The organism is uncultured Roseibium sp., assembly GCF_947499295.1.
In the GTDB taxonomy this organism is placed as follows: domain Bacteria; phylum Pseudomonadota; class Alphaproteobacteria; order Rhizobiales; family Stappiaceae; genus Roseibium.
This window is the reverse complement of record NZ_CANMNP010000006.1, coordinates 115021-171739: the sequence shown is the minus strand read 5'-3', so window position 1 is coordinate 171739 and position 56719 is coordinate 115021. Positions and strand designations below refer to the sequence as shown.

Here is a 56719-nt window from a genome sequence, read left to right as displayed (position 1 = left end):
GCTCCAGCGCGACAGTTTCCGTCCCGCCGGGATGCAGATCGGGGTGATTGTGAGCAAAGACGAGAATGCGCATCACGTCACCTCCGCATTTGTCTTCAAGGCAACGAAAAAATCCTGATAGTGCAGCGAGCTGCTACCGCCACGCCAGTGCCCCAGCCGTTTGACGGCCAATTCGAACCCGGCGGCTTGCAATGCGCTTTCGATGAAACCATCGTCGAAAGCGACCGCCATCATTGGCTCCTTTGCATCGGCAAACCAGGCGGGTCCCTCACCCGCCCGCTGAAAAGTGATGCGCGGCTTGGCGTCTGGGTTTTTGTCCGGAAGCATAACGAACGCAGATACGAACAAGCGTCCGCCTTTGCCCAGAAGGCGCGAGATTTCCTTGAAATAAGGTCCAATTTCTTCCGCCGGCAGATGCGTGACGACGGACGTCATGATGGCAAAATCGAAAGCACCGGTCGCAAACGGCAAGGCCACTTCGCTGCCTCGGATATAGCCTTCGGGATTGTAGAGCGAGTTAGCAACATCAAGATGCGCGAACCGAAAGTTCGGATAGACCGACGAAATATTTCGCGTACACCACTGGATGCCCGCAGAAGCCGGATCAAAACCGACATAACGTGCCTTGGCCTGATCGAGGAACTGCGTGAGTGGAACTGCCATTCTGCCAATGCCGCAGCCGACATCCAGCACCTTCTCGTGGTCCCGCAGTCCGCCAAGCTCGATAAAGTGCCCTAGGAATTCGGTCCCAATGGCGAGATAATCTCCGTCGCCGACAAAATTGTCTTCGCTCGGCGGCACCGGAAGGAACCGATTGCGCAGAACATAAGCCTGTAGATCGGCAAGCCGTTCTCCGCTAAGTGCGACAGGCAACAAACCCGCCGTATCCCGAATGAGAACCGGCGAATTCATGCTCTTGATCCTTCTTCACGCAGGGCCGCAGCCCCCATAAGCGCTACGATGTCCTCTTCCCACCGCGATTGATGAAGCCAGCGATTGTACTGAGAGGCGACACCGCCGGTGTAGTCATCGTTCTTGCGGATGGAGACCCGCTCGAAATGGTAGAGCTCGGCGTCGCCGATGTAGCAAATCTTCCGGTTCAGCTTCCTGAGTTTCAAGCAGAGGTCACTGTCTTCGTAGTCACCGACAATGTAGTCGTTGGTGAAACCTCCGACGGCATCGAAATCTTCCTTCGCCAAAACCATGCAAGCACCGGTTACGCCGGGCACCTCACGTGAGGAGCTCGCTTCGGGAAACTGCCTCGGAAAACCCTTGAAATAATGGTGATTGAACCAGCGCCCCTTGTCGTCTTGAATGAACTTGAGGCCTGCGTGCTGGATTGCATTGTCTGCGTATAGCAGCTTGCCGCCGACAGCCCCGATCTGCTCGTCCATCATCAGGCTGGCGCACAACTGTTCCAGCCAGCCTGCCTCGATCGGCACGACATCGGAGTTGATCATGGCAAGATAACGACCGCGTGCGGCCTCTGCGCCGGCATTGCAGGCAAGGGCGTACCCGCCGTTGCGTTCCATGACCACAAGGCGCAAAGGCAATCCATAGAGCAGATGAAAGCCAGCGAGCAGATCCTCAACGTGCGTGACCTGCTGTGGCGAGTCGAGCACGAAGATGATCTCCGCATTTTCCGCGAGCCAGCTGTCCGTTGAAAAGGTAGCCAGCTGGGCCTTGATGAAGTCGAAGACCTTGTAGAGAGGAATGACAATTGAAACCGTCGGATTCGTCAGCATCGCTCCGAACGTAATCTCCTTGGGCGCTCCAACCGAATGACGAAAGCGCTCCTGGATTTCGGACAGAATGTGCGACAGGCAACCGGACATGACTTCATCGCTCATGTGCCGAGGAGTTGCCACGGAAAGTGCTTTTGCCCTGACTTCGCAAATGTCGCTCGGCTGTGGCGGCGGGACCAGCGAAGCCCGCTCGCCGGAGGCCAGCCTGAGTTCGAAACGGGGTTGAAGATTGTGCCGCAATGAGCCGCCGACCGGCGCAAAGGCAACAAATCGCTTGATTGCGTATCCACCCTGCGTTTCCGGCAGGACACCGTCAAACGTCATAAGCTCCAGTGGAATGGGAGCATCGGTACCAGACAGAATATCGATCCCGCGATAGGTCTTTCCGGGGTCTCGCATCCACCCTCCAACCAGAACTCCGGCCTCTCCGGCCAGTGCCGTTTCGACTGAACAGAAGGATGTCGATTCAGCAAGCGATCCATGGCGTCGCGCTGCCAGCGGTTCATTTGATTGCATGTTCAAAACAGCCGCCTCGGCCTCCTCGGACCGTTTTCCGATTTCGGCAATGAGGTAGTCCCGCACTTCCGGCAGCTTCCGGGAATTGGTCCCCCACCAGGAGCTTAGCGAGCGTCCAGCGTTTTCAACCGCCATTCTGCGAATGGCGAGGCCCCACGCCCCGGCAAGTACGAGAAACCCGTTTTGCGGGGGCTGATGAAGCTCAACTGAGCCGAGATACAGTCTGTTCCTGCCGTTGTTGTGGGGAACGTTGCAGCCTGCGCCATCAAGGCGCTGAATGCCGAAATCTCCAATCAAAACAGCAGTTTGGATTTCGGCACTATCGCTATTGAGCAACGTCTCGAGAATGTGCACTGTTCCGACACTCGCTACAAACTCGACAACCGGAGGCGTATCATTGACAGAGCGGAGAAGCTCGCGCGCAAAATCGACAAACTTGCGTGATCGTGACAGCCGGAACATGCCTGACCAGGCATTCAGAAACGTCGTGACGAAAACCGCACAGGCGGCCTGACTGAGACCATTCGTAATGGCAAAGGCATCGGCCGCCGGCACCGATTGGGTAACATCTACCGCCAAACGAGCCTCGGAACCGATTGCGCCAGCCGTCAGTTTGAGATCCAGCCTGGACTTTTCCTTCAAGGAAAAGGCCCAGACGATACGCGATCGACCATCCAGACGCGCAAGCCTGACGCTTGCGATAGAACCGAATGAGCTTGTGGTTTGCTCTTCAAGCCGTGGAGCTGCATTCACCTGATGAGGGGGATCCCACACAAGAAGACAGACCCCCGACGTCAATTGATAGATTTGCGGCGACTCAAAGTCCGCCTCGGCGTATTTGCCCAGCGTCTCGAGCATCTGTATCCTTCGATTGAGGGTCTGCAAAAGCGGCGCAGGCCCAGTGCCGGAAACCGCCGCTCGGGCGCCCGGATAACCGCGCGCCCGGGACGTGGCTTATCAGGAGACGACGATATAGCCTTCAGGATTGTTCTGAAGCTCATCGGCATCGACATTGTTGAGCGTCACGGTGTCGCCGTTGCCCAGATCAATGACCGTGTTGTTGCCCACCTGCGTCGCACGTGCGGCAACATCAGCAGCAGAAGAAACGCCGGTGCTGTTGATGTTATTGGAGATCTGAACCAGATCACCCACCTGGAAGTCCATCACGATGTCATTGCCACCGCCACCGGTGAACACGAAGACGTCGTGGTTACCACCACCGAACATCACATCGTTCCCTGCGCCGCCATCAATCAGATCGGTACCTTCGCCACCGAAGATGATGTCGCCGCCGTCACCGCCTTCAATGTAGTCGGAACCACCGCCACCGAAGATCGTGTCACTGCCATCTCCACCCAGAATGACGTCTTCGCCACCCTGACCAAAGATTTTGTCGGCGCCATCTTCGCCGGCGATCACGTCACCGCCGTTCCCACCGAACAGAAAGTCATCGCCCTCGTCCCCGAGAATGATGTCCGATCCGCCCAAGCCGAAAATAAAGTCTTGGGCATTGGTACCTTGCAGGAAATCCTGGAAGGCGCTGCCTTCAATTGTAGCCATTGCAAACTCCTGAACTTGCCTCGTTGAAATGACGTCCCGCGAACCGCGGCACACCGCACTGCACAACGACCGCCTTTCGCTATGCAGCACTGACAATACACAATTATTACTGATAGCAAAGAGAAGAATAGTGAAAAAATAAGGCAATAGTTTGAATAAACGAAATTAAAATCAAATTATTCAGTTCTATACTTTAAAAATACGATGAATTTATTCAATTTTTGTTTTGAATTTCAAAATAAAATCAAATAAACCAAATATGCTCTTATAGATTGTATTTTTTATTTATATTTTTCAGATACTTGTGTGATTTTTGGCAAATCTCATCGTTATTTGAGGCAAGTTTATACTTTAAATTACAACCAAAGTTTGCATCTTCTAGCTGCAGGCAATCAATCTGATGCTGCATTGCGACACGCCCGCAAGGCCTTCAATGCCGGCACTCGTGACAAGGCTGGCGCCTGTACTTTGGAAACCAGGAAGAATACGGCCGCTCAATCTTCTCTGAAGGCGCGATTGAGGCTGTCCGAAATTGGCTCGACGAGATATTCGATTGCTTTGCGGGCGCGCCGAACAATGAGCACCTCGGCTGGCATACCCGGGTAAAGTGCCAGGTCGGGCCTCCCTTGCAATGCATCAGGTGTCACCTCCGCCCGCACAACGTAGAACGCAGCCTGCGTCTGCGGATCGACAGTCTGATCGGCGGCCACAAAGGTCACCTCTCCGACAAGCGGACTGGCACTGCGCCTGTTGTAAGCGGTCAACCTGATACGCGCTTCGGAACCTACGCTCACAGAATCAATATCATTGAGATTCATGCGCACTTCGACGAGCATCTTTTCGTCACGCGGCACGATATCCATAATCGCCTTACCTGGCTCGATGACACCGCCTGGCGTGCGCGTTTCAATATCGGAGACAATTCCGGCCTGGGGTGAATTGACCACCAACCTGTCGAGAACATCCTTCGCGGATACGATCTGCTCGTTAGTAAGATTGAGATCAAGCTGCGTTTCGAGGATTTTGCTGGCAATCTCGCTTTGCCACTCCTGCTCGGCCTGCAGCAGCGCCACTTCCGCTCCCTGCCGCGTCTTTTCGGCACGCGCTTTCTGCGCGATGAATTCACCGCCGTCTCCAATCATCTCGCTCAGTTCGAGCTGGACGTCACTCAACATGGCCTTCGAGGTAAATCCCTTTTCTACAAGCGAGGTCAACGCTGCGACCCGCTCTTCAAGCAGTGCACGCTGTTGCCCCGTGGCTTCGATCTGCGCCTGAGTGGCTTCAATCTGCGCGGCATACTGTTCGATCTCCTTCTGCTGAAAGGAGAGCTTTCCCTCGTAGACCTGACGCCGTTTTTCAAAAAACCGGCTTTCAGCAGTAAGAACGTCTTGCGTCAACGGAGCATCACTTTCCAAAAGCTCCTTGGGAAAGTTGATGTCTTCCGCCCCGTCCCGTTCGGCCCTCAGGCGGGACAACATAGCGAGCAGGCTGACGCGCTTGCCGCGCAACTGGGCAAGTTCCGCCCGTGCGCGTGTATCGTCCAGCTCCACCAGAGGCTGTCCGGCATCTACAAAATCGCCTTCCTGAACCAGCAATCGTCGCAGGATCCCGCCTTCCAGGTGGCTGATGGTTTTTCGCTTGCTGTCAACAATCACGCTGCCGGTTGCGACAGCTGCACTGTCCAGATCGGCAGTGAAGCCCCAAAGAAGAAAACCGCCGAACCCGATCGTCACCGCCAGTACGGCAGCCAGCAAGGGCTTCTTCAGGCTCGGTGGACGCGCGTCATCCGCCGTAAGCCCCGACTTCCAATATGCTTCGACGGGCTCTTTGGACGCCGGCCCGGTTTGTAACTGACTTTGGTCTTCTGACATTTTATGCGACCTCTCCACTGCCGGGCAGAGACCGATTGGCTCCAGGCGTAGGCAAGCGCCGTGTGATACTGCTGACAACATCCGTGCGGTCACCGAACTGGCTGACGCGCCCGTCCTCCAGCACAAGGATCTTGTCGGCAACTTCCATAATGGCTGGCCTGTGCGCGATCACGATGACGATGGCCTCATTTGCTCTTGCCTCTGCAATGGCGCGCAGCAGGGCGACCTCTCCCTCGGTATCCAAATTTGCATTGGGCTCATCGAGCACCAGCAAGCGTGGCCCTCCAAAGAGAGCACGCGCCAGTGCAACACGTTGCTTCTGACCGCCGGAGAGCGTGTACCGATTGTCGCCGACGGGCGTGTCGTAACCCAGCGGCATCCGGCCGATCATCTCATGCACTCCCGCCGAGCGCGCTGCGTCGATCACCATCTGCGGGTCGGCTTCGTACATGCGCGAGATGTTGTCTCTCACGGATCCGTCCAGCAGAGACACCGACTGCGGCAGATATCCGACCATGGCACCGAAAGAAGCCCGCTCCCACAGGTAGACATTGTTTCCGTCCAGAAAGACCCCGCCTGTTGTCGGCTGGAGCACACCGACAAGCAGGCGGGCGAGCGTCGATTTTCCGGCGGCAGAAGCACCGACGACGCCAAGAACCTCACCAGGCTCAAGAGAAAACGAAATGCCTTTGATCACCGGAACCGGCGCATTTGGTGGCGCGAAGACCAGCTTCTCAACCTTGAGCGCCCCCTGACTGGGCGGCGTTGGCACGGTCTGACGCAGCGAGGAGTGATTCTCAAGGACGTCTCGAACCCTGTTCCAGGCCGTCAGGGCGAACACCCATTGGCGCCAGTTTTCAGTCATGTTGTCGAATGGGGTCAGCAGTCGGCCCATGATGATACTTGCGGCAATCATCGTACCGGCAGTGACCTCCCCCTTGATGACAAGATCAGCACCTAGCGCCAAAACGGCGATCTGCATACCGAACCTTATGCTACGGGTTAGAGCGTGAATGGCCTTGCCGCGCCGGCTGCCCATGGCCATCAGCTCGGCTGCGTGCAATTGACCCTTGCGCCACCGTCTCGCGAGAGCCGGCATCAACCCCATCGCGTCGATTGTTTCCGCATGACGGAGGGTTGATCCGATGGTCGCAACGTTCTGCAGGTTGGCCGTGCTCGCTTCTTTCAACAAGGGACGGGTGAGCATGTCGGACAAAAGATTGAGACCGATAAGCGTGACGGCCGAGACAACCGCCAGCAGACCATAGAATGGATGCAGCGCAAACAACACGATCAGGAACAATGGTACCCACATGGCTTCAAGCGGTGCGCTGATTGCATTGCTCGTAATGAAAGTCCTCAGGTCATTGAGATCACGCAGCACCTCGGAAGCCATGCTGCCTCCTTTCTCAAGGGAGGATTTCACACCCGCCTCGATCGCCGTCAGATTGAGGCGACGGACCAGCTCGCTGCCCATGATCTGGAAAATCTGACTTCGAATGAACTCTAGAATTGCAAAGAGCACCAAGCCTGCAACTGCAATGATCAGAAGCATATTGAGCGTATCGAGGCTCCGACTGTTCAGGACACGGTCATAGACCTGGAGCATGAAGAGCGGAACCACCAACTGTAAAAGCGTGATGAACCCGCTCAAAATCGCAGCGACAGCCAAACCGGTTGCAAAGGTGACCCTGGCCTCTCTGATGAGGCGAAACGGATCAATAGCGGCCGGTATTGATTGCTCAGCCATTTACAATTCTCCAAATATTCAACCGATAGATGTGTTCGCAAGTGCGAAAAAAAACAAATTTGCCCAGAAAACGACACATCTTTTCCCTAGTAATGATGAATGACTATAGATTAAATCGAGTCAACTAACGCCTTTAATTGTGGCGATCGATTGACGAGTAGTAGAAAGTTAAAATTAAAAACAATGAATGCACTGAAGTGCATAGAAAGGGAGCAATTTAGCGATGAGATTAGTTCGAATTTAGTTCGAATATTGGCGGGAGTTCGGGGCACATGCACGATATATTTAAAGAGACGGTGTCTGGCATAAATGGCCACACGACGACTATTAAACCTAGAGTTGAGGAAAATGGCAGCAGATCGATCGACACAAACAGGAATAAGAGTGCTCCCCAAACCCCGCATGTAAATCACTTTGATCTCGTAAGAATTATCGAAAGAATGTACCGACGATATCTCGATCGCTTGCGCATCGATCTCATTCGAATTGGTGCAGACGACATTTCCCCCGCGCACGCGATGCTGCTGTTTACTATCGGAGACGATGATCTTTCTGTTCGTGATCTGATGGATCGCGGCCACTATCTCGGCTCGAATGCATCCTACAGCCTGAAGCAACTGGTTCAGTCTGGATATGTTGATCGCACAGCATCGGCTCGCGACAGGCGCTCGGCCCGCATCCGCCTCACGGACAAGGGCAAACAGCTTTGTGCCGACATAAAGACCGCAGATGAGGTCAATCAGGATCAGGTCGTTCAATCCGAGAAGGATTTGCAAGCGCTTGAAGAGACATTCGCGATGCTGCGCAAGCTCGAAGTTCTTTGGGCAACAGACCTGCAGCGGGCGACGCCGCGCCTTGACATGAACCGGTTCTGACCGGAGGCGATCCATGCATATCGTGTTTGTGCACCGGCACGGGCCCGGCCAGTTTGTTCACTTGGCCCAGCGCCTGATTTCCGATGGTTGGACCGCAACGCTCATTTGCGAAAGCATGGATCGTCCGGTGCCGGGTCTGCGCGTTTTCCTTTATGGTGAAAATTCAGGCAGACAAGGTGGAGCGGGCGAAAACGCCGGCGGCGGATCCGTACCCTATATCGTCGCTGGTCGAAGAGTTGCAGATATTCTGAACAGGCTTAGCCTGAATGGCCGGAAGCCCGACCTCGTCATGGGCCACATTGGTTGGGGGGGCATGATGTTCGTGAAGGATGCCCTGCCGGACGTCCCCGCTATTGGCTACTGCGAATACTATTTCCAACCGCAAGGCGGCGATCTCGGATTTGCACCCTCTGAACAGGTATCATTCCAGCATCGCCAAACGGTGCGACTGCGCAACGCGGTTCAGCTGGCAACGCTGGAGCAAATTGATGTCGGCATCAGTCCGACTGCCTGGCAAAAAAGCCGCTTCCCGCAGGAATTCCAATCAAAGATCGTCGTACAGCACGAAGGGATAGACACTTTACGGGCGCGCCCCGACGCGGTTGCAGGTTTTCGCCTGCCAAATGGCCAGCTTATGACTGCCGGTGATCCCGTCGTCACATTCGCTGCCCGCAGCCTTGAGCCCTATCGTGGCTTTCCACAATTCGTCAAAGCAGCGGCCCAGGTTGCCGCCCAAATCCCGGAGGCACAGTTTGTCATTGCCGGAGGCGACGGGGTCAGCTACGGCCACCAATCGGGAAAAGGTTCTGAGCTACGCAACAGACTGGTCGCAGAAACAGGTTTGCCGCAGGATCGCACGCACTTTCTGGGCCGGGTTCCACATCAGAACCTCATTCAGCTGTTCCAGGTGTCAGCTGCCCATGTTTACCTGACGTATCCCTTTGTTCTGTCCTGGTCGTTCCTGGAAGCAATGGCGTGTGAAGCACCTGTCATTGCGTCAAACACGGCGCCTGTTCAGGAAGTGATCCGCCACAAGCGCAACGGAACACTTGTTGACTTCTGGGACACAAATGCACTTGCCGAGGAGATTTGCTCAGCTCTAATCGACCCCAAAAGCAGGTTCGATATGCGCCGGGCCGCGAGAAGAACCGCTGTTGAACGCTTTGAACTCTCAGGCTGCACCCTACGACTGCAATCAATGCTGCAAAAGGTGTCGAAGTCGCGTGCCCGCACGTCGACACCTGCGAAAATCAGCGAGCAAACACGACAGCCGGCAGTCGAGCGGGGTCTCGCATGAAAGCGATGCCGACAGAGATTGCCGAGGTGTTGCACATTGTGCCTGCCTGTCACCAGGATGCTCGCGGACATTTTGCGGAGACCTATAGCAGATCCGCTCTTGAGCCGTTTGGTGTGGCTGCCGATTTTGTCCAGGACAACTTGTCCTTTTCCAGGCGGCAAGGAACTGTCCGTGGCCTCCACTTTCAAGCGCCTCCATATGCACAGGCTAAACTCGTTCGCTGTTCCAGCGGATCAATCTTGGATGTCGCGGTGGACATTCGGTATGGGTCACCAACCTTTGGCGCGCATGTCACCAGAGTGTTGAGTGCTCAAAACATGCATCAGCTGTTTGTCCCGGCCGGATTTGCCCATGGGTTTTCGACGCTCTCGCCAAATACAGAAGTTCTTTACAAGGTCGATGCGAACTACGCCCCGCAATGCGAGCGTGGCATACGGTTTGACGACCCGGACCTGGCGATAGACTGGCAACTCGGCAACGACCCGGCCTTCCTGTCTGACAGGGACAGAGACCTTCCCAAGTTCACTGCCCTGCCACCTGTATTTATGTTTGCTGACATGACCGAGGTGTCCGAATGCCTATCCTGATCACCGGAGGAGCCGGCTTTATTGGCACAGCTTTGTGCCGACACCTGCTTGAACATTCCGATGATGAAATCATCGTGCTCGACAAACTCACCTACGCGGCCAACACCAAGGCCGTTGCCGAGCTCAGCCGGAACCCACGCTACACCCTCGTTCAGGCGGACATCTGTAATTTCGGGAAGGTTGATCGAGTTCTCCGACGCTATAACCCATCTGCCGTTTTGAACCTTGCCGCTGAAAGCCATGTCGACCGATCGATCGAGAATGCAGCCGACTTCGTGGAAACGAACATCAAGGGTACGATGGTGCTGCTGGAGGCAATCAGAAAATTCCTCGCATCGCTCAACAGCTCAGAAGCAGAGTCTTTCCGGTTCCTGCACGTCTCGACGGACGAAGTGTTCGGAGATCTTGCAGACCTAAGCGGCAACAGTATTTTCAAGGAAGACACACCTTACAATCCCTCATCACCATACGCGGCCAGCAAGGCCGCGTCGGATCACTTGGTTCGCGCCTGGTGCCGCACATATCGAATCCCGTCGATCATTACCAACTGCACCAACAATTACGGCCCTGAACAATATCCCGAAAAGCTGATCCCGCTGGTCTGCAAGCATGCAAGGAACGGTTGGACGCTTCCGGTTTACGGCGACGGACATCAGACCCGGGACTGGATTCACGTTTCGGACCATGCTCGCGCTCTTCAAATGGTTCTGAAAAGTGGGAGACCGGGACAAACCTATGCGATTGGAGCCCGCAACGAAGTCTGCAATCTCGACCTGGTTCGTCTGATTTGCCGGACATTCGACAAACTCGTTCCCGAAAGGGCTCCACACGAACATCTGATCCGTTTCGTCACTGACCGGCCTGGGCATGACCGGCGCTATGCCGTTGACCCGCAAAAGGTCGAAGTCGCAACTGGGTGGAAGCCGGAAGTCGACTTCAAGGAGGGTATCGAGAATACCATTCGCTGGTATCTGAACCAGAAACCCGAGGCCAACTATCTACCCCATCAAATCCCGGCGCTGTCCGCTTCTGGCAGAGCCACAGCATGACAGTGAGAACCAGGGTTCTGGTTGCCGGCAAAAACGGCCAACTTTCAAAGTCTTTGAAAGTTGCCTCTGCGGCTGCAACCGACCTTGAGTTCTGTTTCTTCGACAGACACGCGCTGGACGTCACCAAGGCTCAAAGCTGTAGCGCGATCATTGACCGGCTGCGGCCGGACTTCGTCCTGAATCTCGCTGCCTATACCAGCGTCGACGATGCCGAACGCTTTCCAGATGACGCACACAGCGTGAATGGCGTCGGTGCCGGAAACCTTGCTCAGATATCCGCAGTTCACGACATACCGATCATTCACATCTCAACCGACTACGTTTTCGATGGTGAAAAACGATCACCGTATGACGAGACTGATCGCACAAACCCGGTCAATACCTACGGCATTTCGAAGCTGGCAGGCGAGAACAGCGTTAGCCGTCTCAACCCGAAACACATCGTGCTTCGAACGGCATGGCTCTATTCGCCTTTCGGATCGAACTTCGTTTCCTGGCTGCTTTCTATGGCTGTCGAAGGCCGTCCACTTCGTATCGTGGCCGATCAGGTCGGCAATCCAACGTCGGCACTGGACCTGGCAAAGTCATTGGCAGATCTTATCCGCCAGCTCGACAACACGGATTGGACCAACCTGTCCGGCACCTATCATCTGGCGGCCCCGGAGCCCCTGTCCCGCTTTCAGTGGGCAAAAAGGGTAGTCGCCCTCTCCGGTGAATTGTACGGCCCAACCTGTCAGGTCAGCGCAGCTGCCACGACCGAATTCGCAACTCCTGCCACAAGACCATTGCGGACCGTACTCAGCATGGACAAATTCCAGAATACCTTCGGACTGAAGTTCCCCCCTATAGAGCAAAGTATCGGTGATGTGCTGCAGGCATTGCCCCGATCCAGGAAGGTTGCGCAATGAAGGGTATTGTTCTTGCCGGCGGTTCAGGCAGCCGTCTTTATCCCATCACCCTGGCCAGCTCCAAACAGCTCTTGCCGGTCTATGACAAACCGATGATCTACTATCCGCTGACGACATTGATGCTCGCCGGACTGAAGGAAATCCTTGTGATCTGTACCCCACAGGACATCGGCGGCTTTCAGCGCCTGCTCGGAGATGGCCATCAATGGGGGATCAAGCTGCAATACGCTGTTCAGGACCATCCTTCAGGCATCGCTCAGGCATTCCTGATAGCGGAGGACTTTCTCGCCGGAGATCGCTCCGCACTCATCCTCGGAGACAACATCTTTTTCGGTAAGGGGCTGCCGGAAAAAATGCTTTCAGCAAGAAAGCAGTCGCAAGGTGCAACGGTATTTGCTTATCAGGTCCACGATCCGGAACGCTATGGCGTGGTTGAGTTCGACACCGACTATCGAGCCGTCTCAATCATCGAAAAACCCACCCAACCGCGAACCGATTGGGCAGTTACCGGACTTTATTTTTATGACGCAGATGTCGTTGACGTCGCAAAATCCCTGAAACCTTCTGCCAGAGGCGAACTTGAGATCACAGACATCAACAAAGCCTATCTGAACCGCGGCCGACTGAACGTCGAAAGGCTGGGGAGAGGTTTTGCCTGGCTTGACGCAGGCACTCCTCAGTCCCTGTTGGATGCTGCCTCGTTCATACAGACACTTGAATCGCGCCAGCGACTGAAAATCGCCTGCCCGGAGGAAGTTGCCTACCACCAAGGCTGGATTTGTAAGGAAGAACTGCAACATCTGGCCGACAAGGTCTCCGGTTCGGCCTATGGCACTTATCTGAAGTGGCTGGCAAATGAACCTTCCAGAACCTTGCACGAATTTGAAAATGCGCTCGCGTCCTGATCAGCCGGCTGAGATACCTCGCAGTCTGGTCAGGACGCCAGCTCGTTGCCGACGGACCAGGCCGCGCCACCGGGAGACTGGACCGCTTGAGCACCGCACCGATTGCCGATTGCCAGACAGGAAGCCACATCTTCCCGGGCTAGCCAGGCAGACAGGAAGCCGCCATTAAAGGCATCACCTGCGCCAGTGGCATCAATCACCTCAACTCTGTTTGCTGCAGCATGGACAGACCCTTCGGCGCGAATTGCCGTTGCACCGGACGCACCTTCCTTGACAACAACAAGCGGCCCGCCGCCGGTCTGAAGACCTGAAGCTTCCAATGTTGCGAATTCGCGCTGGTTCGGCAGGAAAACATCAACGGCCTGAACGAGGCTGGACACCTCTGCGCCCCGTGCCAACAATGCGTCGTCCCAACCACAATCAAGCGAAATACTCCAGCCAGCCTGACGGGCGACTCCAAGCACATCAGGGTTCTCACAGAGGCTTTTCAGCTCGCCGATATGCAAGTGTCTGATTGACCTGAAGCCAGGAGCAGACGAGTTCAAAGCCGGAAAGGCGGCACCGGATTTCTGGCTCAAAAAGGATCTGTCCCCTTGAAGAGGTATCGCAACAGTAATTTGTGGCGAAGCATTGGGGGCGGCCGGTGTGCACGTAGAAAGGTCCAGCCCTCTTTCCCGTCCTTCCTGCAGGATCACTGTCTCAAAAGGGGCTGCCGGTAACACGCCGCTTAGCGCAGTTTGCCAGCCGAGCGCGGCAAAGGCGGCAGCCGTATTGAATGCACCGCCACCTGCATGCAGTGAAACACCTTCAGCGAAGACTTCGGACCCAAGGCTCGGCATTCTGGGAATGCCGGCAAATACCAGATCGCAATAGATCCGCCCGATGCACAAGACCTGGGCTGATGTGTCCGAGTGCAGCATCACAACAACGCGGCTCCGGTTTCAGTGTCGAAAAAATGCAGCGTTTCCGGCGCTGCTCCGAGCTTGACATCATCACCCACCAAGACGCCGCTCTTGCCCGGCACTTTCGCGACGATCTCGCCGTCAGGTCCGTTCACATAAATCAGGGTCTCAGAACCGAGTGGTTCGCGAACGACCACCTTACCGGTGACAATCGGGTTATCTGTCTCAATGGTCAGGTCATCCGGCCGAACACCCAAAAGCATCTCACGCCCGTCCTGGGTTGTCTTGCCTGGATTGATGCTGCCACCGCTCTTCAGCCTTATCTCCTCGCCGCCGCCGGTGATATTGATCATGTTCATGGATGGCGCGCCGATAAATTGGGCCACAAAAGTATTTGCGGGCGAATAGAAGACCTCTTCCGGCGTTCCGACCTGCTGAATATGGCCGTCTTTCATAATCACAATTCGGTCCGCAAGCGTCATGGCTTCCACCTGATCGTGCGTCACAAAAATAATTGTATTGCCGACCTGCTGATGAAGCTTCTTGATTTCCAGCCGCATCTGGGTCCGCAATTGCGCATCGAGATTGGACAGCGGTTCGTCGAACAAAAACACGGCCGGCTGGCGGACCATGGCACGACCGATTGCAACACGCTGACGCTGACCACCCGAAAGCTGCGAGGGCTTTCGCTCCAACAAGTCGGTCATGTCCAGTATGCGGGCAACATCCTCAATCCGCTTTGCCTTTTCTGCCTTGCTCAGGCTCGACGTCCAGAGGCCAAAAGCAATGTTCTTGCGAACAGTCATATGCGGATAGATGGCGTAGTTCTGGAAGACCATCGCAATGTCGCGGTCCTTCGGCTCCAGATTATTGACCACGCGGTCTCCGATCCGAATTTCGCCGGCGGTTATGTCTTCAAGACCGGCGATCATGCGCAGACTGGTGGATTTGCCGCAGCCGGACGGGCCGACGAAAACAACAAACTCGCCATCCTTGATATCCAGGTCGATGCCGTGCAGGACTTCAACCTTCCCATAGGACTTGGTCAGCTTGTGCAATGACAGGTTCGCCATGGGTTCAAGTCTCCAGAAGCGATGAAAAGGTTTGGTCAAGAGCGGTTGCAGCTGCATCGTAGCGCTGTCTGCGCGCGCTCTGCCGGCTTGCAAGCGCGGACAGCTGGTCGCGATAACTCACAAGGGCATGACGCAATGCCTGCGGTGCAGGCCCGCCCAGCCGATCACGGCAGGAAACGAATCTCTCGGGAGATACTGCGGTTTTGTAGCCATCGGAACTCAGGTTCGGATCACGACCGGTTTCCTGGGCAAAAGCAGCTTTGAAATGGTTGAACCCGTCTCTCAGCGCAGTTTCTTCTGCAAGTACGCCCCTGGACGTTGCGGCCGCGATCTCATGGGCTTGCCGGAAGCTCAATCCCTCGTCACGCACAAGCGTGTCAGCCAATTCGGTAATGGTGACACAGGCGGCATCTGCGTTTTTGCGCACCCGATCTTCATTGATCCGGGCCGCAGAAACGAACGCAGCCAGCAATCTCAGGACCCGGCTCCCGCTCTCAAAAGTCGCGTATCCGGCTTGCTGCACCTCGCCTTCGCTATCATTCATGTCAGTGAAGGGTGTGTTTCGCATTGTGTCGACCATAACGTCGCATCGCCCTGCCGTGACGGCCGACAAGTGGCGCATATGCTCGATTGGAACCGGATTGCGTTTCTGCGGCATGATCGAGCTGATCTGCACAAAGCTGTTGGGCACATAAAGCTGGCCGACCTCGAAAGAAGACCAGAATGCCAGATCCTGGATCAGACGGCCGAGATGGACATAAACGAGTTTCAGGGCCGAATAGAGACCGGTCACGTAGTCAACGGACGCGATGCAACCATAAGAGTTCATCACAGGAGCTTCGAAACCAAGTAGAGCGGCTGTTCGCTGCCGGTCTATCGGAAAGCCAGTCGTTGTGATCGCGGCAGCGCCCATCGGGCAATGATCGATCGTATCCATGGCAAGTGCGAGACGCTCCATATCCCTAAGGAGAACTTCCAGCGCCGCACACAGATAGTGACCGAAAGTGGATGGTTGAGCGGGTTGGCCATGGGTATAGGCAACAATCAGGGTTTCGGCTTCCCGCTCGGCCTTGTTGATGAATGTTCGGGCGAGGTTCTCAGCTTCCCCCCATAACTTGTCCATGCGCGTTCTCAACGCCAGCTTGAACAAGGTATGGTCCATGTCGTTGCGTGATCTTGCGGTATGGAGCATGCCCCCAAGGTCACCGAGCTTCCGGCGCAGCAACGCTTCAACGTAAAAGAAATAATCTTCATGTTCGCCGGTGTAGACCAGCGACGCCACATCGACATCATCGTCGATCTCGGACAATGCAAAGGCGAGCGGTTTCACCTGCGCCGGCTGCAAAATGCCTGTCTCCGACAGCATCACCAGATGGGCCTTGTTGATGGCAGCCATGTGCCCGGCATAGTTTGCCTTCACACCCTCAAAGAGGTCTGAAAGCACGGTTTCCTTGTAGACAGGATCAGGAAATTGAGAAGTATCCTTGACTGGTCCGGTCATCCCTTGAGCCCCGCCATAACGACACCTCGAATAATGAAGCGCTGGAATATCAGAAAGACGATAAGTGTCGGGATCGTGGAAATCGCCGCCCCGGTCATGATCAGTTCCCAGGCAACGTCAACTTCATCTCCAAAGCCTGAAAGACCGACCGGGACCGTGTACATCTCGACGGAATTTGTGACGATCAACGGCCAGAGAAAAGCAGTCCAATTGCCCAGGAAGACAAAAATCGCCAGAGCCGCCAAGGCCGGCTTGACCAATGGCATGGCAATTTTCCACCAGATCTGGAATTCATTCAGACCGTCGATGCGGGCGGCCTCGAGAAAATCATTCGGAACGCTCTCAAAAAACTGCTTCATCAAGAACGTGCCGAAAGCCGTCATCAGGCCCGGGAACATGATGCCCCAATAGCTGTCGAGCCAGCCAAAAGCCTGGCTCATCGTATACCAGGGAATGACCAGCATCTCCGTCGGGATCATCAGCGTCGACAAGATGGCGATGAAGACGATGTAGCGGCCGGGAAAGCGGAATTTACACAAGGTATACCCGACAAGGCTGTCGAAGAAGAGATTCGAAACCGTTGTAATCAGTGCAATGATGATGGAATTCACGAACCAGAGATAAAAGCGTCCGTCTTCAAGAACATAAGTGTAGTTCTCGATCGTTGGCTCTTCCGGGATCAGATTGACGTTGTAGACTTCATGGGGCCACTTCAGCGACGTCGAGATCATGTAGACGATCGGTGCGATCATCAAAATGCCGCCGAGAAACAGAACCATCCAGCGCAAGATCTGACCCATATTGGCAGGTTTCTTGGTCTGGGTCGCAAAGACCGCATTGACCGAAGCACGTGGCAGCTGGCCAGGGTTTGTCGCAAGGCTCACGTGTTGTCCCCCTTCAGGATCCAAAGCTGAAGAAGGCTGACCACCAGCAGGATAAGAAAGAGGACGACGGTCTGTGCTGCGGCATAGCCCATGTTAAAACTGCTGAATGCCGTTTCGTAGATCATCAGAACCAACGGTTTCGTGGAATTGAGCGGCCCGCCCGGATTGTTTGTCGTCATGTTGAAGACATGGTCGAAAATCCGAAGGAAACCGATTGAAGAGAAGACGACGATGAATACGATCGTGGGTTTCAGGAGCGGCAACGTGATGCGGGTGAGCACCGTCCACCAGCCGACACCGTCGATCTTGGCTGCCTCATAGTAGCTTCCTGGAATTGCGCGCAGCCCCGCCATGAAAATAATGACCTGAAATCCGAGGCCCGCCCAGATTGCAGGCGCCAGAATGGACGGCAAGGCATTGGTTGTCGAATTCAGGAATTCGATTTGCGGGATGCCGATCGAAGCCAGCAAATTGTTGAAAAGGCCGATCGGAACAGGCTGATAGAACCACCTCCACACCCACGCCATGGCAACCGCTGATGTCATGAACGGCAGGAAATATAGCATCCGCAGGAAGCCGTGCAGAAAACGTGTCTTGTCGAGGTGATATGCGATCACGAAGCTGATCACCAGCGAGACCGGTGTACCGAGCAAAAGATAGGCAAAGGTGTTACGGAAAACCTTCCAGAAAACCGGATCGTTCCAGAGCTTCTCGTAGTTTTCCAGCCCCGTCCAGGTGCGCGTGCCAAGGAGATTCCACTCCTGAAAGGAAATCACGAAAGCGGTGCCCGTCGGATAAAAACGGATCACCACATAAAACAGGACAGGGATCGCCAGAAACAGCCATGCCCATACAATCTGCTTTTGCCTGATGGAGAGGTTCTTGTAGGCAGACATGCCGCACCGTGCGATCGTTGGAAAAAAGGACTGCCGCGAGGCGGCAGTCCGTTCGCTTAGACGGTCTTACTTGTAGTAGTCGTCGAGGACTTTCTGCTCTTCAGCAGCAGCTGCAGCCAGGCTCTCTGCCGGGTCCTGACCTTCAATATCGATCCTTGCAACCATGTCCACCATTGCCTGGCGTTGTGCTGATTCATTGGCAAATTTGGTGGTATTGGCGTAGGCCAGACCACGAATGAACGGCCCGAAGGTCGGATCATTCGCGTTTGCCTCGACCATACCGACCGACGGCTTCGCCGGCAGTTCACCTACAACATCCAACCAGAGTTGCATTGCCTCGTCGGAAGTCAGGTATTTCAGGAACTTCACGGCCGCGTCGTATTTCTCGCCTTCCGCCTTGGAGGTGATGCCGTTCACCCAGTAAGACGAATAATTCGACCTCGCGCCATCGGGCCCGGCTGGAAGTTCCGCAACGCCCCATTTGAGGCCGCGAACCTTGTTCAGAGATCCGATCCTGAAAGAACCGTCGATGTGCATGCCGGCGCGGTTGCCCTTGAAGGCCGCCTGCGGCTCGTCCATGAAACCGGACTGAGTGACTTTGTGCTCTTTCTCCAGGTCGACATAGAAGTTCAATGCGGCCAACCCGGCATCATCCGTGTAGTTTACGGTCTTGTAGTCTTCCTTGTATGGCTCACCACCGAACTGGCGCACCAGGACCTCGCGCCACCAATGGTGATCCTGCGCGGTCATACCGGTGGTAATGCCAACCTGTGTGATATTGCCGGCACCATCGACCTTCGTCAGTTTCTTGGCGGTTTCGACAAGTTCTTCAAGGGTCTCGGGCGGGTTTTCAATTCCCGCTTCATCAAAAAGCCGGGTGTTATAAAAAAGTGCCAGAGAACGCACGGCGGTCGGCAGAGCGTAATACGCGCCATCCCGCTTCATCGCCTGAACCATCGGAAAAAATTCTGCATCGATGGCTGCCGGGTCAAACTGGTCTTTCGGCAACGGCTGGATGAGATCCGCCTCGATGTAGTCGTTTAGCCAGCCATAGAAAAGCTGCACAACGTCCGGTCCCTCGCCGGCCGGAATGGCCGCCGCAACCTTGGTGCGATAATCCGCATACGGAAAATGGGTCATCTTCACTGTGATGTCGGGATTGGCGGCCTCGAATTTTTCGATCAGCTGCTCCATCGCATCAACTCGTGCGTCGAAGAAATACTGCCAATATTCGATCTCGACAGCCATTGCAGAACTGCCGAACAAGGTGGCCAGAGCGGTTAACCCACTCAGCGCCATGCGCTTCATGTATTTTGACATTGCTGATGCTCCCGTCTGGATGCGTGCACGCTTGGTCTGGAGGGACGGTCTTTGCCGCCTACATGAAAATTGATTAAGTCAAATAAATTGAATTGTCAATTTTCTTGAGTTATTAGATCGAACATGAAAGTCGAGACGCAAATCAGAGGGTCCAACCCGTTGCGTAGCCGGAACCGTAACCGGCAGGCGGTCCTTGGCAGCATTCAGGCCGCGGGCACGATGGGCCGCGCCGAAATCGGCCGTTCGCTCGGACTGACGACACAGGCCGCGTCCAACATAATCGCTGAATTGCTGGCAGATGGCCTTATCGAAGAAAAGGGAACAAGAGTTTCGGGTCGTGGCCTGCCTGCCGTCTTGTACGGTCTGAACCCCAAAGGCGCCTATGCTTTCGGTGTTGAAATCAGGCCCGATGCCATCTTCACCGCTCTTGTCGATCTTTCCGGGGCACAGATCAGCACGCAGCGCACGGCGCTTGAAGACAATTCGCCCGCAGCCGTATGCGATCATGTGCTTCGGCTGCGCGACACCATGATCGCATCATCGCCCATTTCACTGGATGCCATCCTTGGAAGTGGCATCGTCATGCCTGGACCGTTTGGTGACACGGGTCTTTCTGGGCGCAGCTCCGACCTCAAGGGCTGGGAAAACACCGACGCACAGAGCCTTTTCAAGGAGACGCTCGGAGGCGTTGTCGAACTCTCCAACGACGCGAATGCCGCCGCGCTTTCCGAAAGCCTGACCGGTGTTGCACAAGGCATCGGCTGCTATGCGTTTCTTTATTTCGGCCGCGGACTTGGCCTCGGCATTGTCCAGGATGGCAGGCTTGTTTCGGGGGCATTCGGAAATGCCGGAGAAGTCGGCCATATTCCCTTCCCCGGGCCAAATGGTCCTGCTCCCTTGGAAAGCTTGCTCAGCCGGGATTCCATTCAGACATATATCGGCAGCAAGGGACCGATAGATCTCGACGGGATTTCAGAGCTCTTCAGCACCCAAGATCAGCGATTGGCAGACTGGCTTGAAAGAGCAGCAAACGCTTTGGGACACGCAGTTCTGACGCTTGAAAACCTGCTCGACCCGCAGACTATCATTCTGGGTGGCGCCATGCCGCCTGAACTCATCGACCACCTGATTTCAAACTGCCCGCTTCCGTCCGCGTCGATTGCCAATCGCAACGACAATTTGCTGCCAAGGCTGCAACGCGGCACGTGTGGGCGCCTGACCGCTACGCTCGGTGCGGCATCACTGGTCCTGCACAGCGCCTTCACTCCAATTACCGTTTCTTGAACCTGAGGACACATCCATGCCATTGACTGATCTGCACCGGATATCCCGGCAGAAGGACGACCCATTTCTGGTTCAGCTCTGGCGCGCTCTGATCCCGTTGCGCTCGGTCGTGTCTTTCATGAATACCGGTGCTCATCCGGACGACGAGACGTCCGAGATGCTGGCAAGTTTCAGCCTCAACCACGGCATAGATCTTTCCTACGCCTGTTCGACACGCGGTGAAGGCGGACAGAATATCATGGGGCGCGAGGCAGGTGCCGCACTCGGGGTTCTGCGTACAGCGGAGATGGAGCAGGCTGCCGACATTCTCAACATGCGCCTCTATTGGCTGTCGGAAACACCTGATGACACAATTTTCGATTTCGGGTTTTCCAAGTCGGGAACCGACACCTTGCAGACCTGGGACCACAAGCGCACCTTGAAACGTTTCGTCGACATTCTGCGTGAGGAACGGCCTGACATCATTTGCCCGACCTTTCTTGATGTGCCGGGACAGCACGGCCACCATCGGGCCATGACCCAGGCGGCGGAGGAAGCAATGGAACTGGCCGCCGACCCTGCCTATACCGAAAGCAGTTACCCGGTGTGGCAGGTTTCCAAAATGTATTTGCCTGCATGGTCGGGCGCGGGACAGTCTTATGATGACGACCTGCCACCGCCACCGGCTACGATCGAAGTCTCGGGCCATGGCCGCGACCCCGTCACCGGCGCGACCTTCTTTCAGCTCGGTGAACAAAGCCGGGCATTTCACAAGAGCCAGGGCATGGGGCGATGGATTCCCAAAGGCCGCGAACACAATTGGCCGCTCCACCTTAAAGTCTGCAATTTGCCAGATGGTAAAGCGTCCCTGGAGGCTGGCCTGCCATCAACTCTGAAAGACCTTGGCAGCACGCCTGAACTGACCAAAGCCCAGTTGGAAATCGAAGCAGCATTAAGCGCCTTCCCCGACGCTTCAGCCATTTTGAAACACGCAAGCGCTGCCCTCTCTCAATTGCGAGCAGCCGCTCCAGATATCTCGCCGGTGCATAGCCACAGGGTTGCTCGAAAGGAAAGCCAGCTCTCAACGCTTATTCGGGTGGCAGCCCAGGTTGATTGCTATGGCTGGCTTGAAAAAGATACCCTTAAGCCTACCGACCAGGCATCAGTCTCGACCGAAATCGATCAAGGCGAAGCCGAACAACTTGATCTGTTGCTCCACCTCCCAGATCACTGGGAAGGTGACCTGACTTCGATCCGAACCGTCAATGCCCCAATCAGCGATCCTTACCCTTCCCGATATCTTCCCGATCAACCGGAAGCGCCATGCCTGAAACTCGAGCTGACAACTCACGGCGTCAAAAGCAGGACCCTCATTCCGTTCGACATACCGCCACAAGTCCTGCCTGAACGAAGTGCCGACCTGACACCGTCCTCAGTTGTCTTGAACCTTTCCGCCGCGGTCAAAAAAAAGCCCATCAGGCTCGGCAACGTTTCGTCGCTAGACGCCTCAAAAACGCTGGATGCTCTGGAGGGCTGGACTGTCAGCAGCACCGAAACCGGGTTTGATGTTGCAGCGCCGGGCAATCTCTCCGGGGGGCTTTATCATCTGCCTCTGCTCCTTGACGATATACCCGCCGTGAGCATTCAGACCATCACACGGGATGATCTTCCGCCCAGATCCTTGTGCCGGCCCGCAAAGGTCTCGATACGGGTCGTTGACGCAGGCACAACATCTGCCCGAATTGGATATGCCGGCGGTGGCAATGACCGGGTCGACTATTGGCTCCAACAGCTTGGCTTGAACGTAAGCCAAATCTCCCGCAACGATCTTGAAACCGATGCGGCGCTTTCCCGGTTTGACACCATTGTCATCGGAATTTTCGCAATGAAGTCGCGCTCCGACGTGTTTGAGGCGCTGCCTGCCCTTCACCGCTGGGTTTCAAACGGAGGCACACTGCTAACGCTCTACCATCGCCCATGGGACAACTGGCAGCCAGCCTCAACGCCTCCGGCGCATCTTGAAATCGGTCAACCGTCGCTGCGCTGGCGCGTAACTGACGAAACCGCTGAGGTCACCGTCCTCGACCCAACGCATCCGCTTCTCAACCAGCCCAACGTCATTGGGGCGGATGACTGGTCCGGCTGGCACAAGGAGCGCGGGCTTTACTTTGCAAAATCATGGGATCCGCAATATGTGCCCTTGCTGCAAATGTCGGATCCTGGCGAAGCACCACACAAAGGCTCGCTTCTGGCCGCAGACATTGGCCGCGGGCGGCATGTCCATTGCGCGCTGATCCTGCATCATCAAATGGAAAAACTTGTTCCCGGCGCATTCCGCCTGATGGTGAACCTTGTTACACCGAGGCAATGAAAATCCGTCCTGAGATCCCTGGAATCGCTGCGCTTATTCGCAGGTGCCCAGGTTTGGGTCAGGAGAGATTGAAGCCTTTCGCCCGGATGAACGCTCCAAAAGCGTCGCGTTCAGGCAGGGAATACTGACGGCTTTTGTCCTCCGACCACCCATAGGTTATTGCTGTTCCAAAGATTTCCGTCGCACGCTGACGGTCATAGGGCTGTTGCACTTCCCTCCTGGTGTCATAACCGGCGATGACTTGTGCCGGCTCGTCTTCGCTATAGCAGTCCTCGTGGATGGTTACGGAAAGAGGCAGGCGCAGACTGATGGTCGGGGTCGCCCTGACGGGATAGCCGAATGCCAGCCCGGCAACCGGAAAAACGTGATCCGGCAATGCCAGAAGTTCGCTGACCTTGTCGGCTTCGTTTCGAATGGCGCTGATTGGACAACACCCAAGGCCAACGGCTTCGGCGGCAGTGACAAAAGCCGCGAGCGCAATGCCTGCATCGACGGCGGCATTGAAAAACGCATCCAGATGATCGTTTGCAAAAGGGCGTCCGTGCAGCGCATGCACCTGTCGCTGTCGCCTGTTGTTTCCGCAGAAGACGGCAATGTTCGGAACCTTGCCGAGCCACTCAGCCGTACCTGCCAATTGCAAGAGACGTTCCTTGATCGCCTCGTCGCGGACAATGATGATGTCACGCTGCTGAAGATCGCTTTTGGTGGGCGACGCCAGGGCCGCTGCGCACAACAGCCTGAAAAGCGCAGGCTCCACTTGCCGATCCTGAAAAAAACGACAAGAACCACGCTTCAACATACTTTCAAGCGACTTTGCTTCAGCACCAAGACCATTCAGATCAAGCTCTTCGCCGTACCTGAGTTGAAGTTGGTCAGAAAGTGAATTCATTGAGGTGCCACCCTTGAAATGCCGGCCTGACAGACAATCCCATAAGCTACTTGCGCCCCTCCAACCAGACACCGGAATTGGCAGCAGGTTCGCAAGTTCCTGACACTAGACCGGATATCCGTCGTAAACTGCAAGGCCCTGCCATTGGAAACCTTTGATGCAGCCGTCAGGACCTCGGCACATTTCGAGTGCGTGAAGCAAAATAGGATTGGTCCTTTTGGAAGTTGGCTTTCCAAGGCCATTGCCAACTGCGTGATCGTGTTTGTTCCAGCCGCAGCGCTGAATAAGTCTACGCCATGGTGCCTAACCAGTGGCGGACACTGAACCAGCGGCAACTGGGGAAGCCGTTTCGAATTAGCGGCCGAAAGCCGACAAACGGGGCTGCTCTCAGTTTATTTTTCCATACTCACAAAAGACCTCGCAGACCCGGCGTTCGTTCACACCGGTTAGCAACAGCGATGTTTTGACCTTCTGCCCCGTATCAACCCAGTCTGCAATTCGAACCGCAACAGGTTCATTGAGATCGAGGTTTCCAAAGAACAAAACATCTCGCCGGCGCAAAACATATTGATGCGCCATTTTGCCGAAGCGATTTGACGCCGCTCGTTCCGCGGCAGCCACAAACGACGGAAAGTACACGAGCCCGGCACGATTGAAGTCCAGGGATGGGCTGGTTTCATAGATCAAGTCGGGATCATTGTCTTCTGCCTGCGACATTCGCAAGCCAAGATGTCTATCCGCGCCAGAGCGCGCCAGCCTGGCAGCAAGGTGCGGAAACTCCAGGTCAGCGGGCAATGCCGGCAGAGCGGGAAGCCCGGCAAAATCCACTCTGGCAACGCTCGCGTTTTCACCAACCACCATTCGGGAGACAAATGTTGACACCAGGCAGACCGAAGCGATTGGTTCGCCCTTGAGCTTCAGGACATGCAATGAAGCCAATCGCGCACGCGAGACCCGGTAGAGTGTAGACACTGTCTCCAGACTATCATCGAGATCAGCCAGAAAAAGACCCGGGCAATCTACCGACAAAGCACAGAACGCGGCATAAACATCGTTGCCGCTCCGGTCCTTGAAGCTGGCATGTTGTTGACCGGCGGCATTGGCAATCAGACGCCAATGACGATGCCCGAGTGTCTTGAGCATCCAGTTTTCAGACAGGCCGGCATACCCAAGCTCTGGCATCCCGAGCGTCTGAATGCTTTGCCAGCCCCCCTGAGACCGCACCTGGGCAGTCGCGGCAATTTCTGCTGAGCTTTTCATGTTTTCAGTCAGGATACTTTGCTGAGCGTGGCTCTGTTGGTTTCGTGCAGGATCTCAATCTGTTCACTGAGATACTGCGCATCGTCACCGACGCCCAGAAAGCGACCTGACCCCCAGGTGTTCAACCAACCCAGTCCCAGAAAATAAAGTCCCTTTACAGCGCATACTCCACGGTCGTAGATCGGGCGCCCGCGTGTGTTCAAGACATCAACTTTCAGCCAGGAATAGTCCGGTCGAAAACCGATAGCCCAGACAAGAGACGTGATGTTCTCCTTGTCAAAATCGAGCTGTGTCGGCTCCTGCCCAGGTCGCCATACTTTTTCAAAAGGTTTTTCATCCGGCGCATCGATACCGTTTGTGGCGATGTAATCGTCGATCGCCTTTCGAATACCGACATAACTTTCATCGGCATCGTCAAGGTTTCTTTCCAAATCCTGCGCAAACGTAGCCCCGGAGCTGGATGCTCCGGCCATGCTTCCATAGAGAGTGACGCCGTCGAGTGCGAATTTCCGCAAGTCGATCTCATGCCCTCCATCACGCCCCGTCAGGTAGTGATTGGTCTTCTCATGAACTGCCTCACCTTGAGGATGATCACGGATAGTCAGGTCATAGTGGCCCATATCGTAAAGCCAGTCGGTGGCATCCCGCCCCCTGTACATGCGCGGTGCCCTTGGCGCAGGACCAACTGCGAGATGCACTTTCCGACCAGCAAGTTTCAGGTCTTCCATGATCTGAACACCCGACTGACCGGCTCCGACGACGAGAACACTCCCATCCGGAAGCTGAGCAGGTGATTTGTAATCTCCGGCCTGGATCTGAAAAATGGACGGGTCGATCTCTTCAGCAAAGGAAGGAATGATTGGAACATCATAACCTCCCGATGCAATCACCACCTGTTCAGCAAGATAGTTTTGCTCATTGGTGCAAACGACAAACCGTCCATCGTCACGTCTGCTGATTTCAGTAACCGTGACACCTTCCTTGAGCGGAGGGTCGAAACTGCGAACGAAAGCCTCCAGATACGCGACAATTTCATCTTTCAACATGAATCCGTGCGGATCGTCGCCGGCATAAGGGAAGTCCGGCAGCTTGCACTGCCAGTTCGGCGTCACCAGACAGAAACTGTCCCAGCGGTTCTCCCGCCATTGATGAGCAAAACGATACCGCTCCAATACGACATGCTCGATATTCTTCTTGCCGAGGCAGTAGCTGGCGGACAAGCCTGCCTGCCCACCTCCCACAATGACAACAGGGATGGAAACGAAGGTATTGCTGGTCATGACGATGTCCTGCTTGCAAGTCCGGCATCAAACCGAAGAAAGGTAACGGTTGCATCGGGATGGGTTTCAAAGGTGTTGGATCTGGACTTCAGAGTTGCCAACTGGGACGCTGCACGAGAACACGGATACCCATGCACGGCACGAACCCGTTCACTAGCCGCTTCGAACGCTCTTTCGCTGAGCAAAACGAACTCATTGAGCTCATATGTCTCGCCCTCCCGGTAGAAGTTGCGCACTATCGAGGATGGCGAATAACAAGCCTCCTCGTCACCATTGGGCCATCGGATCCGGAATGTGAGATCAGGCATGGACCAATTCCTTTGGCCTCAGTCCGAGATAGGGGCTCTGCCGATGGTCCCAGAGAATGTCTTCCTCTCCTTCATAGGACAATGAGACGGATGCTCCTTGAAACACTTCGCCAATGTCGGCTGCCCAGATGCCTCTTTCTTGAAATCTGGCAACAACCGCACTCGATGTGCATGCCGGTGCACTTAGAAGAAAACCGAAGGAGGGAAACGTGACCAACCAGCGCGCAAGCGGGACACCCGGGGGCGGTTGAATGCACTCGAGCGAAAACTTGATCGCAACCCCTGAACACTCCGCAAGCATGAGCGCAGTGCCGACAAGGCCTCCTTGTGAAATGTCTTTTCCGGCTGAACACAAACCGTCTTCGGCGATAAGTGGCAAAACCTCGGTATCTTGGCGCAGCCGTTCAGCCGGTGCATCGAGAATCGCTTGCCAGTTGTTGAAAGGCGCCCTGTATCCGCCCCGGTGGTCAATCGCCGCAATCAGCCTGTCACCGGGAGCTGCGTCAAAGCTGGTGATCAACTTCTTTGCACGGCCCAGTATCGAAACAGCGAGCTGGCTTTGTCCCGCTCTGAAATTGGTATGACCGCCGACTATCGGAATGTCATATGTTTGCGATGCTGCTCGCATTCCTTCCAATATCAGTTCAGCCTTTGATGTATCAGCCGTCCAGATCGCATCCGTCACGGCAATAGGCCGCCCACCCATTGCAAGAATGTCGGACATGTTGACCATGATGCTGCACCACCCGGCAAACCAGGGATCTGCCTCGACAAAAGCGTTGATGAAGCCTTCAATGGCGAACAGCAGATAGTCGTCGCCATCTGGTAGAATGGCAGTGTCATCGCCAGGGCGGCCAGGCGCCGTCTGGCTGAGGCCAAGTATGTTGCAAGATGCATCGATGTCGCGTTTGCCCATCAATCCCGGATCGTTCCGCAGCAGTTTCACAATCCCTGACAATGTGTCCGGCCAAGTCTGTGCAGTCATTGCCGCCCCCTCAGGGGCATGGTCCAGCCATGCGCGGGTGTTTCGAACGGAGGATACGCGTCCAGGTTCGCCTCCATTTTCATGTGGCGTTTGCCGTGAATATCGATGGGTTCAAGACACGACCAATGCAGGCGCTCGAATAGTCGGACGTTCTGTTCCTGAACATGTGCGTAAAACCGGTCACAGCCGAAGGCATTGGCAGAGGAAACTGCAAGCCTGATGAGTTTAGCTCCAAGCCGGCCGACACGGCGATGAGACTCAGCTACAGCCAGACGCGATCCCCACCAGATACGAGGCTCTTCCTCGTGGATCCTGACGGTCCCGACAACTTCATCGGCCTCACCCGCCAGTGTCGACACAGCGACAAGCGGCAGGGCCCGGTGGTCCACGTCGTCGCGATCGTGCCCTTGAAAGATCTGCTGCTCTTCGCAGAAAACCTTTATGCGCAGTGCTGTCGCCCCGGCGAATTCCCAAGGCGCGGAAGCCGCCTTGATGGCAAACTGTGGGGAGAGAAACGGCTTTCGGCCAAATTCGAACATGTCACCGCACCTGAAGCTTTTCATAGACAGAAAGCGCTGAGCATGCGCCACACCGTCCACACCCGGCCTTGATGTCCTCAGCTCGCAATCCGCCATCGACAACCATTTTCGACAAGGGCCGCAATATGGAGTCCATAAACTCAGCGGTGGGTGCAGGATGACTTTCCAAGGGCGTACCCGAAACAGGCACAAAAGGCACGACGAACGGATAGACGCCGATTTCGATGAGCGCTTGGCTGGTTTTCAAGATGGCGTCGGCGGTGTCGCCGAGCCCTGCAAGAATATAGGTTGAGACCTGACCGCGACCGAACACTGGCACAGCTGCGCGAAAGGAATCGAAATACTTTTCAAGGCCAACCTGCGCTTTTCCGGGCATGATTCGTTCGCGGACATCGGGTGTCACCGCTTCAAGATGCATTCCGAGCGCATCGACACCGGCCTCTTTCATGCGAGAATGCCAGATATCATCTTCCGGCGGCTCGCATTGCGCCTGAACCGGAATGTCGACGGCAGCCTTTATTGCCTTCACGCTTTCGACCATGACGGCTGCACCGCGGTCTGGCCCCTTCGGCGTACCTGTGGTCAGCACCATGTGTTTGATGCCGTCCAGCTCAACCGCGGCCTTGGCAACCTCGGCAAGCTGCTCTGGTGTTTTGTGGGCTATTGTGCGTCCGGCGGCGAGCGACTGGCCTATTGCACAAAACTGACAGGTCTTGGTTCTGCTCTGATAGCGGATGCAAGTCTGAAGCACCGTTGTCGCGAGAACATCCCGCCCATGCAAGGTCGCAATTTGATGGTAGGGGACACCGTCCGGCGTCTCCAGATCATAGAATTTCGGCCGACCCGGAAAACTGATTGTGCCGACCTTGCTGCCCTCCTTGAGAACATTGCTTCGGCCGTCGGGACCAGGTGCATCGGCCAGGAACGGGCTCTCGAAAGCTGGCGCCGTATGTACCGGCACCATGACTGTGACACCGTCCACGGTCAGTGCCTTGTGGTCGGTCGGCCCTGCACCTCCCCGCCGCGCCTCATGCCCGGCTTTCGGGTCAACGAGGCGAATTCCACGGGTTTGCAGTTCATTGATGAGAACTTCAGCCGGCATTGAAAGGCTCCTCGATGACAGATTGGATTTGTGACGGGATATCGGCATCAGGCAAAGTGTTCGCAGCGGGTGGCGCAGCAACGGGCATCACCGTCTCCGCAGGCCTCGTGTCATGCACGAGATGCAACAGTTCCGGGCGGGCGTAATGCCCGACGCTGTCCATCATGCGCTTACGCTTTGTGATCAGTCGCATATCCAGATCAGCTGTCAGTATTCCCTCGCCTTCCGTCAAAGGCGGCACGACATGCCGGCCTTCGGGCGAAATGATGCACGTCATGCAACCGTCCCGCAGACCGCGCTGCAGCTTCGGATCTTCGCTGATGGAATTGATTTGTTCCTCGGTCAGCCATCCGGTGGCGTTGACAACGAAACAGCCGCTTTCCAGCGCATGGTGTCTCATGGAAACTTCGATCTGTTCTGAAAAGATCGGACCAACAAGCGACCCTGGGAACTGGGCAACATGAATTTCTTCGTGCTGCGTCATCAGGGCATATCGGGCAAGCGGATTGTAGTGCTCCCAGCAAGCAAGCGCACCGACACGCCCAACCGCGGTCTCCACAACTTTAAGGCCTGCACCGTCGCCCTGCCCCCAAATCATTCTCTCATGATAGGTCGGGGTAATCTTGCGCCTCTTGAGGCACAGTGTGCCATCGGCATCAAAAATCAGTTGCGTGTTGTAGAGCGAGCCGTGGTCGCGCTCGTTAATCCCGATCACAGCCACAATGTCGAGTTCTCTGGCTAACGCTGCCAAAGCAGCTGTTTCAACGCTCGGTACCGTCACGGCCTCTTCGTAGAGACGAAGATGCTCCTGCCCGGCCAACATCGGCGGCAAAACGAAAGAAAAGTACGGGTACCAGGGAACAAAGGTTTCCGGGAAGACCACGAGCCTTGCGCCTTTACCAGCCGCTTCACGCATCGCAGACAAGACCTTGTCCATCGTGCGTGCTTTCGACGTCAGATCAGGGGCTATCTGGACAGCGGCAACTCGAATTGTGTCGGATGTTGTTGTCATTGCTGGCTACTGACTTTGGGTGGGCAGGAAAAGTTTTGCCCGGCCGCATTGGTCGGCCGGGCACACGGAGACCTAGAGGGTCCAGGTGTCCAGAATGAAAGCACCGTCCCGGCGATGCAGCAGCACGATGTCCAGAACATCCTGGGGTGCAATTGGGGTGATGCCAGGAATGAGTGAGGGCTCGCCGTGCCCCATCAACGCCTGCAGGGCAAACCGGCATGCATAGACCTTGCCGCCTTCCGTCATGAATTTCTTGATCTGGTTGTTCATTGCCAGATGTCCCGGGAAGGCTTCATCGCCAAGTTTCGGGAACCCTCGCTGGACGCCAAGTGAGACACCCGGTCCATAAAGCAGAATGGAGGTTTCAAAGCCCTTCCGCTGAAGCCGTGTGGCCTGGAGAAGATTGACCAGCCCGATCGAACCTTCAAATGCAACGGTGTGGAATGTGACAAGAGCTTTTTCGCCCTCTTCCGCCTGAACATCTTCGAAAACCTTCTCTTCGTAATTGACGAAGAAATCGCCGTCCGCGTGTGCCGGTGCCGTTACCTCTGGCATTTCATGCTCCTATTATTATGGCCATACAATTGCCATACAATTATTGACTTACCGCACTATTGTATGCACATCATTTTCGCTATCAAAAGCGAAAAATACGAAAATCCAACAAGTGCGAAAATCAAAACCAAATGCATAAAACCTAGGCCGAAAGGTGCTTAAAACTGAGGCAAAAATTCCAATTTTTGCTGCAACACACTCCATACAATCAGCTGCATACATACAATCAGAATCAATTCTGCTACACAGGACGCAACAAATGGACATGCCCGGATTCGGAATGAAGAACTGGAAACCCGCCCTGCCTGAAAGCGGCAAACCGCGATACATCGAAATCGCAGACTTGATTGCAGCAGACCTTCAAAAGGGAATCCTCATGCCGGGGGACCGGCTACCGCCCCAGCGAAAGCTCGCAGACATTCTTGGAGTGGATTTTACGACCGTGTCGCGCGGCTATGTCGAAGCACGCGAAAGAGGCCTTGTAGAAAGCCATGTCGGACGCGGCACATTCATAAAAACGATCAAAGGACCAGCTGTCGAAAGCGAGCCTCGCCGCGCGGAGCAGGTGGACTTGAACATGAACCTGCCGCCGGAGACGGACAATCCGGATCTCATTGAACGCATGCAGGCCGGTCTTTCGGTGGTTTCCGGCAACCTGATTTCCCTGCTGCGATATCAAAATGGAACCGGAACCGAAGTCGACAAGGAAGCAGCATCTTCATGGCTTAGCATGCGGGGAATGGTGCCTTCGCTGGAACGAGTGTTCATAACCCCAGGCGCACACCCGGCCATGATGACAATTCTCAACATGCTCGCAGAACCCGGCGAGACCGTTCTGAGTGAATCGGTTACCTATCCGGGCATCAGGACCATTGCTCGCTCGCTCGGCCTGAAGCTTGCGGGCATTGAGAGCGACGCATGCGGCATTAAACCCGACGCCCTGGAAGAAGCCATTCGGATCCACACTCCGAAAGCGCTTTATCTGAACCCGACACTTCAAAACCCGACCACCCTGACGATCCCGCAAGAACGGCGACTTGAAATTGCTGCCGTCCTCAAGCGCCACAATCTGCCTCTGATTGAAGACGACGCATACGGGTTCATTCCAGAACATGCACCCAGCCCATTTGCGGCGGCAGTTCCCGAACTCACGTGGCACATTGGCGGTCTGGCCAAGTGTATTGGCGCCGGCCTTCGTCTTGCTTACGTCGTTGCACCCGACACCAAGGCAGCTTTGAGCTTCACATCCGCTATTCAATCCATGACAGTCATGGCCTCACCGGTGACAATGGCACTCGCGACAAGGTGGATCCAGGACGGAACGGCGGATCACATTCGTCGCTTCATCCGAACGGAAACAAAAGCCCGCCAGGCATTGGCCGCAGAAATCTTAACCGGTTTCAGCTTTGCAGCGGATCCGGTCAGCTTCAACATCTGGCTCAAGTTACCACCCAACCTCTCCAGAGCAGCTGTTGTCGGCCAGATGTCAGGCAAGGGCATCGGTCTCGTCCCGAGCGATCCGTTTACCGTTGGAGGAAATCCAAGCGAACATATCAGGGTCTGTCTGGGCGGGCGGATCACCCGCGATGAACTCAAGACGGCATTGCAACTCCTTGCCCATACGCTGGAGCACAACCTGTACAGCTGACAAGCCACAACAGGAGTGGCCTGCCTGGAGGATGACAAGACTATTTTTCATGACTACCTATTGATAGGTAGAATTAACTTGTCTATGTTATGGAACGCCGTGCTGCGGGAACACAGACGCGCACCAGGCCTGCGCCTGACTTTTACACCCGCCAAACCAGATGGAGACCCGGCATGGAACTGAATGCTGATTTTTCGGAACGCGTTGTTGTTCATTCCGAGGAACTGGAATGGCAGGCCTCTCCGATGAAAGGTGTCGACCGGCGCATGCTCGACCGAATTGGTGGAGAAGTCGCCCGTGCGACGACAATCGTTCGCTATGCCCCGGGCAGCAAGTTTTCCGCCCACACGCACACAGGTGGTGAGGAATTCATCGTGCTTGATGGTGTCTTTCAAGACGAACACGGAGATTTTCCGGAAGGCACTTACGTGCGAAATCCGCCAACTTCGGCGCATACACCCGGATCTGACGACGGCTGCACGATCTTTGTGAAGTTGTGGCAATTCGACATGGAAGACCGTAACCAGTTCCGCAAGAACATGGCGGACGGCCTGGGTGAAACGGAAGACGGCGTCGCAACGGCGTTGCTTCACCAGGACGAGCGTGAAACGGTCACGTTTCATCGGATCGACCCAGGTGCAACCCTATTCGTTGATGACACGGGCGGCATTGAACTGCTGGTCATTTCCGGCAGCGGCAAATGTGGCGATGAGGTCCTGCGAAAGGGATCCTGGCTACGCCTTCCAGCCGGGGACAGTTTGACGCTCGATGCGGCCAATGAGGGCGCACAGGTCTGGATGAAAACCGGACACCTGCCCTATGCCAAGGCACCGGAGGTTTTAAAATGAGCTCCGAGAAGCCCCTTGCCATTGTCGCGGGTGCAGGCGCTGGCCTTGGCCAGGCACTTGCTGCGCGCTTTGAGGACGGCGGATACCAGGTTGTCGGCTTTGGCAGAACCAAACCCGATGCGGTTTCCGGTCGCTTTCAAAAGCTCGACCTGGCGGATGAAACTGCCGTACCAGAGACCATTGCGGGCCTCATGAATGAGCACGGAGCGCCCAAAGTGGTGATCCACAACACCGCCGAACTCGTCATCTCACCCTTTTTGGAAACCTCTCTTCAGGAGTACCAGAGCACCTGGGCATCAATGTTTCTGAGCGCGGTGCTGCTCGCCCAGTCGGTGATCCAGCCAATGGTAGCGGCTGGTGGAGGCGCTTTTCTCGTATCCGGCGCAACGGCCTCACTTCGGGGCGGTGCACGCTTTTCGGCGTTTGCCTCTGCAAAATTTGCCCTGAGGGGTCTGACCCAATCGCTGGCACGCGAGTTTCAGCCTGCCGGAATTCATGTCTCCCATGTTATTTTGGACGGCATCATAGACACGCAACGGTCGCGCTCACTGCACGACCTTGATCCAGCAAAAATGATCCGGCCTGCCGATATTGCCGAAACCTATTGGCAGCTTGCGCATCAACCCAAATCCACCTGGACACATGAACTGGACCTCAGACCTGCCACCGAGGGCTTTTGATGTTGACGGATACGCTCATCATAGGCGGCGGCCTCGCAGGCCTCAGCCTTGCAGCAAGCCTTGAAGCAAAGGGCCAAACCTATCTTGTGCTGGACGCCAGAACCCGGTTTGGTGGCCGGATCCGGTCTGACGCGGTCGATCGTGAGCGCTTTGATCTCGGTCCTGCCTGGTTCTGGCCCGGCCAACCGCGCATCGCTGCCCTCATCGACAAGCTCGGACTGGAAAAATTCGAGCAATATGCCGATGGCGACCTGACCTTCGAGGACGAACGTGGCAGCGTTCAAAGGGGTCAGGGCTTCGCGTCCATGCAAGGCTCCTATCGGCTGAAGGGTGGCCTTAGCAGCCTGATTTCGGCACTTCAAAGCCTTTTGCCGGAGAACCTCCTGCGGCTTGCGACCAAGGTGGTCGCGCTTGACGCAAGAGCGGACCATATTCTGGCGATCACACAAAACGGCGAGAGCCTGATGGCAAGACGCGTTGTTCTTGCCCTGCCTCCACGGCTCGCGGCCGAGCAGATCGCGTTCACCCCACCTCTTCCGGAAGCTGCCGTTTCTGCCATGTCCGGCATCGCAACATGGATGGCTGGTCAAGCAAAAGCTGTCGCCGTTTACGATGATCCTTTTTGGCGAAAGTCAGGACTTTCCGGCGACGCCATGAGCCGACTGGGCCCGATGGTGGAAGTTCATGACGCCTCCCCTGAGGAACGCGGCCCTTATGCGCTTTTCGGATTTATCGGTGTAGCCCCCGACGACAGGAGAGACGAGAAGCTTTTGCGCAAGGCGGTGATCGCTCAGCTCGTCCGACTGTTTGGGCCTGATGCCGCCGCACCGAAGACGCTTCTGATCAAGGACTGGGCTTTTGACCCTTTGACAGCGACTGCACTGGACCTTCAACCGCAATACTCACACCCCCGCTACGGCTTGCCTGAAGCAATGACTGATCTTTGGGACGACCGTCTCCTTTTCGGGGGCACGGAAGTTGCGAGCCAATTTGGGGGCTATCTGGAAGGAGCTCTGGAAGCCTCCAAGAATGTGGTGCATAAAATCCTGCGGGAAGCACAGGTGGATGCATGACAAAGGATACCAAAACGGCACTGTTGGATGCGGCAGAGCGAGCCGTCAGAAGCCGCGGATTTGACGGGTTCAGTTATGCTGATCTGTCTGAGGATGTCGGCATCCGCAAAGCAAGCATTCACTACCACTTTGCAACCAAGGCTGAGTTGTCCGCAGCCCTGATGAAGCGCTACCGCGAAGCGCTGCAATCTGCTTGTGAAGAGATCGAGCGGTCGTCACGGACAGCCGCAGAACAACTATCCCAAATTATAGAGATCTACCGGCTAGCGATGAGCGAGGGCGACAGTCTGTGCCTGTGCGTTGCCTTCATCGGCAGCCGGGAAAGCCTTTCACCGGCAGCAATCGACGAGATAACGAGTTTCAGAAAAATGGTAATCAGCGTGCTGACCCGGATCTTTGAAAAAGGTCGCGCTGATGGTTCGATCTCCAGTGTTCAAGACCCGCCCAAGGAGGCCCAGGCAGCGTTGTCGCTGATGGAGGGCGCTCAGCTCAGCGCGCGAGCGCAAGAAGAGCCCGCCGTCTTCGACAATGCCCTTGCCCTTTTGCTGGGACGATTGACCTGAGGCAATCAGCGAAACCCGAATTGTCAGGACACACCTGAACAGCGGGCCGATGCTCACAACAGTCTATTTCTGATGAGCCAGATGCTTTTCTGTTTTTCCGAAAACGCGCTGAGCCAGTTTTAAGCCAAACGGAGCAAGCACGACACACAGCAGAATAATGCTCAGAATCAGCGATACGGGACGCTCCCAGAACACACTCAACGTGCCTTGTGAAATGATGTATGACTGAAGAAACGTCTCTTCAGCCATGGATCCCAGAACCAGAGCCAAAACTGTTGCGGCTGGCGAATAGCCGAACTTTTTCATGGCAAATCCGACAGCACCGCTGACAACAAGTATCCATGTCTCCACAATACTTGCATTTATCGCAAAAGCACCGATCACACACAAAAGCACGATAACGGGAACAACGTGAAGGTATGGGATATCCAGAAACTTCACGAACAGCGGGATCGCAAAGATGCTCAGAGCGATCAGGATCATGTTGCCGAGATACATACTGGCAATCAGACCCCAGACAAACTCCGGATCATTGACAATCAGCAGCGGCCCGGGCTGCAGCCCCCACATCATGAAGGCCCCGAGCAAAACCGCTGTGGCACCGGACCCGGGAATACCAAGCGACAGCAAAGGAACCATGGCACCGGCTGAAGCGGCGTTGTTGGCCGCTTCGGGCGCTACCAATCCGCGCATTTCGCCCCTGCCGAAATTCTCGGGGTCTTTGGCAACTTTCTTTTCTACCGAGTAGCCGATGATAGACCCGAGTGTCGCGCCTGATCCCGGCAGCACACCAGCCAGAAACCCAATGGCTGAACCGCGAAGAAACGTGAATTTCGATTCCGCAAAATCCTTGCGTGTCGGCCAGAATTCCTTGTCACGGAAGCTGATGCGCAGCTTTTCAGCCGGCTGACGATGCTGGCCATTCAAGATGCAGTGCAAGAGTTCCCCGATGCCAAAGAGACCAATTGCGACGGCGACGAAATAGACACCGCCGATCAATTCCGGCGAGCCGAATGTGAACCGTTGCTGACCACTCATCACATCGACACCAACACTGCCAACCGCAAAACCGATCAAAGCGGAAATGAACCCTTTGAACTTGTTGTCGCCCATCATGGTCGTCAGCATGAGAAGTCCGATTGCAATGATCAGGAAGTATTCCGACGGACCGAATTTGGAGGCGAAGTTTGCCAGCGACGGCGCAAGTGCGGTTATCAGCAAGACACCGATGGTGCCTCCGAAGAAGGAGGCAATCGCCTGCATCACAAGGGCTGGGCCGGCGCGCCCTTTTTGCGCCAGTGGATAGCCGTCCAGTGTCGAAGCGACAGTCGCTGATTCTCCGGGCGTATTGATCAGGATCGACGTGATTGTCCCGCCATACATCGAGCCATAATAAATTCCGGCGAGCATGATGATGGCCGTGGTCGGATCGAGACCAAAGGTAAGCGGCAGAAGCACGGCAATACCGGCGGCCGGGCCGAAGCCAGGGAACAGACCGACGATCATGCCGACAAAAGCGCCAAGCAGAAGAAACAACAGCCCCTCAGGTGAAGCTGCGATACTGAGGCCGAGAGAGAGGTTGGAGATGACTTCGCTGAACATGGATCGCACTCGATTGACGGCGTGTCTGGATCAAAAGCCCAGCGGGCTCAGAGGCAGAGAGGCATTCAGAAGGATCTTGAAAAGCCAGTACAGGAAACCTGGCAATGCAAGACTGTAGATGATGTTGGTGACTGGCCTGGATCGATCGAATGTGAAGAGAAAAACCAGCATGAAGGCAATCATCGCCAAAAGGGCACCGACGACCTTGAGAGCAGCCACGAAGCCGCAGATATAGGCAAAAACGATCACAACATCGCGGGCGTGTTCCTGCCCGCCGTCGATAGTGTGGGTGTCAAGACCCAAGGCTTCTGCCGTGCCTTCCGCAGCAGGTTCCGGCTGGTGCGCATGGCCGCTTCCAGATGCGCGTTCCTGGAGCCATTCCCGGACATCAAACCAAAGGTTCACCGAACAGGACACGATCAGCAAGAGGCCGATCATGAGGGGGAAGAACCCCGCCGCAGGACGACCTGACTGGGTATAGAGCATCAGGGTCGATCCGCCGTAAATCGTGTAACCCACGGCGACCAAAAGCAGTCCCCCGGCAAACCACTTCTTCATCTTGATTTCTCGCTCACACTTGAAGGACGCATGGGCAGGCCAATACGCCCGGCCCATGCGCGCTGGATGCACAGATCAGTTGATCGCGCCGATTTCCTTCAGGACGGCTTCATATTTGGCGCTGGTCGCTTCGAGATAAGTTCCGAAGTCCGCACCCCAAATCGGATTGCCGGACATACCGTTCTTCACCAGATAGTCCTGCCATTCCGGCTTTGATACCGCCTCTTTCAGAGCAGCAACCCACCATTCCTGGACAGCAGGGTCGAGATCGGGCGCCAGCACCACGCCGCGAGGCAGCGAGAAATCGAAATCATAGCCTAGTTCCCTGAACGTCGGGATATCGGGGTGGTTCGTGCTGCGCGCGGAATCTGAAAATGCGAGTGCTGCGAACGTCCCCGCATCAATCTGCCCGGCAACTTCCGACGGATTGGCAACGACCGCGTCGACACTGCCCGAGGTCAATGCCGTTACCAGCTCACCTCCGGATCCGATCGGCACATATTCGTATTCAATGTTGGCGGCATTGGCAAAAAGGCTGGCGGTCACGCGCTCGGGACCTGCAGAGCCGCTGCCGGCAATAGTGAAACGGCCTTCCTTAGCCGCCTTAACAACATCGTCGATTGTCTTGAAGTCGGAATCGCTGCGCACAACCAGGAACATTGCATCGCTCGCAAGAAGCCCGACAGGTGTGAAGTCCTTGTAGGTCCAGTCGGTATCGGCGACCAAAGGCGTGCCGAGAAAGTTTCCGCTGGTGGATGTCGCGGAATAGGGATTGCCGGCCTGCCGCTTCACGTAGCTGAAGCCAACCGCACCGCTCCCGCCTTCGCGGTTCTCCACCACGATGTCATTCGGGTAAAGGTCGTACTTGTTCAAGATGTCGACAATGGTGCGGGACATGCGGTCGTTGCCGCCTCCCGGTCCGAACGCAACTGTGTAGGTCAAACGCTCTTGCGGATAGTCCGATGCGAATACCGGCACTCCCGAAGCAGCAACAATGGCCGCAGTCGCAGCGGCAGCAATCGTGGAACGCATGATCATGGTTTCCTCCCTTTGATCAATTTGCATTTTTTGCTGAATACGTGCAATAAAAAGGAGTTAAGATTGGATGTCAATCAAAAAAAAACCAATCATTGCGTTGAGTTTGGTTTTATGGCTTTATTTCAGGCATGAAAAAGACCAAACGCCTTAGCGGCCGAATTAGAAGAACGCGATGAAAACCAACCAACTAGCCGCAAAAGTGGCTCATGGGCTTTCTCAGAAGATAACGTCCAGGTCTCTTGCAGCAGGCGCACATATCAGCGCACAGAATGTCGCTGACGAATTCGGCGTGTCCCGCTCACCAGTTCGCGAAGCGCTGGAAATGCTGGAAAAGGCCGGTCTTGTCGAAAAACGCACCAATCGCGGCTATTTTGTTTCGGAAACTGAGCCAGAGCCCGCCTCCGCGGACATCCTGAAAGCGATGGCACCGGACGACTCGTCCGTCTACTTGCGCATCGCCGAGGATTGGCGAACGGATCGGTTGCCGGAAGAGGTGACAGAACAATACCTTCGTGAAAAATATGACCTTTCTCGAGGGCGCCTCCAGGACATATTGGTCCGCGCTGTGCGCGAGGGTTGGGTCGAACGAAAACCCGGATATGGCTGGCGATTTCTGGATGTTGCCAAAACCCCAGAAGCTTTTGATAAGATTTATCATTTTCGGATGGTAATCGAGCCTGCGGCAATGCTCGACCCGGACTATAGCGTTGACTGGAAGATACTCACATCGCTCAAGGACGAACAACAACGACTGCTTGACCACGAGATTGAGAACAACAGCGTTGAGCACCTTTTGTCCGTAGGTGCACGTTTTCACGAGGAGCTGATCAAGTTCTCCGGCAATCCGCATTTTCACATGGCCCTTGTGCGCGTGAACCAAATGCGCCGTTTGCTGGAGTACAAGGCTGTGGTCAGCCGGGATCGCTTTGTCGAACAGACCAATGGACACTTGGAAATCATCGGCCATCTGGAACGTGCAGAGATTGCGGAAGCGTCCTACGCCATGCGCCACCACCTCGGCGGCGCACTTAAAGGAAAGTCGGAATTGCTCAGAACCAAAAGTTAGAGTCACTTTCCGGATTGCATTTTTGCATTTTATATCTATAAAAGCCAATCAGACAGAACTTGAACCTGCCTGATTGGAGGAAAGACATGCGTTTGATGGTTTTGCCCTGTGACGGGATCGGCCCGGAAATAATGGGAGCCACGCTCGACGTGGTCAGCGCAGCAAACCAGAAATTTGATCTTGGCATTTCATTCCATGAAGAAGCTTCGGGTTTCGACAGCCTGAAGGCTCATGGCACCACGTTGCGCGAAGAGGTCCTGGTTCGTGCGCGCACACAGTTTGATGGCGTTATCCTCGGCACTCAGTCCCATATGGACTACCCGCCAGTTGCTGAAGGCGGTCGCAACGTCTCTGCTGGTTTCAGGATCGGGCTGGACCTTTATGCCAATGTGCGCCCGGCCCGCTCGAGGGACTTTCTGCCCAACAAGGCGCCCGGTATGGATCTTGTCATCATGCGGGAGGCGACGGAGGGTTTTTACCCCGATCGCAACATGTACAAGGGCGTCGGCGAAATGATGCCGGATCCCGATATGGCCCTGTCAATTCGGAAGATAACACGAAAGGGCTCGCTGAGGATCTGCCGCGAGGCATTCAAGCTTGCAATGCAACGTGACAAGAAAGTCGCGGCAATCCACAAAGCCAATTCCTTCCTGATGACAGACGGCCTTTTTCTGGAATGTTTCCGGGAAGTGTCCAAGGAGTTTCCGGGCGTCCAGACCGAAGAACTGATCGTCGACGCCTTTGCCGCCCTGCTTGTCAGGCAACCACAAAACTATGATGTCGTCGTTGCGACAAACTTCTACGGAGACATCCTCTCCGACCTCGCATCTGAGCTTTCAGGATCACTTGGCTTGGCGGGCTCGATCAACGCCAACGCTGAAACAGGACTTTGTTGTGCGCAGGCCCAACATGGTTCAGCACCTGATATCGCTGGAAAGAATGTCGCGAACCCGACCTCGCTGATCCTCTCTGCAGCCATGATGCTGAATTGGCTCGGAGAACAGCGCGGTGTCTCAAAGCTGATGGAGGCAGGTGCTGCAATTTCAGAGGCAGTAGACCGCGTGATCGACGAACCTCAGAACCGCACTCGGGATATCGGTGGTTCAGTCGATACCGACGTCTTCGGCCGGTTGGTAGCGGCAACCGTCTCTGACCTCAGTCTCGCAGCCTGATCATCCTCCCAAGATGATGTGCCTGCAACAGGGCGGCGGTCGCGCGAAAGACCGCCGCCCCAACGGAGATGGAAATGGTCACCGAGAGATCCAAAATCGCCTTCATTCACGCAACACGTCTCGCCATCGATCCGATTGAAGTCACGGCGAAGCGCATATGGCCTGAAGTAAGAACAGTTTCCCTCCTTGACGATAGTCTCGAGAGTGACCTGAAAAAGGCTGGAAACCTTACTGAAACGCTTCATTCAAGAATCGCAGACCTCACGGACTATGCATGCACTTTGAATGTCGACGGCATTCTCTTCACTTGCTCATCCTTTGGCGACGCGATCGAAGAAGTTGCACAGCGCGCACCGCTGCCTGTCTTGAAACCGAACGAAGCAATGTTTCGAAACGCCCTTTCCGGCGGAGCGCGCATTGCCATGATTTACACATTTGAACCAGCAGTTAGCGGCATGGAAGCTGAATTTGGGCGATTAGCGAAAGAGTTTGGCTCGACTGCATCGCTCACAAGTGTGTTTTGCGCAAACGCGTTGGATGCGAAACAATCCGGAGATGTTGCAGAACATGATCGATTGATCCGCGAATGTGGCAGACGGCTCAGTGGTTTTGACGTCATCCTTCTTGCGCAGTTCTCAATGGCAAGTGCCGCAGAAGGAATGCACCAAACCACAAAAACTCCTGTGCTCACCAGCCCGGAAGCTGCGCTGACGGATCTGCGGAACCGCGTAGAGATCTTACAGCAGAAGGCGGCACAGTCATGCTGATTGGCGCAATTGCAGACGATTTCACCGGTGCCAGCGACATCGCCAACACGCTCTCCAAAGGCATCGCTCCGGAAGGCGGATTGCGCACAGCCCAGTATTGCGGTGTTCCTTCCAAATCTGCCAACAGCGGCATTCAGGCAGGCGTCATCGCGCTAAAAAGCCGGACATCACCGGTCGATGAAGCCGTTTCGGAAAGCCTTGCCGCGCTTCAATGGCTGCAAAGCCAGGGCTGCTCGCAAATCATCTTCAAATATTGCTCCACATTCGACTCCACCCCTGCGGGAAATATCGGACCTGTGGCCGAAGCGTTGGCGCTTGCACTGGACGAGACTAACGTCATTGTCTGCCCCGCCTTTCCAGGCGCTGGCCGCACTGTCTATCAGGGACACCTTTTTGTTCATGACACGCTGCTGAGCGAAAGCGGGATGCAACATCATCCACTTACCCCGATGACTGACCCTGACATTCGCCGGTGGCTGCAAAACCAGACGACGTGGCGCGTTTCTCACCTGTCTTTGGCTCAGCAGCGCACAGGACGGTTTACGCCAAGCGATGTTTCGGCAGACACTCAAGCAACTGAGAGATCTTTCCTGGTCGCGGACGCAATTTCCGATAACGATCTGATCGCCTTGGGAACCGCATCTGAGGGAGCCAAGCTGCTGACTGGTGGATCCGGCATCGCGATGGGATTGCCGCGAAATTTCTTCAAAAATGGCGCACCTGAGCCGGCCAAATCCGCAAGCAGCCCCAATATGGGCGACGGCGCAATTCTTGCTGGCTCTTGTTCCGGAGCAACACGCCAGCAAATTGAGGCACATTCCAAAAATCATCCTGTATTTGGAATCGATGCACCCTCTGTCCTGGACGGTTCGCTGGATAGTGAAGCGCTCATTCAATTCTTCAAAAGACACCGGAAAGACGCACCGCTTGTTTTTTCCTCAGGCACTCCGGAAGCTGTTGCACAAATTCAGAACGACTACGGCTCCACACGGGTAGCAGAAGCCCTGGAACAGCTCTTTGCCGAAACCGCAAGGAAGTTGGTCGATGCCGGTTTCACCCGGATCGTTGTTGCGGGAGGCGAAACATCCGGCGCTGTCGCGAAGGCCGTTTGCCACCACGGCTCCGAGGAAGCGATGCGCATTGGTATTGAGATTGATCCCGGGGTTCCCATCCTGCACCTCGAAACCTCACCGCCCATTTGTCTTGCCTTGAAGTCGGGTAATTTCGGTGCGCGCGATTTCTTCAAGAAGGCGCTGGACATGATGAAGGTGGCAGCATGAGCCCTTCAGAAGAAGCGCTACGCGTTCAGATGACCGACCTTTGTCGCTCCTTGTTCCAACGCGGTTTCAGCGTCGGAACAGCGGGCAATGTGTCCGCGCTTCTGCCGGATGGAATCCTGATTACGCCGACAAATTCAAGGCTTGGCGACATTGAACCAGGGCGCATTTCAAAACTCGACCCATCAGGTCAGCATGTTGCCGGTGACAAGCCAAGCAAGGAAGTTTTTCTGCATCAGGCTTTCTATGAAACAAGGCCTGAGGCTCAGGCAGTGGTGCACCTTCATTCCACGTGGGCAACGGTGCTATCCTGCAGGCAGGACACCGACCCCTCGGACTGCATACCTCCCCTTACTCCATATGTGGTCATGCGGGTAGGGACTGTGAGGCAGCTGCCCTACGTCATGCCGGGTGATCCTGCCTCTGGCGACCTGATACGCAGCCTGAATGGAGCATGCAGCGCGGTCCTGCTTGCAAATCATGGTCCGGTCGTTTCAGGAAAGGACCTTTTTTCAGCGGTTTGCGCCGCAGAAGAACTTGAAGAGACGGCCAAATTGGTTTGTGCTTTGGGGGATACACAACCCAGGACGCTGCAAGAAGACGACGTTGCAGCGCTTCGCCTAAAATTCGGCAGTATGTGAGGCCCCATGAAAACCGCTGACCTGATCGATACTCACGCGGATGTTCTCTCGCTTGTTCACCTACCTTTCAGAACCTTTGGCAGGCGCACCCATTTCACGGGCCCCATCCAGACGGTCAAGTGTTTTGAGGACAATATGGCCGTCCGCAAGGAGTTGGAAACTCCTGGCGATGGACGGGTGCTTGTCGTTGACGGCGGCGGCTCGACGCGCGTTGCCCTGTTGGGCGACATGCTTGCCGACCTCGCTCTTAAAAACGGCTGGACGGGGCTCGTGCTGAACGCCGCCATACGAGATAGCGTCGAAATCGATCAGATGGATATTCTGGTTTTTGCGCTCGCCACCTCACCAATCAAAAGCGCGAAAGACGGCTGGGGCAAAGCTGGGCAAGACATTCATTTTGGCGGTGTTGGAATGCGGCCCGGCAATTGGATTTATGCCGACGCGGACGGCGTTCTTTTAAGCGATAGACGCCTGACCTGACAGCGCTGCCTCCTGTAAAAATGAGAGCTTGCAAGTAAGTCGGGTGACCAGTCGCTCAGCTATTCCTGTCCCAATCCCCGTTTCCAATTGACGCAGAGACAATGGTTGCACAGCTCTGTACAGCCAATTTAAAACTGCAATAAAAACTGTGCCTTTCCTCGATATCAAACCAACATCTACGATACTTTCCATTATTGTTGTTTGTTTATGTTTGCCTAACCCAGGTGTATTACGGTCAAATACTGGGTAACGAGGCCTGTATGAGTATCGAGGCGCTTAAAAGTAGTTTTATGGACCTGACAGACGATGCGATCGCTGTTGGGCTCATTGCTTCAGGTGCACCCCCACCGCGCTTGATTTATGCAAACAGCGCCTTTTCGGAATTGAGCGGTCATGCGCAGGAAGACCTGCTCAACATGCCAATGGATGAACTTCTTGGCGACTGCCCGCAAACCAGCATTCAAAACAGTGCCGCTCGAGCCCTTGAGAAGGGTCACCAAAAATTTTTGTTGAAGGCAAAGCTCCTTCGTTCCGACAACACCGGCACCTGGGTGAGCATCTCCTTCTTTTTAAAAGAAGTTGCCAGTACTGGCGCGTGGCATGTGTGCGCGACCTTCAGGCCTCTGGCGGAAGAAAGAAGTGCTGCAGGTCTCGCAGATCAAATTCAGATGGAACGGGATCGTGCAATCAAAGAGCAGCAACGCCTCGTATCCGCGTTGAACGCCTATCCGGATCCTATCGTTATTTATGATGCCGATCTCAGCCTGGTGTATTGGAACGATGGCTATGCAGCGTCCATCACGGACGACCCCAATGAACTCGTTGCCGGAACGCACCTGAGGGATGTGCTGCGACTTGCCATCAAATACGGACGTTACCCGGAGGCGGTTGGCCGGGAGGATGAATGGGTCAATCGCATTTTGTCTTCTGAAACCCTGGACAAGGAATTTGAAGATGTCGAATTGAAAGGCGATGTTCATCATCGTCTTCTGAGGTCCCGGTCATCCAACGGCGACTACGTGATCATTCGGCTGAATTCGACCGAGCTCGTCCGGCAAAAACGAACCGCCGAGGCAGCACAGGAACGACTGCTGGCAGCCCTTAACGCCTATCCATCGCCGTTTGTGATTTATGATTCCAACGACTGTCTGGTCGTCTGCAACGACGCCTATCGTGCGTCGATGTCAAACAACCCCGACGAATTGAAGTTCGGCATGCACCGCACGACCGTTGCCCGGATTGCTATTCGAGCCGGAAAGATTGCCGACGCCATTGGCCGCGAAGAAGAATGGATGTCCGATGCACACCAGCAGACCGATGTCGACAAACCGGTACAGGACCTCGTGCTGCCGGACGACGTTCACCATAGATTGCTGAGATCCCGTGCTGAAAATGGCGACCTCGTCATTTTGCGTTTGGACACCACTGAGCTGGTCCGTCAGCGGCGGGCGCTGGAAGACACGCAGGACCGTTTGATATCCGCGATCAAGGCCTACCCGGACCCCTTTGCCATCTATGATGCCGACCTCAATCTGGTGATCTGGAACCCGGCCTATGCGCGCTCCATGACGAAGTCACCTGAAAGTCTGGCTTCGGGCACCAACCTGAAAGTGCTGCTTCGAAACGCCGCCATGGAAGGGTTCATCCCGGCCGCGGTCGGGCGAGAAGAAGAATGGGTTGAAGACTATTATTCACCTGATCTTCTTGCGCCGGGCATTGAGGATTTCGAATTTGCGGATGACCAGCACCATCGCATGGTCAGATCACGAACCGAAAAGGGCGAATATGTTGTTCTGCGATTGAACATCACCGAAGTTGTGCGTCAGCGCAGGGCACTCGAGCAGTACTCCAAGCGGCTTGAAAAGGCGAACCAGGAAATCACCTACAAGGCCTTGCATGACGACCTGACCGGTCTTGGCAATCGACGCTACCTTTCCTTCAAGTTTGACGAACTCGTCAGCCTGAGAAGCAAGAAGGGTGGCGAAATCGCCGCTCTTCATATCGATCTCGACCGGTTCAAGCACATCAACGATACAATGGGTCACGCCGCCGGCGACCAGGTGTTGCTGGACATCTCCGAACGCATTCGCCGCAATGTCGGCAGCACAGATGTCGTTGCACGCATCGGCGGCGATGAATTTGTTGTCCTGATTTATGTGCCCAAAAATAACGATCGGCCGGAAACACTTGCAAAGATCCTGTTGCAGGAACTCTCCCGCCCGACACTTTTTGAAGGCAAGGAATGCAGGTTTGGCGCTTCTATTGGCCTGGCCCGGACACCGCTGGCCCATGTTGACCAGCTTTTGACCAATTCAGATGTCGCACTTTACAAGGCCAAACGGCGCGGACGTGGCCAATTGGGGATATTTGACAAGTCTGACCTGGAAGAAGTGCGGCGCACCAAGGAAGTGGCAGATGATGTGCTTCGTGCCATCGAACAACTGGAATTCGAACCATTCTATCAGCCACAAGTGGATGCCAAGTCTGGCCAGACTGTCGGTATCGAGGTGCTGGCGCGCTGGCGTCACCCTGAAAAAGGCATTCTTGCACCAGGAGCTTTTCTCTCTATCGCGACCGATCTCAATGTCGCTGGAGACATAGATCGTCTGATATTTGAACAAGCAATTGGCGAGTGCCAACAGGCATTCGGACTTATGTCCAATCCGCCGTCATTGTCATTTAATGTCAGCGAAAACCGCGTCAACCACAACGAAATCGATGCCATCCGGCAGCACGTGCAGACTTATTCCGGTCAGATAAGCTTTGAGCTCCTGGAAACCATCTTCCTGGAGGAACAGCAGGACGACTTCCTGTGCCGTCTGGATCAGCTGCGGGATCTCGGGATCGCAATCGAAGTCGACGACTTCGGTAGCGGCCGTGCCTCTGTCGTCGCCCTGCAGCGGATCAATCCGGATCGTGTAAAGATCGACCGGCGCCTCACCGCCTTGGCGGCTGGTGGCAGCGGTGGCCTTCGTCTTCTCAGGTCCATTATTGAAATTGGCCACTCACTTGAAATGGGTGTCACTGCGGAAGGCATTGAAACAGGCGAGCAAGCCGAAATACTTGCCAAGCTCGGCTGCGATCGGCTGCAGGGGTATCACTTTGCCAGGCCGATGCCCTATCCGGATTTGCTGAAATTCTTCAATCTGAAGTCTGGGGTGCTTTGCGGCGGTTAGATCAACCGGCCCGGCAAGTCGAATTCAACCAATCACCGTCAGCCTCAGAAACTGCTGCGCCGGTAGATCGCGGTTGGCAATTCAATGCTGTCCGGCTTCTTGCCATTCAACTCGTCCAACAGGGCCTGTGCCGCGAACTGTCCCATACGCCGATGAGGCACATGAACGGTCGTCAGCGGCACCGGCGCAACGCTTGCCAGCTCGATGTCGTCGAACCCCGTGATCGCAACGTCTTCCGGAACCCTGAGGTTCATCGCCGCTGCCGCCCGCAAAGCGCCGACGGCCAGAACATCATTGCCGCACATGACAACAGTGGGAGGCTCTGCGTGTGCCATGAGTTCGTGAAACGCCATCTCGCCATTTTCGATGGAGTACGCCGTTTCGACCATCTGCAGCATCTTGGGGTCCAGCCCTGCAGCACTCATGGAATCCCGAATGCCCTGGGCACGTTCCCTTGCTCTGTCATTGGAAACCGTGTCGGCAGAAATACATCCGATCCTCTTGTGGCCTGCACCCATGACGAGGTCAGCAAGCTCGTGCATTGCTGCCCGGTTGTTGAAGCCGACCGCTAACCTGGAAACTTCCGGATCAAAGGCCCAGGCGACAAGAGTAGGTATCTTTCGTTTTTCCAAAAACTCGTAGACCCGCGGTTTGCGGTGATATCCGATCAACAGAAGCGCGTCTGCCCCCCGCGCGGTCAAGGTTTTGATTTGCTCCTCTTCCAGATCTTCCTCATAGGACGAACTGGCGACCAGCAATGTGCAGCCGCTCTGATGGAGTTCTTCCTGGAACGCCTGCAGCCCGCGCGCAAATATCGCATTTTCCATTGTGGGAATGATTGCGCCGATGGTGTTGGTTCTGTTGGCAGCAAGAGCACGTGCGCTGTAATTTGGCGAATATCCCAGCCGGTCAACGGCTTCCATCACCCGGCGCATCGTCTTCTCGGTGACCTGATCGGGCAGATTGAGACAGCGCGACACTGTAGCAGTCGATACACCTGCCGTTCGGGCAACATCGGCAAGCGTGGGAACCTGGCCGGTCGGGGTATTCTTCGTCTCGTCCATCGATCATTTCCGTGAGCCGGTGCCGCAGAAGGCACTGAAGCCAAGAGTTTGCTTACAACTCTTGGCTCTCCAATAAAATAACTTTTCTGCTTGCAATGAAAAATGTAAGCGCTTACATTTTTCCTCAGCCGGGTGAACTCATCGTTGGGAGGTGATCATGTACTTGATTGTGGCAGCAGTCCTGTTTGCCGTTTTTGTGATCAACGTTTCGATCGGTTCTTTTGGTGGAACGCCGTTTTTCGGGAATGTCGGCGAAATGATCCTGCTCTTTGCAGTCTCAATAGCCTTCACGGCAACCATCCTCAAAAAGGAAGCAATAAAGCGAGCCGGCAAATAGCTTGATCGGAATAGAGTTTTAGGGAGGAATTCATGAAGAAGACCGAAGATCTCGCCTCGCGCGAGCGTCGTAATTTTTTGAAGCTGGCCAGCGCGGGAGGCTTCACCGCAGCTGTCGTTGCAGGTGCTGCCGGTACGCTGTGGTCAGATGAAGCAGTCGCGCAGACCGCGCAGGAGGAATCTGCTCGCGAGAAAGCAGCTGACCATATCATGACGCTTGCGACCGCCTATCTGCTCGGTGCGTCACGCAGCTACCCCATCATGCAGCTGGACTTGAAGGAAAACATCCAGAACGCAACCAACGGCAAGGTGTATGTCAAACTGGCTCCGGGCGGGCAGCTTGGTGCCGGCGGCGCCTTGGCCCAGGCCGTTCAGGGTGGCACGATCCAGGCAGCTCAGCACTCGCTCTCGAACTTCGCTCCGTTCGCATCTGCAGTTGACCTGATCAACATGCCGTATTTCTGCGGTTCGAACCAGCGCTTCACCAATCTTGTCACATCCGATGCATGGAAAACGGAAGTCCATCCGAAGATTGAGGCTTCGGGTTTCAAGGCTCTCTTTTACGTGGTGATCGATCCGCGTGTCGTTGCAATCCGCAAAGGTGGAAACAAGGTTATCACTCCTGGTGATCTGTCCGGCGTGAAGTTCCGCGTGCCGGGTTCCGCCATGCTTCAGCAATACTATCGCATGGTCGGCGCCAACCCGACGCCTGTGGCCTGGGGTGAAACACCCTCAGCGATCAAGCAAGGTGTTGCCGATGCCCTGGATCCGTCGGTCGGTGCACTTTATGTATTCGGCTTCAAGGACATTTTGAGCCATGTGACCTTCACCCAGGCCGTTCCGGACAGCCAAGTCTATTCGATGAACCTGGAGTGGTTCAATTCGCTGCCGGCAGACGTTCAGGAAGGCATCGAATTCGCCGGTGAGATTACGGCTCAGCAGAACCTTGCCAAGGTGCCGGCTGCCCGTTCCTACGCCATGTCCGAACTGGTGAAGTCCGGCGTGGAATTCCATTCGCTGAGCGAAGATCAGCTTGGAGAATGGAAAGAAGCCGGCGGTTATCAGCGCGAAGAATGGGATCAGTTCAAGGTCGAACTGGCCGGTTCCATGGAAGCGTTTGGCCGTCTGGAAGAAGCCGCAAACACAATGGGCCGTTACTACGTCCACGACGCTTAAGGCGTCGCTCCTTAGGGCCGGCGCCTATCGGCATCGGCCCCCGTTTCCTGTTCAATAAAGCCTTTCCCGCGCAACCACCGCATCAGAGCCCCCTCTGATGTGAACGGTAGAGGAGTGCCCATGTTGAAAGTCCTTCAAGCCGTGGACAAGAACGGAGAACGCTGGCTGCTGCTGGTCTTCTACGTGATGCTTGTCCTGACCATGTTCGTCGAAGTCGTTCGGCGTGAAGTGTTCGCCTACTCCTCCATTTGGGGTGAGGAAATCGTCCGGTACTCCTTCATTTATCTTGCCTGGATTGGAGCTGCTGCTGCCGTCAAGGAACGTGGACACATCCGCATCGATGTGATCATGCAGTATGTCGGCCCCAAGGTGAAAGCGTTGCTCTATATCCTGGGCGATCTCGTCATGGCTGCAGTCGCATTGGTTGCTGTTTACTGGTCGTTCGAAACCGTCCTCGTTTCAGCAAAATTCGGCTCTGTGACCCATGGCCTGCGCATCTCGCAAGTCTGGTTCCTGATGGCCGTTCCGTTCGGGTTCGCTCTGGTTCTTTTCCGGCTTGCCCAATCTCTCCTGCGCGATCTGCGCGACTTTCGTGACGGGCGCCCCGTTTACGAAGGCGACAAGCTCTTCGACTGAGGGAGGCACATATGCTCTGGCAACAATTACAACAACAGACAGTCGAACTCGGCTGGGACTTCTATGGCCCGGTTCTGATTTTCATCGGCCTAGTTGCACTCGCCGTGCCCGTCTGGGCGGCAATCGGTTCCGCTGCAATCGCGATGCTGATCATTTCCGGCGCCCTGCCCCTTTCGCTCGTCGGGGAAAGCCTCTTTCACGGCATCGACCACTTCGCCCTGACCGCCGTTCCCCTGTTTATCCTGACGGGCGACGTTCTGGTTCGCACCGGTCTGAGCCGCAAGTTTCTTGATGTCGCGGAGGCCCTCACCTGTTGGGCGAAAGGCGGTTTCGGCTCAGCGACTGTTCTGGTTTGCGGCATGTTCTCCGCAATCTCTGGATCTGACGCAGCGGGTGCAGCGGCCGTTGGCCGGATGACTATCGAGCGCCTGGTGGAGAGCGGCTACCCGCGTCCCTATGCGTGTGCACTGGTGGCCGCCGGTGCCTGTACCGGCATCCTGATACCACCTTCGATCGCCTATATCATCATCGGGCTCGTTCTCGGCATTTCTGCGTCGACGCTCTTCCTTGCCGCTCTGATCCCTGGCATTGCCATTCTTCTATCGATCCTCGTGACCAACATCGTAATGAACCGGATCTACGCCTATGAAGGTGGAGGTCTGATGACCTTCGGCGAATGGTCAGCCAATCTCGGCAAGGCGTTGAAGTCAGGCTGGTATGCGTTCATCGTCCCAGGCGTTATCTTCTACGGGATCTTTTCCGGTCGCTTGACGCCCACTGAAGCAGGTGCCGTGGCAGTCGTCATCACGATCGTCATGGGCTTCGTCCTGGGCACACTGAAACTGTCCGATTTCCCGGCAATGCTCGTCAGCTCGGCGAAGGTGAACGGCGTCATCGTCCCGATCATCGCGTTCTCCCTACCGCTTGCGCAGGCGCTGGCAATCCTCGGTGTTCCGCAAGGTTTCGTTTATGCAGTGACATCTCTGACAAACGAGCCGGCACTTCTGATCCTCCTTATGGTCGGCATCCTGATCGCAGCGGGCTGCGTGATGGAAACAACGCCGAACATCGTGATCCTGGCTCCGATCCTGAAACCGCTTGCCGACAATATCGGCATGAACGAGATCCAGTTCTGTATCATGATGATCACCGCACTCGGTGTCGGCTTCATCACGCCTCCACTTGGATTGAACCTGTTCGTCGTGTCAGGTCTGACAGGCGAGTCAATTCTGAAAATCGCAGCGCGGGCCGTGCCGTTCGTCTTCTTCATGCTGCTCGTGACGCTGATGATTGCCTATGTGCCCGCAATCTCCACAACGCTTCTTCCTGACATTTACAAGTAGGGTCTGAAATGACTGTTGAATATTTAAAGAAGGCGGTCCTGACATCCAAGACCGATGCTTCCGAGACCACCAAAATCGTGCAGGAGATCCTGGACACAATCGAAGCGGGCGGCGACGCCGCCGCCCTGGAATACGCTGCCAGGTTCGACAAGTATGAAGGAGATATCATCTTGAGTGATGCAGCAATCGAGGCTGCGTCTGCAAAAGTGCCCGAAAAACTCAAGCGGGATATCGAATTCGCACATCAGAACGTCAAGCGCTTTGCCGAAGCTCAACGTGAGACCTGCCAGGACATTGAAGTGGAAGTGATCCCTGGATTGATCGCCGGACAAAAGAGCATCCCGGTCGACACTGCCGGGTGCTACATCCCCGGTGGCCGCTACAGCCACATTGCCAGCGCCATCATGACTGTAACCACCGCAAAGGTGGCTGGCTGTAAGAATATCATCGCCTGCTCACCGCCACGCCCGGGCATCGGCGTCAATGCCGCCATCATCTATGCTGCCAAGGTGTGCGGCGCTGACAAGATCCTGGCCATGGGTGGGGTGCAGGGCGTCGCTGCGATGACATTTGGCCTATTCGGGTTGCCCAAGGCCAACATCCTTGTTGGTCCTGGCAACCAATTTGTTGCCGAAGCCAAAAGGATCCTGTTCGGCAGGGTCGGTATCGACATGATCGCCGGACCGACGGATAGCCTTGTTCTGGCAGATGCAACTGCAGATGCCGAAGTCGTGGCCGCCGATCTCGTTGGTCAGGCCGAACACGGTTACAATTCACCAGTCTGGCTTGTGACGGACGACCGTTCCCTGGCCGAAGAAGTGATGGCGCTCGTACCTAAACTGATTGACGACTTGCCGGAAGTGAACCGGGACAATGCCACAGCCGCCTGGCGGGACTATGCTGAGGTCATCCTTTGCGAGAACCGGGAAGAAATGGCGGCAACATCAGACCTCTATGCTCCTGAACACCTCACCGTTCAGGCGCAGGATCTGGATTGGTGGCTTAAACGGCTGTCCTGTTACGGATCGCTCTTTCTCGGCGAGGAGACCACCGTTGCCTTCGGCGACAAGGCGTCAGGACCAAACCATGTTCTGCCGACTTCCGGAGCTGCGACCTATACCGGCGGTCTTTCCGTGCACAAATACATGAAGATCGTCACATGGCAGCGCGCAACACGCGATGCAGCCAAACCGGTGGCAGAAGCAACGGCTCGCATTTCAAGGCTTGAGGGTATGGAAGGCCACGCACGTACGGCTGATATCAGGCTCCGGAAATACTTTCCTGACGAGACATTCGATCTCACAGCCGATGCGGGGGTCTGATCGAATGACTGCCCTCTTCGACGTAGCTGGCAAGGTTGCCTGCGTGACCGGAGCAAGCTCCGGCCTCGGGCGCCGTGCCGCCACCGTGCTGGCAAGGGCCGGCGCATCGGTGGTTGGCGTTGCGCGCAGGGCTGAAGACCTGGAAAACTGGAGACGGGAAGCGGGCGGCCATACCGCGGCTGTACCTGCCGACCTGAGCGACCGCGACAAGCTTGCATCGATCGTTGAAGACGTGAGCGCGCCCTTCGGCCCACCTCAGATCCTTGTGCACGCCGCCGGTATCAACACCAGACAGGCTGCGGACGATGTTACTCTGGAGGGATGGGACATCACTATGACCCTCAATCTCACGATACCCTTCTTTTTGAGCAAAGCCTTTGTTCCGGCCATGCGCGAAAAAGGTTGGGGCCGTATCGTCAATTTTGCTTCCTTGCAGACCGAGCGCGCCTTTCCGGGCGGCATCTCCTACGGAGCCTCCAAAGGCGGTATTGGCCAACTGACAAGGGCGATGGCGGAAGCCTGGTCGGAGCACGGCATCAACACCAATGCGCTCGGGCCCGGTTTCTTTCCAACGGAATTGACGGCTGCGGTCTTTGGTGACAAGGAAAGAGCGGAACGGAATGCAGCTCAAACCTGCATTGGGCGAAACGGTAAACTGGAAGACATCGACGGGCCGTTGTTATTCCTATGCTCTGAAGCCTCCAGCTACGTGACCGGCCAGATCCTGATGGTCGATGGCGGGTTTACTGCAAAATGAAAGCACTTGTTTATACGGGACCCGAAGCCCAATCCTATCGGGACGTTGCCGATCCTGTTCCGGCACAGGATGAAGTCCTCATCCGCGTGGCCCATACAGGCATATGCGGTTCAGACATGCACGCTTATCTTGGGCACGATGAGCGCCGGCCAGCACCGCTGATACTTGGTCATGAGGTCGCCGGCACGGTTCAGACAGGCCCGCTGTCCGGCCGGCATGTCACAGTCAATCCACTGGTGACCTGCGGCACATGCGAAGCCTGCAGAACTGGACGCGACAACCTATGTGCGGAACGTCAGATAATCTCAATGCCGCCACGTGAGGGCGGTTTCGCGGACTATCTTGCCATGCCGGAGCGAAATCTGGTGACCGTTCCGGATCATGTATCAGACGCGCAGGCCGCCCTGGCAGAACCGGTTGCCTGCGGTTGGCATGCCGTACGGTTGGCGCGCGCTGCACTCAGTTGCGAACCCGCCGAAGCACGAAGCCTCGTGATCGGCGGTGGCGCAATTGGTCTCGGTGCAGCCCTGTCCCTGAGAGCGCAAGGCATGCCGGATGTCCGCCTGGTGGAACCGAATGCGAGCCGTGGCCGATTTCTCGCAAAGACCTGCGGCATTGAAGTCCTGACACCGGAAGAAGCAGACACCAGCGGCCAATATGACCTGGTGATTGACGGCGTCGGTTATGCCGCGACACGGGCAGCGGCCTCAGCGCAGGTAAAGCCGGGTGGTGTCATTGCCCATATAGGCCTTGGGTCTGCTGACGGGGGGCTCGATATACGTCGTGTTACCCTTCAGGAAATTACATTTATCGGCACCTACACCTACACCGCGGAAGACTTCCGTCAGACTGCCAAAGCGATGTTCGAGGGAAGGCTGGGCGCGCTAAACTGGGTTGAAATCCGGCCTTTGTCAGAAGGCCAGGCAGCCTTTGCCGACTTGCGTGCAGGCAATATCTCGGTGCCCAAAATTCTACTTTCGCCAAACACCTAAGGAGACATTCATGTCTGAAATCCCCCATCTTCTTGTCCATGAACACGCCGACAATGTCGGTGTCGTCGTCGTGGAAGGACTGACGGCCGGTACCGAAATGCTGTGCTGTGTCACCCACGACAACTCTACCTTCCGGCTGACCGCGGGCGCTGATGTGCCCATCGGGCACAAGATCGCACTGAAAGACCTGAAAGACGGAGACACGGCTGTCAAATACGGCGAAGACATCGGCAAGATCATTGCGGATATCCAAAAGGGCGGACATGTCCACACCCACAACTGCAAAACAAAGCGCTGGTAAGGAGCCCTGCCCATGTCATCCAAATACTCAAATGTCACGGTGAAGGCCTATCGGCGGGAAAACGGCCGGGTAGGTGTTCGCAACCATGTTGTCATTCTTCCCGTCGACGATATTTCGAACGCAGCCTGTGAGGCCGTGGCCAATAACGTCAAGGGAACCCTTGCCATTCCGCATGCCTATGGCCGACTTCAATTCGGCGAGGACCTTGAACTGCATTTCCGCACGATGATCGGCACCGGAGCCAACCCGAATGTTGCCGCTGTTGTCGTGATCGGGATCGAGCCGGGCTGGACCAAACGCATCGCGGACGGCATCCGCGAGACCGGCAAGCCTGTCGCTGAGTTCTCCATTGAGCAGAATGGTGACTTCGAGACCATTCGTGCTGCGTCCTGGAAAGCCAAGGAATTCGTTCACTGGTCAACCGAACTTCAGCGCGAGGAATGCCCGCTTTCGGACCTGTGGGTGTCGACAAAATGTGGAGAAAGCGACACAACGACCGGCCTTGGATCGTGTCCGACTGTCGGCAACATGTACGACAAGCTGCTGCCGGAAGGCATCACCGGCTTTTTCGGTGAAACGTCAGAGATCACCGGCGCTGAGCACATTTGCCAGAAACGGGCGATCAACGAGGAAGTCGGCGAGCGATGGCACAAGATGTGGAAGGCATATCAGGACGATGTGATCTTTGCGCACCAGACCGACGACCTTTCCGACAGTCAGCCGACGAAGGGCAACATCGAAGGAGGCTTGACCACGATTGAAGAAAAAGCGCTCGGCAATCTTGAAAAGATCGGTCGAACCGCGCAATACATCGACATCCTGGAGCCGGCTGAAGCACCCAAGTCCGGTAAAGGTCTCTATTTCATGGATTCATCATCCGCCGCGGCGGAATGCGTGACCCTGATGGCAGCCGGTGGCGCCGTGATCCACACCTTCCCGACAGGGCAAGGCAACGTGGTCGGCAACCCGATTGTGCCGGTCATCAAGATCACAGCCAATC

Annotated in this window: 54 protein-coding genes (2 of these 54 running past the window's edge); 29 read left to right on the top strand and 25 right to left on the bottom strand. The window is 55.6% G+C overall.

What is annotated here, in order from left to right; all coding sequences use genetic code 11:
* From Q0835_RS12080 to Q0835_RS12055, 6 genes are all read right to left on the bottom strand, one after another.
* Nucleotides 1–73, bottom strand: the start of a protein-coding gene (locus Q0835_RS12080) for a glycosyltransferase family 4 protein (protein ID WP_298961618.1). 1184 nt of this gene lie to the left of the window's left edge; the window shows 73 of its 1257 coding nt (coding positions 1–73); it begins with the start codon at nucleotides 71–73; the stop codon falls past the left edge of the window.
* Nucleotides 73–912, bottom strand: coding sequence for a class I SAM-dependent methyltransferase (locus Q0835_RS12075; RefSeq protein WP_298812973.1), 840 nt, complete (start codon nucleotides 910–912; stop codon nucleotides 73–75). Before Q0835_RS12075 ends, Q0835_RS12080 begins: the two co-directional genes overlap by 1 nt.
* On the bottom strand, nucleotides 909–3119 hold the full coding sequence (locus Q0835_RS12070) for a glycosyltransferase (RefSeq protein ID WP_298961424.1): 2211 nt from the start codon (nucleotides 3117–3119) through the stop codon (nucleotides 909–911). Before Q0835_RS12070 ends, Q0835_RS12075 begins: the two co-directional genes overlap by 4 nt.
* A gap of 99 nt (nucleotides 3120–3218) precedes the next feature.
* Nucleotides 3219–3821 carry a calcium-binding protein gene (locus Q0835_RS12065; RefSeq protein ID WP_152500337.1) on the bottom strand — a complete coding sequence of 201 codons (603 nt, stop codon included), beginning with the start codon at nucleotides 3819–3821 and terminating at the stop codon, nucleotides 3219–3221.
* 494 nt (nucleotides 3822–4315) lie between these two features.
* Nucleotides 4316–5692: an HlyD family type I secretion periplasmic adaptor subunit gene (locus Q0835_RS12060; RefSeq protein WP_298961421.1), complete on the bottom strand. Its 1377-nt coding sequence runs from the start codon at nucleotides 5690–5692 to the stop codon at nucleotides 4316–4318.
* A gap of 1 nt (nucleotide 5693) precedes the next feature.
* Nucleotides 5694–7442, bottom strand: coding sequence for a type I secretion system permease/ATPase (locus Q0835_RS12055; protein ID WP_298961419.1), 1749 nt, complete (start codon nucleotides 7440–7442; stop codon nucleotides 5694–5696).
* 440 nt (nucleotides 7443–7882) lie between these two features.
* On the opposite strand from Q0835_RS12055, the gene Q0835_RS12050 reads away from it, so the two are divergent.
* Genes Q0835_RS12050 through rfbA form a run of 6 tightly spaced genes read left to right on the top strand, consistent with a single transcriptional unit; the run spans nucleotide 7883 to nucleotide 13063 of the window.
* Nucleotides 7883–8317 carry a MarR family transcriptional regulator gene (locus tag Q0835_RS12050; RefSeq protein WP_247649361.1) on the top strand — a complete coding sequence of 145 codons (435 nt, stop codon included), beginning with the start codon at nucleotides 7883–7885 and terminating at the stop codon, nucleotides 8315–8317.
* A gap of 13 nt (nucleotides 8318–8330) precedes the next feature.
* Entirely contained in the window at nucleotides 8331–9614 is a 1284-nt protein-coding gene (locus Q0835_RS12045; RefSeq protein WP_298961416.1) for a glycosyltransferase, read from the top strand.
* Nucleotides 9611–10201, top strand: a complete 591-nt coding sequence (gene rfbC / locus Q0835_RS12040; RefSeq protein ID WP_298961413.1) for a dTDP-4-dehydrorhamnose 3,5-epimerase — start codon at nucleotides 9611–9613, stop codon at nucleotides 10199–10201. The genes Q0835_RS12045 and rfbC overlap by 4 nt, the downstream gene beginning before the upstream one ends.
* Complete coding sequence (gene rfbB, locus Q0835_RS12035) at nucleotides 10189–11250, top strand: dTDP-glucose 4,6-dehydratase (RefSeq protein ID WP_298961410.1); 1062 nt, start codon at nucleotides 10189–10191, stop codon at nucleotides 11248–11250. Before rfbC ends, rfbB begins: the two co-directional genes overlap by 13 nt.
* The gene (rfbD, locus tag Q0835_RS12030; RefSeq protein ID WP_298961407.1) at nucleotides 11247–12158 is read left to right on the top strand and encodes a dTDP-4-dehydrorhamnose reductase; all 912 of its coding nucleotides are present in this window, start codon (nucleotides 11247–11249) and stop codon (nucleotides 12156–12158) included. The genes rfbB and rfbD overlap by 4 nt, the downstream gene beginning before the upstream one ends.
* Nucleotides 12155–13063: a glucose-1-phosphate thymidylyltransferase RfbA gene (gene rfbA / locus Q0835_RS12025; protein WP_298813002.1), complete on the top strand. Its 909-nt coding sequence runs from the start codon at nucleotides 12155–12157 to the stop codon at nucleotides 13061–13063. The genes rfbD and rfbA overlap by 4 nt, the downstream gene beginning before the upstream one ends.
* Nucleotides 13064–13092: 29 nt before the next feature.
* On the opposite strand, the gene Q0835_RS12020 is transcribed toward rfbA, so the two are convergent.
* The 6 genes from Q0835_RS12020 to Q0835_RS11995 all read right to left on the bottom strand — a co-directional run bounded on the left by Q0835_RS12020 (nucleotide 13093) and on the right by Q0835_RS11995 (nucleotide 19627).
* Nucleotides 13093–13983 carry a PfkB family carbohydrate kinase gene (locus tag Q0835_RS12020; RefSeq protein WP_298961616.1) on the bottom strand — a complete coding sequence of 297 codons (891 nt, stop codon included), beginning with the start codon at nucleotides 13981–13983 and terminating at the stop codon, nucleotides 13093–13095.
* Complete coding sequence (ugpC, locus tag Q0835_RS12015) at nucleotides 13983–15038, bottom strand: sn-glycerol-3-phosphate ABC transporter ATP-binding protein UgpC (protein ID WP_298961404.1); 1056 nt, start codon at nucleotides 15036–15038, stop codon at nucleotides 13983–13985. The genes Q0835_RS12020 and ugpC overlap by 1 nt, the downstream gene beginning before the upstream one ends.
* A 4-nt stretch (nucleotides 15039–15042) precedes the next feature.
* A complete protein-coding gene (argH, locus tag Q0835_RS12010; RefSeq protein ID WP_298961402.1) occupies nucleotides 15043–16539 on the bottom strand; it encodes an argininosuccinate lyase in 1497 nt (498 codons plus the stop codon).
* The gene (locus Q0835_RS12005; RefSeq protein ID WP_152504174.1) at nucleotides 16536–17339 is read right to left on the bottom strand and encodes a carbohydrate ABC transporter permease; all 804 of its coding nucleotides are present in this window, start codon (nucleotides 17337–17339) and stop codon (nucleotides 16536–16538) included. The genes argH and Q0835_RS12005 overlap by 4 nt, the downstream gene beginning before the upstream one ends.
* Nucleotides 17340–17419: 80 nt before the next feature.
* Nucleotides 17420–18319 (bottom strand): sugar ABC transporter permease, encoded by a 900-nt coding sequence (locus Q0835_RS12000; protein ID WP_298813009.1) that lies wholly within the window; start codon nucleotides 18317–18319, stop codon nucleotides 17420–17422.
* 66 nt (nucleotides 18320–18385) lie between these two features.
* Nucleotides 18386–19627 (bottom strand): extracellular solute-binding protein, encoded by a 1242-nt coding sequence (locus Q0835_RS11995; protein ID WP_298961614.1) that lies wholly within the window; start codon nucleotides 19625–19627, stop codon nucleotides 18386–18388.
* Nucleotides 19628–19762: 135 nt separating this feature from the next.
* Between Q0835_RS11995 and Q0835_RS11990 the strand changes: the two genes are divergently transcribed.
* Entirely contained in the window at nucleotides 19763–20923 is a 1161-nt protein-coding gene (locus Q0835_RS11990) for an ROK family transcriptional regulator (protein WP_298813011.1), read from the top strand.
* A 16-nt stretch (nucleotides 20924–20939) separates the two neighbouring features.
* Complete coding sequence (locus tag Q0835_RS11985) at nucleotides 20940–23273, top strand: PIG-L family deacetylase (RefSeq protein ID WP_298961399.1); 2334 nt, start codon at nucleotides 20940–20942, stop codon at nucleotides 23271–23273.
* 58 nt (nucleotides 23274–23331) lie between these two features.
* On the opposite strand, the gene Q0835_RS11980 is transcribed toward Q0835_RS11985, so the two are convergent.
* From Q0835_RS11980 to Q0835_RS11940, 9 genes are all read right to left on the bottom strand, one after another.
* Nucleotides 23332–24162, bottom strand: coding sequence for a nitroreductase family protein (locus tag Q0835_RS11980; RefSeq protein WP_298961395.1), 831 nt, complete (start codon nucleotides 24160–24162; stop codon nucleotides 23332–23334).
* A gap of 387 nt (nucleotides 24163–24549) precedes the next feature.
* Nucleotides 24550–25422, bottom strand: coding sequence for a Pnap_2097 family protein (locus Q0835_RS11975; RefSeq protein ID WP_298961393.1), 873 nt, complete (start codon nucleotides 25420–25422; stop codon nucleotides 24550–24552).
* Nucleotides 25423–25430: 8 nt separating this feature from the next.
* Nucleotides 25431–26702, bottom strand: a complete 1272-nt coding sequence (locus Q0835_RS11970; protein WP_298961390.1) for an MSMEG_0569 family flavin-dependent oxidoreductase — start codon at nucleotides 26700–26702, stop codon at nucleotides 25431–25433.
* Complete coding sequence (locus Q0835_RS11965) at nucleotides 26699–27010, bottom strand: MSMEG_0570 family nitrogen starvation response protein (protein ID WP_298813024.1); 312 nt, start codon at nucleotides 27008–27010, stop codon at nucleotides 26699–26701. Before Q0835_RS11965 ends, Q0835_RS11970 begins: the two co-directional genes overlap by 4 nt.
* Entirely contained in the window at nucleotides 27003–27995 is a 993-nt protein-coding gene (locus Q0835_RS11960; RefSeq protein ID WP_298961387.1) for a sll0787 family AIR synthase-like protein, read from the bottom strand. Before Q0835_RS11960 ends, Q0835_RS11965 begins: the two co-directional genes overlap by 8 nt.
* On the bottom strand, nucleotides 27992–28534 hold the full coding sequence (locus Q0835_RS11955; RefSeq protein ID WP_298961383.1) for an MSMEG_0567/Sll0786 family nitrogen starvation N-acetyltransferase: 543 nt from the start codon (nucleotides 28532–28534) through the stop codon (nucleotides 27992–27994). Before Q0835_RS11955 ends, Q0835_RS11960 begins: the two co-directional genes overlap by 4 nt.
* Nucleotide 28535: 1 nt before the next feature.
* Nucleotides 28536–29636 (bottom strand): MSMEG_0568 family radical SAM protein, encoded by a 1101-nt coding sequence (locus Q0835_RS11950; protein ID WP_298813031.1) that lies wholly within the window; start codon nucleotides 29634–29636, stop codon nucleotides 28536–28538.
* A complete protein-coding gene (locus tag Q0835_RS11945; protein WP_298961380.1) occupies nucleotides 29626–30648 on the bottom strand; it encodes a Nit6803 family nitrilase in 1023 nt (340 codons plus the stop codon). The genes Q0835_RS11950 and Q0835_RS11945 overlap by 11 nt, the downstream gene beginning before the upstream one ends.
* 72 nt (nucleotides 30649–30720) lie before the next feature.
* The gene (locus Q0835_RS11940; RefSeq protein ID WP_298813035.1) at nucleotides 30721–31203 is read right to left on the bottom strand and encodes an MSMEG_0572/Sll0783 family nitrogen starvation response protein; all 483 of its coding nucleotides are present in this window, start codon (nucleotides 31201–31203) and stop codon (nucleotides 30721–30723) included.
* A gap of 280 nt (nucleotides 31204–31483) precedes the next feature.
* Between Q0835_RS11940 and Q0835_RS11935 the strand changes: the two genes are divergently transcribed.
* The 5 genes from Q0835_RS11935 to Q0835_RS11915 all read left to right on the top strand — a co-directional run bounded on the left by Q0835_RS11935 (nucleotide 31484) and on the right by Q0835_RS11915 (nucleotide 36015).
* Entirely contained in the window at nucleotides 31484–32851 is a 1368-nt protein-coding gene (locus tag Q0835_RS11935; RefSeq protein WP_298961612.1) for a PLP-dependent aminotransferase family protein, read from the top strand.
* 173 nt (nucleotides 32852–33024) lie between these two features.
* Nucleotides 33025–33699, top strand: a complete 675-nt coding sequence (locus tag Q0835_RS11930; protein WP_298961378.1) for a cupin domain-containing protein — start codon at nucleotides 33025–33027, stop codon at nucleotides 33697–33699.
* A complete protein-coding gene (locus tag Q0835_RS11925) occupies nucleotides 33696–34379 on the top strand; it encodes an SDR family NAD(P)-dependent oxidoreductase (protein WP_298961375.1) in 684 nt (227 codons plus the stop codon). Before Q0835_RS11930 ends, Q0835_RS11925 begins: the two co-directional genes overlap by 4 nt.
* The gene (locus Q0835_RS11920) at nucleotides 34379–35452 is read left to right on the top strand and encodes an FAD-dependent oxidoreductase (protein WP_298961373.1); all 1074 of its coding nucleotides are present in this window, start codon (nucleotides 34379–34381) and stop codon (nucleotides 35450–35452) included. Before Q0835_RS11925 ends, Q0835_RS11920 begins: the two co-directional genes overlap by 1 nt.
* Nucleotides 35449–36015 (top strand): TetR/AcrR family transcriptional regulator, encoded by a 567-nt coding sequence (locus Q0835_RS11915; protein WP_298961371.1) that lies wholly within the window; start codon nucleotides 35449–35451, stop codon nucleotides 36013–36015. The genes Q0835_RS11920 and Q0835_RS11915 overlap by 4 nt, the downstream gene beginning before the upstream one ends.
* Before the next feature lie 63 nt (nucleotides 36016–36078).
* Here the strand turns inward: Q0835_RS11915 and Q0835_RS11910 are convergent, their stop codons facing one another.
* The 3 genes from Q0835_RS11910 to Q0835_RS11900 all read right to left on the bottom strand — a co-directional run bounded on the left by Q0835_RS11910 (nucleotide 36079) and on the right by Q0835_RS11900 (nucleotide 39213).
* Nucleotides 36079–37617 carry a tripartite tricarboxylate transporter permease gene (locus tag Q0835_RS11910; RefSeq protein WP_298961368.1) on the bottom strand — a complete coding sequence of 513 codons (1539 nt, stop codon included), beginning with the start codon at nucleotides 37615–37617 and terminating at the stop codon, nucleotides 36079–36081.
* Between the two features lie 30 nt (nucleotides 37618–37647).
* Nucleotides 37648–38175 (bottom strand): tripartite tricarboxylate transporter TctB family protein, encoded by a 528-nt coding sequence (locus Q0835_RS11905; RefSeq protein WP_298813048.1) that lies wholly within the window; start codon nucleotides 38173–38175, stop codon nucleotides 37648–37650.
* A 75-nt stretch (nucleotides 38176–38250) separates the two neighbouring features.
* Nucleotides 38251–39213, bottom strand: a complete 963-nt coding sequence (locus Q0835_RS11900; protein WP_298813050.1) for a tripartite tricarboxylate transporter substrate binding protein — start codon at nucleotides 39211–39213, stop codon at nucleotides 38251–38253.
* A gap of 172 nt (nucleotides 39214–39385) precedes the next feature.
* On the opposite strand from Q0835_RS11900, the gene Q0835_RS11895 reads away from it, so the two are divergent.
* The 7 genes from Q0835_RS11895 (at nucleotide 39386) to Q0835_RS11865 (ending at nucleotide 47792) form a co-directional block, all read left to right on the top strand.
* Nucleotides 39386–40279, top strand: a complete 894-nt coding sequence (locus tag Q0835_RS11895) for a GntR family transcriptional regulator (RefSeq protein WP_298961366.1) — start codon at nucleotides 39386–39388, stop codon at nucleotides 40277–40279.
* 86 nt (nucleotides 40280–40365) lie between these two features.
* Nucleotides 40366–41451: an isocitrate/isopropylmalate dehydrogenase family protein gene (locus Q0835_RS11890; protein WP_298813057.1), complete on the top strand. Its 1086-nt coding sequence runs from the start codon at nucleotides 40366–40368 to the stop codon at nucleotides 41449–41451.
* 74 nt (nucleotides 41452–41525) lie between these two features.
* A complete protein-coding gene (locus Q0835_RS11885) occupies nucleotides 41526–42218 on the top strand; it encodes an aspartate/glutamate racemase family protein (RefSeq protein WP_298813060.1) in 693 nt (230 codons plus the stop codon).
* Entirely contained in the window at nucleotides 42212–43498 is a 1287-nt protein-coding gene (gene otnK, locus Q0835_RS11880; RefSeq protein WP_298813062.1) for a 3-oxo-tetronate kinase, read from the top strand. The genes Q0835_RS11885 and otnK overlap by 7 nt, the downstream gene beginning before the upstream one ends.
* The gene (gene otnC / locus Q0835_RS11875) at nucleotides 43495–44136 is read left to right on the top strand and encodes a 3-oxo-tetronate 4-phosphate decarboxylase (protein WP_298813065.1); all 642 of its coding nucleotides are present in this window, start codon (nucleotides 43495–43497) and stop codon (nucleotides 44134–44136) included. Before otnK ends, otnC begins: the two co-directional genes overlap by 4 nt.
* Before the next feature lie 6 nt (nucleotides 44137–44142).
* On the top strand, nucleotides 44143–44616 hold the full coding sequence (gene rraA, locus Q0835_RS11870) for a ribonuclease E activity regulator RraA (protein ID WP_298961363.1): 474 nt from the start codon (nucleotides 44143–44145) through the stop codon (nucleotides 44614–44616).
* 260 nt (nucleotides 44617–44876) lie between these two features.
* Nucleotides 44877–47792 carry an EAL domain-containing protein gene (locus Q0835_RS11865; protein WP_298961361.1) on the top strand — a complete coding sequence of 972 codons (2916 nt, stop codon included), beginning with the start codon at nucleotides 44877–44879 and terminating at the stop codon, nucleotides 47790–47792.
* Between the two features lie 44 nt (nucleotides 47793–47836).
* Here the strand turns inward: Q0835_RS11865 and Q0835_RS11860 are convergent, their stop codons facing one another.
* Nucleotides 47837–48856, bottom strand: a complete 1020-nt coding sequence (locus Q0835_RS11860) for a LacI family DNA-binding transcriptional regulator (protein ID WP_298961358.1) — start codon at nucleotides 48854–48856, stop codon at nucleotides 47837–47839.
* Nucleotides 48857–49013: 157 nt separating this feature from the next.
* Between Q0835_RS11860 and Q0835_RS11855 the strand changes: the two genes are divergently transcribed.
* The 9 genes from Q0835_RS11855 to Q0835_RS11815 form a co-directional block, all read left to right on the top strand.
* Nucleotides 49014–49193, top strand: coding sequence for a hypothetical protein (locus Q0835_RS11855; RefSeq protein ID WP_298813072.1), 180 nt, complete (start codon nucleotides 49014–49016; stop codon nucleotides 49191–49193).
* 32 nt (nucleotides 49194–49225) lie between these two features.
* Nucleotides 49226–50368, top strand: a complete 1143-nt coding sequence (locus Q0835_RS11850; protein WP_298813073.1) for a TRAP transporter substrate-binding protein — start codon at nucleotides 49226–49228, stop codon at nucleotides 50366–50368.
* 120 nt (nucleotides 50369–50488) lie between these two features.
* Nucleotides 50489–51004 carry a TRAP transporter small permease gene (locus Q0835_RS11845; RefSeq protein WP_152500297.1) on the top strand — a complete coding sequence of 172 codons (516 nt, stop codon included), beginning with the start codon at nucleotides 50489–50491 and terminating at the stop codon, nucleotides 51002–51004.
* An 11-nt stretch (nucleotides 51005–51015) separates the two neighbouring features.
* Nucleotides 51016–52347, top strand: a complete 1332-nt coding sequence (locus Q0835_RS11840) for a TRAP transporter large permease (RefSeq protein ID WP_298813077.1) — start codon at nucleotides 51016–51018, stop codon at nucleotides 52345–52347.
* Nucleotides 52348–52355: 8 nt separating this feature from the next.
* Nucleotides 52356–53669 carry a histidinol dehydrogenase gene (gene hisD / locus Q0835_RS11835; protein ID WP_298961355.1) on the top strand — a complete coding sequence of 438 codons (1314 nt, stop codon included), beginning with the start codon at nucleotides 52356–52358 and terminating at the stop codon, nucleotides 53667–53669.
* Nucleotides 53670–53673: 4 nt separating this feature from the next.
* On the top strand, nucleotides 53674–54426 hold the full coding sequence (locus tag Q0835_RS11830; protein WP_298961352.1) for an SDR family oxidoreductase: 753 nt from the start codon (nucleotides 53674–53676) through the stop codon (nucleotides 54424–54426).
* Nucleotides 54423–55418: an alcohol dehydrogenase catalytic domain-containing protein gene (locus Q0835_RS11825; protein WP_298961349.1), complete on the top strand. Its 996-nt coding sequence runs from the start codon at nucleotides 54423–54425 to the stop codon at nucleotides 55416–55418. The genes Q0835_RS11830 and Q0835_RS11825 overlap by 4 nt, the downstream gene beginning before the upstream one ends.
* A gap of 10 nt (nucleotides 55419–55428) precedes the next feature.
* A complete protein-coding gene (locus tag Q0835_RS11820) occupies nucleotides 55429–55719 on the top strand; it encodes a UxaA family hydrolase (RefSeq protein WP_298813086.1) in 291 nt (96 codons plus the stop codon).
* Nucleotides 55720–55731: 12 nt separating this feature from the next.
* Nucleotides 55732–56719: the 5' portion of a UxaA family hydrolase gene (locus Q0835_RS11815; protein ID WP_298961346.1), read on the top strand. It continues 194 nt past the right edge of the window; only the first 988 of its 1182 coding nucleotides appear in the window; it begins with the start codon at nucleotides 55732–55734; its stop codon lies beyond the right edge, outside the window.

What these genes read in the sequence shown, in the direction of transcription:
- Q0835_RS11850 (WP_298813073.1), top strand. Translation starts at nt 49,226, where the DNA reads ATGAAGAAGACCGAAGATCTCGCCTCGCGCGAGCGTCGTAATTTTTTG.
- otnC (WP_298813065.1), top strand. Translation starts at nt 43,495, where the DNA reads ATGAGCCCTTCAGAAGAAGCGCTACGCGTTCAGATGACCGACCTTTGT.
- otnK (WP_298813062.1), top strand. Translation starts at nt 42,212, where the DNA reads ATGCTGATTGGCGCAATTGCAGACGATTTCACCGGTGCCAGCGACATC.
- Q0835_RS12075 (WP_298812973.1), bottom strand. Translation starts at nt 912, where the DNA reads ATGAATTCGCCGGTTCTCATTCGGGATACGGCGGGTTTGTTGCCTGTC.
- Q0835_RS11925 (WP_298961375.1), top strand. Translation starts at nt 33,696, where the DNA reads ATGAGCTCCGAGAAGCCCCTTGCCATTGTCGCGGGTGCAGGCGCTGGC.
- Q0835_RS12070 (WP_298961424.1), bottom strand. Translation starts at nt 3,119, where the DNA reads ATGCTCGAGACGCTGGGCAAATACGCCGAGGCGGACTTTGAGTCGCCG.
- Q0835_RS11915 (WP_298961371.1), top strand. Translation starts at nt 35,449, where the DNA reads ATGACAAAGGATACCAAAACGGCACTGTTGGATGCGGCAGAGCGAGCC.
- rfbA (WP_298813002.1), top strand. Translation starts at nt 12,155, where the DNA reads ATGAAGGGTATTGTTCTTGCCGGCGGTTCAGGCAGCCGTCTTTATCCC.
- Q0835_RS11830 (WP_298961352.1), top strand. Translation starts at nt 53,674, where the DNA reads ATGACTGCCCTCTTCGACGTAGCTGGCAAGGTTGCCTGCGTGACCGGA.
- Q0835_RS11970 (WP_298961390.1), bottom strand. Translation starts at nt 26,702, where the DNA reads ATGACCAGCAATACCTTCGTTTCCATCCCTGTTGTCATTGTGGGAGGT.
- Q0835_RS11890 (WP_298813057.1), top strand. Translation starts at nt 40,366, where the DNA reads ATGCGTTTGATGGTTTTGCCCTGTGACGGGATCGGCCCGGAAATAATG.
- Q0835_RS11840 (WP_298813077.1), top strand. Translation starts at nt 51,016, where the DNA reads ATGCTCTGGCAACAATTACAACAACAGACAGTCGAACTCGGCTGGGAC.
- ugpC (WP_298961404.1), bottom strand. Translation starts at nt 15,038, where the DNA reads ATGGCGAACCTGTCATTGCACAAGCTGACCAAGTCCTATGGGAAGGTT.
- Q0835_RS11975 (WP_298961393.1), bottom strand. Translation starts at nt 25,422, where the DNA reads ATGAAAAGCTCAGCAGAAATTGCCGCGACTGCCCAGGTGCGGTCTCAG.
- rfbB (WP_298961410.1), top strand. Translation starts at nt 10,189, where the DNA reads ATGCCTATCCTGATCACCGGAGGAGCCGGCTTTATTGGCACAGCTTTG.
- Q0835_RS11845 (WP_152500297.1), top strand. Translation starts at nt 50,489, where the DNA reads ATGTTGAAAGTCCTTCAAGCCGTGGACAAGAACGGAGAACGCTGGCTG.
- Q0835_RS11960 (WP_298961387.1), bottom strand. Translation starts at nt 27,995, where the DNA reads ATGACTGCACAGACTTGGCCGGACACATTGTCAGGGATTGTGAAACTG.
- Q0835_RS11920 (WP_298961373.1), top strand. Translation starts at nt 34,379, where the DNA reads ATGTTGACGGATACGCTCATCATAGGCGGCGGCCTCGCAGGCCTCAGC.
- Q0835_RS11945 (WP_298961380.1), bottom strand. Translation starts at nt 30,648, where the DNA reads ATGACAACAACATCCGACACAATTCGAGTTGCCGCTGTCCAGATAGCC.
- Q0835_RS12000 (WP_298813009.1), bottom strand. Translation starts at nt 18,319, where the DNA reads ATGTCTGCCTACAAGAACCTCTCCATCAGGCAAAAGCAGATTGTATGG.
- Q0835_RS11910 (WP_298961368.1), bottom strand. Translation starts at nt 37,617, where the DNA reads ATGTTCAGCGAAGTCATCTCCAACCTCTCTCTCGGCCTCAGTATCGCA.
- Q0835_RS11860 (WP_298961358.1), bottom strand. Translation starts at nt 48,856, where the DNA reads ATGGACGAGACGAAGAATACCCCGACCGGCCAGGTTCCCACGCTTGCC.
- Q0835_RS12055 (WP_298961419.1), bottom strand. Translation starts at nt 7,442, where the DNA reads ATGGCTGAGCAATCAATACCGGCCGCTATTGATCCGTTTCGCCTCATC.
- Q0835_RS11980 (WP_298961395.1), bottom strand. Translation starts at nt 24,162, where the DNA reads ATGAATTCACTTTCTGACCAACTTCAACTCAGGTACGGCGAAGAGCTT.
- argH (WP_298961402.1), bottom strand. Translation starts at nt 16,539, where the DNA reads ATGACCGGACCAGTCAAGGATACTTCTCAATTTCCTGATCCTGTCTAC.
- Q0835_RS12045 (WP_298961416.1), top strand. Translation starts at nt 8,331, where the DNA reads ATGCATATCGTGTTTGTGCACCGGCACGGGCCCGGCCAGTTTGTTCAC.
- Q0835_RS11905 (WP_298813048.1), bottom strand. Translation starts at nt 38,175, where the DNA reads ATGAAGAAGTGGTTTGCCGGGGGACTGCTTTTGGTCGCCGTGGGTTAC.
- Q0835_RS11930 (WP_298961378.1), top strand. Translation starts at nt 33,025, where the DNA reads ATGGAACTGAATGCTGATTTTTCGGAACGCGTTGTTGTTCATTCCGAG.
- Q0835_RS12060 (WP_298961421.1), bottom strand. Translation starts at nt 5,692, where the DNA reads ATGTCAGAAGACCAAAGTCAGTTACAAACCGGGCCGGCGTCCAAAGAG.
- hisD (WP_298961355.1), top strand. Translation starts at nt 52,356, where the DNA reads ATGACTGTTGAATATTTAAAGAAGGCGGTCCTGACATCCAAGACCGAT.
- Q0835_RS12050 (WP_247649361.1), top strand. Translation starts at nt 7,883, where the DNA reads ATGTACCGACGATATCTCGATCGCTTGCGCATCGATCTCATTCGAATT.
- Q0835_RS12020 (WP_298961616.1), bottom strand. Translation starts at nt 13,983, where the DNA reads ATGCTGCACTCGGACACATCAGCCCAGGTCTTGTGCATCGGGCGGATC.
- Q0835_RS11935 (WP_298961612.1), top strand. Translation starts at nt 31,484, where the DNA reads ATGAAGAACTGGAAACCCGCCCTGCCTGAAAGCGGCAAACCGCGATAC.
- rfbC (WP_298961413.1), top strand. Translation starts at nt 9,611, where the DNA reads ATGAAAGCGATGCCGACAGAGATTGCCGAGGTGTTGCACATTGTGCCT.
- Q0835_RS11990 (WP_298813011.1), top strand. Translation starts at nt 19,763, where the DNA reads ATGAAAGTCGAGACGCAAATCAGAGGGTCCAACCCGTTGCGTAGCCGG.
- Q0835_RS11985 (WP_298961399.1), top strand. Translation starts at nt 20,940, where the DNA reads ATGCCATTGACTGATCTGCACCGGATATCCCGGCAGAAGGACGACCCA.
- Q0835_RS11940 (WP_298813035.1), bottom strand. Translation starts at nt 31,203, where the DNA reads ATGCCAGAGGTAACGGCACCGGCACACGCGGACGGCGATTTCTTCGTC.
- Q0835_RS11955 (WP_298961383.1), bottom strand. Translation starts at nt 28,534, where the DNA reads ATGTTCGAATTTGGCCGAAAGCCGTTTCTCTCCCCACAGTTTGCCATC.
- rfbD (WP_298961407.1), top strand. Translation starts at nt 11,247, where the DNA reads ATGACAGTGAGAACCAGGGTTCTGGTTGCCGGCAAAAACGGCCAACTT.
- Q0835_RS11995 (WP_298961614.1), bottom strand. Translation starts at nt 19,627, where the DNA reads ATGAAGCGCATGGCGCTGAGTGGGTTAACCGCTCTGGCCACCTTGTTC.
- Q0835_RS11965 (WP_298813024.1), bottom strand. Translation starts at nt 27,010, where the DNA reads ATGCCTGATCTCACATTCCGGATCCGATGGCCCAATGGTGACGAGGAG.
- rraA (WP_298961363.1), top strand. Translation starts at nt 44,143, where the DNA reads ATGAAAACCGCTGACCTGATCGATACTCACGCGGATGTTCTCTCGCTT.
- Q0835_RS11820 (WP_298813086.1), top strand. Translation starts at nt 55,429, where the DNA reads ATGTCTGAAATCCCCCATCTTCTTGTCCATGAACACGCCGACAATGTC.
- Q0835_RS11865 (WP_298961361.1), top strand. Translation starts at nt 44,877, where the DNA reads ATGAGTATCGAGGCGCTTAAAAGTAGTTTTATGGACCTGACAGACGAT.
- Q0835_RS11885 (WP_298813060.1), top strand. Translation starts at nt 41,526, where the DNA reads ATGGTCACCGAGAGATCCAAAATCGCCTTCATTCACGCAACACGTCTC.
- Q0835_RS11855 (WP_298813072.1), top strand. Translation starts at nt 49,014, where the DNA reads ATGTACTTGATTGTGGCAGCAGTCCTGTTTGCCGTTTTTGTGATCAAC.
- Q0835_RS11950 (WP_298813031.1), bottom strand. Translation starts at nt 29,636, where the DNA reads ATGCCGGCTGAAGTTCTCATCAATGAACTGCAAACCCGTGGAATTCGC.
- Q0835_RS12005 (WP_152504174.1), bottom strand. Translation starts at nt 17,339, where the DNA reads ATGGGTCAGATCTTGCGCTGGATGGTTCTGTTTCTCGGCGGCATTTTG.
- Q0835_RS12065 (WP_152500337.1), bottom strand. Translation starts at nt 3,821, where the DNA reads ATGGCTACAATTGAAGGCAGCGCCTTCCAGGATTTCCTGCAAGGTACC.
- Q0835_RS11900 (WP_298813050.1), bottom strand. Translation starts at nt 39,213, where the DNA reads ATGATCATGCGTTCCACGATTGCTGCCGCTGCGACTGCGGCCATTGTT.
- Q0835_RS11825 (WP_298961349.1), top strand. Translation starts at nt 54,423, where the DNA reads ATGAAAGCACTTGTTTATACGGGACCCGAAGCCCAATCCTATCGGGAC.
- Q0835_RS11895 (WP_298961366.1), top strand. Translation starts at nt 39,386, where the DNA reads ATGAAAACCAACCAACTAGCCGCAAAAGTGGCTCATGGGCTTTCTCAG.